This is a genomic window from Bradyrhizobium sp. Ken64 (assembly GCF_055807555.1).
In genome coordinates, this window is record NZ_JBVVPA010000037.1 from 1 (window position 1) to 40,427 (window position 40,427).

Below are 40,427 nucleotides of genomic sequence, written 5' to 3' on the forward strand. Positions count from 1 at the left end.
ACCGTAACGGCCAGCGCAAAATAGAGATCAAACCACAGCGCCGAGGCCGACCAGAACGTCGCAAGCCCGACCGGCTTCTCCGGGGCTGGAAAGAGATTGCCGGCAAATACATACCAAAACGCCATCGCCAACGCCGTCCAAAGAATTGACGACGCAAAGAACAACTTTGGTCGAGGGAAGAATGAAACGAACATGCTCGCTGTCCTTTATCGATTTAAAACTTCAGCTCAGAAGATGAACTCGCCGCGGTTTCGCTAACTGTTCCTGACTTCCGGTCACCCGCCAGTCGCGTCGCACGCGCGATGCCTGAAAGGCCCCGGTCTAGCCGGGGCCTTCGATTCACCAGTCCGACTTCAGATCAATATTTGAGCAGAATCGGGCCGCCGAACTTATAGTTGAGCCGCGCAGTCACAAGATCGAAATCCTGGCGGATGCGGTCGCCGCCCAGCGAACCAGCAGCCACGACAAAGTTCACGTCGGCATCCCGCATGAACAAGTGGTCGTACTCGACGCTTACCGACCAGTTCGGCGCGAAACCGACTTCGATCCCGGCGCCCACAGTAGCACCCCAAGGGCTGCTATCAGCGCCCGCGAACTGCGCGCCCGTGACTGCGGAGTTGACTCGATACGTGTTGCTCGCCACTGCGACGCCGCCCTTGGCGTAAAACAGTACGGTGTCGAGCGCATAACCGATCTGCCCAGTCATCGTACCGAACGCACCAATCTTGCTCTGGTCGACATCGCCGAACGCAATGCTGACATTGGATCCGCTCAGATCAGCCCAGTTCCCCTGACCTTCAACGCCCAGCACGATCTGGCCGATCTGCCATCGATAGCCGATCTGCCCGCCGACGGTAATGCCGGTCGCATCATGACAGCCCTCAGGGGTGCGACCATTGTAGTCCCAGCAATTCGAGCTTGAGCCCAAGCCGCCGTTCACACCGACGTAGAGGCCGCTCCAGTCGTAAATTGCAACCGCGACAGGCGGCGGAGCTTTGGAGTAGAGAGGTTGGACGGGCTGCGCAGCCAGGTCTGCACCGGATGCGGACGCAATTGCGCCAAGCGCCACAATGCTCACAGTCGTAAGCAAGAAGTTCTTCATTTCTACTCTCATGTCTTGAGTGCCCCGAGCCTCATGCGTCTTAACAACGTGCGCGCGAATTGCTGTAGCTGCGTCACAACATTCGTGCCGAAAGAAATGCGTGAACCGGACGCCGCGTTAGGTTCTGCGTTGCAGATCATTCCCAAGTGTCCCCTTACGGAGGCCACCATGGGCGGAGCGCCACATCGGCATGCGTTTCTTGAAATCCCGGGCCCACCTTGATATCCCGCATTCCAAGTTCGGCGGAGACATCGAGCAGTTGCCGACGGAATTTGTCGGATTCCATTCGCTTCTCGTCAGTCCTGTACCAATCGAGCAGAAATTCAATCTTCAGATATTTGATGCCATTGTCTTGAAGAATGCGTCTCATTTCCGCAAAACCAATCTTGCTTTGCGCGACCATCGTGTCTTCGTAGTGAAGACCAAACCCGTTGAACCCCGCGCGCGCTGCCCCTTCGACCCTGCCTTTGAATGGGAATGGAGTGGCCTCAGTAGGCCCCCAGCGGGTAAACGTGCCCCGAAAGCGCGAAATACGAGATCAGAAGCTCTACGTCATTAGCCACGGCACTATCCTCGCGCGTTCAAGCGGTGAAGTAAGGTATGGCAGCCCACAGGCCACCGGTTGCCGTTCTGATATCATGGCACTCGCTGACATAAAGTGGGCGCCCCACGAAACAGTTTTGCCTATTGGAGGCCCGGACCAACTTCGAAAATGGCCGCGCGGCCCTTCATTCGATTGGCGGCGCATCCGGCGCAATGTTGTTGTCGGCACGGCACGCGGCATAAAGAGCGCTAGCCGATGCGCGGTCTCGAACGTAAGCGGCATTTCCGCGACGATATCCATCCTCTTTGAGCGACGGTGAATGACGATCGCTCGATCGTGCTGATCCGCATTCCAGAAAACAACATAAAGATTGTACCTTCTAATGAATCCGACAAACGTGCCTTTGATGTTTTCAGACCCAAGGACGAGGCCGCCGGCCGCCTTCGATTGGGCCGGCTCCTGGACCGTCTCGACCATCTCGTCGAAAATGATCGCGCTCGGTTCCGCCCTCTTCCATGATTTTTTATCCGGAGTGGCAAGAGCACCGAGCATTGGCGCGCAGCTCGGAAACCATCCGCCTCGCTGCCGTCAGCCAGATGGAGCATGGGGCAATGGAGACGGTGCCGCCATTTGAGAAGAGCCGCGAAATGCGATCGCGCAAGTTCGCCACGGCAGCGCCGCCGGGATAGCCGCGCCAGTCGCCAATCGGCCCGTCATCCTTGACGTGGGTTTCGCTGTGGTCGCTGTGACCAAAGCGGCCGACGAAGTCCGATCTATTTTCGTTCTTCGCCGGCTTCTGATTCATTCGGCTGGACTGTGCAATTGAGCCACCCCGGGTTTGCCGCAGCCCATTTGCTTTAACTTACGCCGCCATGATGACTTGAATTCGTTGGAGCGCTGCAAGGCAAACGCGTGAATGAGGCGGCAGATTTATCTATGCCCTTCCATAGCGAGCCGCAGCGACTTCGGGATGCGCTGCGCCTTTCCAGCTGAGATAAACGCTACCCGTACACGTGCTGTGACCAGGAGATCGTCGCCACGCCTGCATTCCTGCAGCAAGGCAATCGACGCGCCCCTCACCTCTTGCGGGACTGTGACGACGTCAAGAATGTCATCCAAGACCGCCGGTTTTAGAAAATCGATCGTCATCGAGCGCACAACGAAGGCAACACCGGGCGCATCGTTCTTGGCTTCTTTGAGTAATGCTTGCTGATTCGTTCCGAGCAGGCGCAAGTAGTTCGTTCTGCCGCGTTCCATGAAGCGCAAGAAATTTGCGTGATAAACAATCTGGCCGGAGTCGGTATCTTCGAAATAGACCCGGATCTGCATATGATGGCGGCCGTCGCGAATTTCGCCATCAAGAGAGGCTCTCACGGTGTGGTCCCCTTGCTGCCCTTTTGGGACCCATTGTCTCGCACAAAGGCGCGTTCCAGAGCAAGCGCCGAGGGGCTTTGGCTTTGTTCGCGCAGTCGGAGCTCCGGCGCACCGCCGCGTGGGTGCTGCGCGTGCCCTCAACAGATCAACAACTTAGTAGCTCGGCCTGATCTTCGGGGTGATGACGAACTGCCCTTTTGGCCTGCGATTTGCCTGCCGGTGTGGCGCTGGCACGTCAGTGTTGGATACTAGGGAGGTCCGCTTGGATACTAGAGAGGTCCGCCAGAACTTAGCGGTATTCACGATGGCTGCTGGAGCTCGGGTCGATCAAGAAGCTACTTGTAAGAGGATTGGCGGATGCGAAACAATCGACGATCACACGGACTGTGGGTGCTGACTGCGCCACCAGCGCCACAAACTGCTCCACTTACTGATGAAATTGCAGCGGATATCGTCGTGATTGGCGGTGGATATACCGGGCTGTCGGCGGCCCTTCATCTAGCTGAAGGTGGAGCGCGTGTTGCGCTTTTGGAGGCGTCTGAAATAGGATTCGGCGGGTCCGGGCGGAACGTCGGACTCGTGAATGCGGGCATGTGGCTCATGCCTGAGTCGCTTCCGGCCGCGCTCCGCGCGCCTTTTGGAGAACGGTTACTTGAACAGCTCGGCCGTGGACCGCAGACGGTATTCGAGCTCATCGAAAAGCACCACATCGAATGTGAAGTCGAACGTGCCGGCACCTTGCATTGTGCGGTCGGACGTAAGGGCTTGGAGGAGGTTGAGGCCCGTGCCGAACAGTGGCAGAAGCGTGGAGCGCCCGTCCTGGTGCTAAATGCGGAGGCAACACGCAGCAAAGTAGGCGGTGGCGACTACACCGGCGCGCTGCTCGATAAGCGCGCCGGCACCATACAGCCATTGGCTTATGTGCGAGGGTTAGCGCGGGCCGCGCTTGCGATGGGAGCCAGGATATTTACGCATAGTGAGGCCGTCATGGCGCAACAGAATGGTTTCCGCTGGAGAGTCGGCACCGAAAGCGGATCTGTAGAGGCCGACTGGGTGGTCGTCGCGACGGATGCTTATAGCAAGGGACTTTGGTCTGAGGTACGGCAGGAACAGATTCAACTGCCCTATTTCAACTTTGGCACGCCATGTCTGCCCGATGATCTGAGAAAGTCGATCCTGCCTGAGCGGCAGGGTGTGTGGGACACTCGAGAAGTCCTCTCTTCGTTTCGTCTCGATCGCTCCGGGCGACTCGTGTTTGGCAGTGTTGGTGCGCTTGAGGGGGTTGGGCGATCTATTCACCGCGCTTGGGCCCAAAGATCGTTGCACAAGCTTTTTCCAGGACTTCGGGGCGTCCAGTTTGAAACCGGCTGGTTTGGCATGATTGGAATGACCTCCGACAACTTGCCCCGGCTTCACAAGCTGGACCGCAAAGTCATCGGTTTCAGTGGCTATAACGGCCGCGGAATCGCACCAGGCACTGTGTTTGGCAGTGTTTTGGCTTCGTATGTATTGGGGCAGATCGCGGAGAACGACCTGCCGTTGCCGGTCACCGCCGTTGAAGCCCAGCGCTTTCGTGCAGCGCAGGAGGCGTTTTATACGGCGGGCTCCCAGCTTGTTCACCTGATGGATTCCTGGTTCTGATCACCCCAGCAACCCGGTTGGCTTCACAAGCTGCCCTCGCTCGAAGCATGCCGGTCCTCGTGATGTTGTTATGATGTGTTCAAGGGCGCCGTCATGGAACTTAGCATACCTCGGGTAGACAATCGGATGGTGAAAACGACGAGCTTGCGACGGGTGACGTTCATGACTCGAGCTGTCGGTTCTCCGCCGAATGCCAGTCCGCACCGTGGAGGCGGATCATCTCCCCGACGGATCGCTCGATGAAGACGCGCTCAACGCAAAAGCCGGCAGTGACCGAAGCCGCACTTTAAAAGGGTTTCTCGATATCGCGAGACACCAGCGCGAAGGCCCACCCCAAACTGGAAGCGCTCATGAGTTGCCGTCACGGCGGTCGAAAGGGAAGCGCCAGCCTGTGAGGCGAGTTCTGCGTCATTTCGTTTCGCTGAACCCGTCTGGAAACTCCCTTATGATGGACAGAGCAACTTCGCCTCCCTGCTTTATCCCGGCATCGTAGTGCTAGATGCCAGCGCGGCTTTCTGTTGGGGTGTCATAATTAATCCATGCGCCGAGCGCGTGCGGTGCGCGGCGAAATCTCTTCCGAATAATGAGGTTGTCCACAGGAAGCTGTGAATAGCCGGCATAAGGTTCCGCTATTTGCGGTTGCACGCCGGGAAACGTGTTCCACTGCTCGTAACGAATCGGGGAGAACCGCCAGCTTGCGACTGGCGGCCCCGATTGCCCGCGCAACGCTGCGGACTGCGGGCCAAACGCCGATGTTAGCAGCAACAGCATTACATTCGGTAAGCCCCGAGAGGTCAAGTCCGGCTTTACTCTAGTGACAGAAGTCGAATGGCTACCTATAAGAACGCCAACTACCTACCGCAATCTAACAGCGACTGTTTCGATCAGGATCAGGGGCCAGGAGTCGCGGCTCCCTTTGCCGCTCTCTACCGATGCACGGGCTGTCATCGCGAAATCGGAATTGCAGCAGGCCACACATTGCCTCCGCAAAGCAATGATGCGCATACGTCAGCACAAGCACCATTCGATGGCGTCTGATCGTATGGGCAGATCACAATCCGAAGTGAGCGACCGACAACAACGGAAGTCCGGTTCAGCCGGGCTTCTACACTTGTTTGGAGATGCCCATTCAGGCGAGAGTACTTGAGAATGAGCTAGAAGTATTTCGCGGCTGGGTCTTCAGCATCTTCCACTTCCGGCATCATTACTTTCGATGCATCGGACAGCGAGCCGCCAATGGAATTCAGCATCATTCTGAGAAGATTCAGAGCTTTCGCAAACGTCTTCGCCTCCGATTTGCCGCGCAACCAGCCCACTTGCCATTGCCACTAGCGTCCGGTGGCTCCGGGTTGAACCATCGAAGGTCATCAGACGGCGTTCGCCGCGCCTCGCGCTCGTGCGGTTTGCCTAAGCATTTCGGCGGTTCGCCTAACGGACCCAAGCCGTTTGGCTCTTTGCGGCCCGAAAATCGTTTTGGATTCTTGCGAGTGCGGCCGGTCGCCCGGGCTTTGCTGAGAGGAACGCATGCGCGTGCCATTGAAATTTATTCCTTTATATAAATTGGGTATGGGGACTCCATTTGCAGCTGTGCGCGTGAACGACCCGGTCTGTGTTTGGGTTGGCCGTTCTGTGCCTTTCGAGATGCCCTACCCATGTGGAACCACGCGAGCGCGACAAAGATTGCAATCAGGTGCATGCTCCGAACAAACATTTTCTCGGAAGCAACGGCAATACGGGCAACGGCGATGGATGAAGTTACGATGCTCAACGCGGAGTTAGATCGCTGCAAGGCTGAGCTGAGGGACCTTAACGCGAAGATGAGCTCAATTTCCTGCACGCAGCCGGTGGACATGACCGCAGTCGAGGACGTGGCGAGGCGAATTCGCCAAATTGCCGAACGGGTCGAAGTCTTGACGCGCACCATCCTCCACGGTCCACAAGCCGGAACACAATAAGGCTGCCAGGAGCGCTGCCGGGCGGCCAGTTACAAAGTTAACCCGGCAGGGAGATGCCCAGGTTAGATCATATTTCTAAGCCTTGCGTGTTCTTGCAGCAGCTCAACTTCTTCTGTCTGAGCCCCTGTTGCTTTCGTCAACTGTCGGCCACTTAATCTTGCGAAGCGATTCGCGATCACCGTAGGTCGCAGGAACGTGCGCTTTTAGATGACGTAACGTGCGAGACACGCGATGCAGCTTCTGCGCTGCTACGGTCGAAAATGTCTTAAGCGGGCAGATATTCTGGCGGGAATTGTGCGAGGGCTTTAGCCTCTTCGCCCTGCCCGTGCGTTGGATGTAACCGTTGACATAAGTGCGATGGCAAGGGCCGCGTCCCCAAGCCGGATGATGAGCGGACCTGAGGCGCATTCAGCGAAGCTCGAGTCTGGCAAGGACCGCGAGTGCTCGCCACGAAAGATCGCTTCGCGGTCCTCAAATCGCGTGTTGCTCAGGCAGTCGCCTGCCGAAGCCCGACTTCCCCATGCCAACCGGAGCGTCTTCAGCGCAAAGGCCCCGTCTCCATGGAGCGCCGCCCGCGAACACTTGCGAATGGCGCCTCCTTCATACTCAACATTTCGCGTTGTCGTGTTCAGCCGTATCCGGCTGAAGACGTTAATGTCGGAGACCAGACACTAACGCGCGAGTATTCCGTCGCCTGAGCCGAAGAACATGGTTTTGCCCTCTTCAAGCGGGGCTCGCAAATGGCTTTGGTGGCACGTGGATTGCTGGGACACCGAAAAGAGCCCGTACGATCATGACGGCCTCGAAGTCGCCGGCCCAGGAGTTCGGTGCTACTATACGTGGCGAACGACGGTGGCACCCGCACGGAATCTATGCTTAAGGTCAGATCATGAAACCGGTTCTCGTCTTCGATTGGAATGGAACGTTGCTCGATGATGCATACGCACTGCTCGAAACCACCAATGCAATTCTAGATCGCTTTGGTCGTACAACGATCGACATGAAGACGCTTCGGGAACATTGCGACGTTCCGCTGTCTCTTCTTTATCGCAGCCTCGGACTATCGCGAGACGAGCTTGCGACGGTGGATCGCGATGGGAGTGCAATGTTTCACGACGCCTATGAGGCTCTTGCGGGCAGAGCCGATCTACGCGAGGGCGCGCGCAGAGTCTTGGAGTTGGCGCGCCGAGAAGGGGCTTCGTCCATCATCGTGAGCAACCATATAGCCGACCCTCTGCGCTACCAATTGAGAAGACTTGGAATCAATGACTGCATCGACGATGTGCTCGCGTTCGAAAGCCGCGACACGCAATACAAATCGACAAGCAAAGGAGAGCGACTTCGTCTATACATGCAGAAGAACAACTTGAAACCAGCGTCAACTTTCATCATCGGCGATATGCCGATCGAAACGGATATTGCACGAAATCTCGGACTGATAAGTATAGCCATTACCGGGGGATTTGTTTCCGAGGCGCGCCTGCAAGCGGCGCATCCAGACTACACGATTAACAACCTTCATGAGCTGTTGCCAATCTTACGAAGCTACGGTTTTTTTTGGAATGCACAAATCATGATCGGCGAAGATCACCGCACAGCGTCTGTAAAACCTTGATCATGTCGTCCATGTTGAACGAGTTTATCTCGGCGATTCGAACTCCGCCTTCGACATCGCACGCGTCGCATGGCTCAACTCAGTCGCGAGTCCAGCATCTGCAATACCGAACCCGTAATCGGGTACCTGCCGCACTCGCGGCATTCCAGGCGCCTGTAGTCGTCACCGGTGGACTGCTCGAGGCTTGACGATGCCAGATCGAACAATAACCCATCTCTCACCCACACATTGCCGCTCTTACGACCTCAGCGATCCCAGATAGTCGAGCGTGTTGGCAAGCGTCACATTGTAGAATCGGAGAGCAACTTCACCCCGTGCGTCGAACGCTGACCCCAGCTATTCCATCGCAAGTCAGTACTGGTCTGGACGAAATCAGCAGTAGGCCGGGGTCATGGTTGGACGCTGACGGGGCCAGTTGGGCATCCGGAACTCCGCAACCGTAACAGCACCAGCGCTCGTGCCGCACGGTACGCCAAAGGCACCGGTTCGGTTTGACGCGCGGGTCGCGCTGCCGGATGGAGATGCGCTTCGCCGCTGCTGGCGGACATAGTCCAATTCGCTCCCACACCCCCTACCCAGGGGACCTGTTCGTGTGCGCCACAGGCGAGTCAACGACCTGACTTTCTGAGCCGCTGGGAGAACTCGGCGGCTGCTCCTCAAGATGCATGCGCTCGCGCGCGTTCGCGGGCTTCGCGGCGACGCTGGAAGCGCTCGCGTCAGCGGTTCGCTCGTTCCGAGGGCTGGGCACCGATGGCACCGGCCCGGCCGTTTCGACTGGGACCTTCTCCGTCGGCTCGTCTTGGCCTGGGCGCGCCTCCATGGTCTCGAGCACAACTCGCCCTCTCACCGTGATTCTCCAACCGCCGTTTTGGCGCTCAACGAGGCCGTCCGAAAAAATGTCCAGCCCGGGAACGCGCGCGGCCAGCCGTTTGGTGCGCTCGGCCCATTCCGGGCCGCTGGTCGCGAGGATTGCCATGTCCCGCTTGAGGTCCGCCATCACGGCAAATCCTTGGGGGTAACTCACCAGGATCTTCAAGACTGTGACCTGGAAGTTCACTCCGCACCTCGCCCGATCAACGCCACATGATCGACGCTCGGGCCAGGGCTTTACGCCCTATATGCCGCAGCAGCTTCGGCGTTGTTTCGTCGGTCTTTGCGGCTTCGACGATCTCGGAGGCCAAACCAGCGCCGCTCCCCTTGCGCGGAAGCGTCTGGCAGACCTCGTCGAGTACCGCTTGCGATAGAGCGGTCGTGGGGTGTTCAAACATGGACGCCTATCCTACCGCAAGTCTTTCGACCTTGGGATTCCCGCAGTTGAGGTAAACTCTGCCGCGTTGCGCACGAGGGCTCGCGCTCTACTGATGTACCGCGGTCTTGATTCTGATCGATGCGGACTCAAATTGGTAGGCCGAGCTGCAGCTCGGCCTACGGTTCGCCCTGGCGTGAAGACAAGAAGGCGGATCGGCTTTGGAGCGGGTATCTCGTTTGAAGGAAGACGAGCGACAAGTTTCGAGCTCGCAGCGGCTCGAAATCGGGACGCGTCCGGTCCTGCTCCGCGTGATGATCTCGAGATCGTTGAACCTGCCCCTCAGTTTAACCGTCCGGCCCCGCGAACCTTTGTCCTCGCAGTGCATCCAGACCTTCTCGATGAGCGGCTGTGCCTTCCTGACAACGGGGGGGACGCCGGGGTGTCGACACCCAGTCAAGGCGATGCCGGTGATCTTGACGACGCGGCGCCGCGTGCAACCGCCCGCAACTGACTGGAAAGCGCACACAGCAAATATCAGTCTCCTCACACCGGCGTCGGACTTGAACGCTTCCCCGATGGTAGCAAGCGGACTTTCTACGTGGCCACCCCGCGCCGCAACAATGTGACGAATTCATTTGCATATCCGTCATGTGCAGCGACGCTGCCTGCATCAGCCGAGCGACTCGGTCGTAAGCTCGTCGTGCAGCAGATGTTCGCGATTGAACATGAGAGGCCTCCATCATCATTCAACATCCCGCGTTTGTCGTGTTCAGCCGTGTCCGGCTGAAGACGTTAATGTCGGGGACCAGACACTGAGGCGCGAGTATCCCGCCGTTGGCGCCGAAGAACATGGTTTTGCCCTCTTCAAGCGAGGCTCGCAAGCGGCTTTGGTGGCACGTGGATTGCTGGGACACCCCAAAGATTCTGTACGACCATGACGGCCTTGCTGTCGCTGACCCAGGAGTTCAAATGAAGCTTGCTCGATTGATCGAAAATGCCATGGACATTGCGCTGTTGCCTACGTCCGGCTTAAAGCTTTGCCGCGTTGCCCCGCGGGTGGCTATCTCCGAGGTCGAGCACCATTTTCTCGAGGAGTATTCGCACCCTCTGCGCCTGAAGTCTTCCTCGGTGCCGTTTAGCAACGCCCGAGGGGGCATTCGCGTGGGCCACGGCATCTGTCTTCCTCGCCGAACCATAATCGACCCTCGCGTGTAGCCGAGCGGATGGCGGCCCGTGTTCTGATCTACGGTGGTTGCCTCGAGGGGGAGCCGACAACCCCGCGCCTTTTATCGAAACGCATGGCTACGGTATCGAGCCCGGGCTGAAGAGCGGAATGTGAAGCGAGGGACGGAGGTGCCATCGCCCCTTGCTTCACACGAAAGCTAGAGGAGTTCAACAAAATGCGCGCCCCGACCTATTCCGAAGCCTTGGAATTCGCGATCGACCGATCCTACGACATTAACCTCGACATGTTGAGGTCACGGAATTTGCACCTTGACACGCACAACGATTATCTCGTCGGCACATATCCGCCTCTCAAGGCAATGGGCGATCTAGATGCCGAAAACTTGTTGCTTCAGGTTACGCCGTCAATTGATCTCTACTTTCACGTCCCCTTCTGTGATCAGCATTGCACCTTTTGCCACTTCGCCAAAGAAATCCATCCATCGCCCGAGCGAGTGGAGCGCTATCTGGCGGCCTTAGATAAAGAGATGAGTTGGTCGGACGCGGCACTGGCTGACAGAGCTGTTGAGACTGCTTTCTTCGGAGGCGGTACCCCCTCGTTCCTGACCAACAGTCAACTCAAAACGCTATTTGGTATGATTGGCCGGCGCTTTGATCTGTCTAAGTCGGAGGTGAGCTTCGAATTACATCCCTCTCTTGCAAAGCAAGTGGATGCTGCAGATCGCATATCGACACTGCTCAGATCCGGCGTAAACCGCTTTGTATTGGGCGTTCAGAGTCTAGATCCGAGCATTTTACGCATACTAAACCGCGGACACCGCGTGGACGAGGTAGTACAACTGGTAAGATTGCTGAATGAGATGGGCGTTGAGAATCTCTCGCTCGACCTCATGTATGGATTGCCGCAGCAAACGCTCCGTAGCTGGTACGACTCACTCATCGGCTTACTAGATTTGGGGATAGAGAAGTTCAATGTATTCCCCTTGATGTTCAAATCTACAGACCCCGTGGCCCGCCATTTGGCTCAGGGACGATATCAATTCGCCGGGGCTAAGGAGCGCATTATCATGCATTTTATGGCCGAGCACATCCTCACGACACTGGGCTATCGTCACGGGCCGATTTTCTACTGGAGTAAGCAGTCGCAGCCACACTCGGTTCAACAGCGCCGCAAATACGATTCCTGGAACGACAATAATCTGGTTCCGTTTGGGGTTGCCGGATTTGGCTACATGAGCCAGTGCCAGTTCTATAACGAGGCAGATTTAGATCGTTACCTATATAGGGTCGAGGCTGGCGAGAAGCCAGTGTGGAAGGGTGTTGTCCTGTCGCAAGATGATCTCATGCGCAGAACAGTAATGTTTGCCCTGCGAAGCAGTGGAGTGTCGCTCTCCCGCTTCGAGCAGGAGTTTGGGGTGTCGATTGAGAAATGCTTTGGCCGCGAGCTGGAAAAGTTGAATGAGGCAGGCCTCATCTGCATTTCAAATGACGGCCTGCTTTCGTTAACTGCCGCCGGCACCATCAATTCGGGCGCGGTATCGCTGCTATTCTTCTCGAACAATATACTTGAGCAGGTCGCGTATAACGACAGTAGGATAGCAGACAAACGAACTGATCTGCTCGAAAAGCATGATTACTCACCGGCCGCTCGATACGGATCAAGTACCGAAATGCAAGTTGCATTTCGATGAAGCCGCGGGCGGGCTCGTTTATGGTCACTCCTTTTTCCGTTTCCACTCCGCAAAGCTCGCCTTGCGAAGGGCACGACATATTTTTGCATCTGGCCGATAGTATTGATCGGCGGCAGCGAGAACGTCCGCTTGGGCTGGTCAGCAATTTTGTCACCGATGAACTGCCGCACTGCATTGCGGAAATCAAATGCAGTGAACGACCAGATGAAGCGGTTAAGGCGCTTGGACGCAGCGTCCACGCGATGATCGCCGCGAGTGACTATGATGCGTTGCTGCGAAGTCTTCCGCAGTCCGACTTCGAGATCGCTAAGACAGATATCCAATATCTCGTAAATTGTGCTTATCAGATGTCTGCGTTTGCCGGCCTTCACCCCCTGGACGCCGAGCTGACGGTGGGAGAGGCACTGAGCCGCCTTGCGCGATCAAGTTGTGACCGGCAACCCGGCATCGAGGTCCTCTCCTATGAAGATATGATCCTTACGAATCCGTTGCAGAACGATCCACGCGTATACTGCCTCGGCGCGGCCGGGGTCGAGGAACGAGATTTTTGCTTAGGCCATCAGATCATCGAGAGCGAATTGCAGTCAGCAATGGACGCTCTCCTTGACTTGCGTGATGCGGCCGAGGTGGATGCGGGGCAATGTCTTGCGCTTTGCTTGGCGCGCCTTGAGTCAGCAAACTATATTCTGACGCGCTTTTATGAACATATGTCACCGGACCTATTTGGCCAATTTCGTGTGTTTTACGGAAAAAATCCTTACAAGAATACGCTTGGTCCAAGCGGCCGCTTCTCGGCCCGGATCGTGGCAGTGTCGGTGCTACTACTAGGTGAAGAACTCTTCCACCAGAAACCGCAATTCTATAGTGATCTATATCGGCTTTCCGAATATTATCCGCAGAGGTGCATTCACGAGGTATTCCGCTGGCTCTCGTCAGACAACGGGAGTGCACCGATCAAGCCGAGTTGGCTAGAAGGGAAAGCGGAGTTTCCCAGGCTTGCGACGATTTCGCCAGTAGTGGAGCATCACGGCGACGAAATCGGAAGGCTGCGCGCGTCCTGCATTTGTGCGCTGGATCGGTTTACCCTGATGCACCGAAGTACGGCGTTAAAATATACCGTCGAGCCGGGTCGTCCAATCGTCGGCGTTGAGGTATCGGAGAATGTTGAGGCTGTCCTTTCTCAGCGACTGTTGACAGAGGCGGGTCGGTAAGCTGACGGTGGCCCTGCTTGGCTAAACAGAAACGATGCCATAGGCGCGGTGTTCGACGCGCGTCGAGAGGTGATAATCGATGTCTCAAGACGAACTGATCGTTCGTCGGTTCGAGTCCGGGGATAGCGATGGTGTATGGCATCTGCACAGAAGCGCATCGCAGCATGTTGGTGTGTGTGGCCCGGAAGGGACCTGGGAGGATGATTTACGCAGTATCGGCGCAGTATACATCGGGTCGGGCGGAGACTTCGTAGTTGCCTATATTGGTCCCCAACTCGCTGCCATGGGTGGGCTGAAACGTGTCGATGACGATGTCGCAGAAGTTAAACGTATGCGAGTCGATCCCGACTTTCAGCGACGAGGGCTTGGAAGGAGGGTTCTTCGTGAATTGGAGTCGCGAGCTGTTGCTCTCGGTGTCAAGTGGATGATGCTCGACACAACAACGATCCAAGCAGGGGCTCAGAGACTTTACGAGACCGCTGGCTATGTTCGCCGCAAGGAAGGGACGTTGCACGGATATGCAGTGATCTTTTACGAGAAGCGGCTCATTGGCCAGGACGACCCCACATGAGCAAATGATGCGGATATTCGAATGAAGCTCTACGGACCGCTCAGATAAAACCGTCACATCCCGCGAAGACCCCCTTTCAACAGTCCCGCGAGATCTGGGGCCGGAATGAATCGTGTCACTGTAGCTGACGAGGACTAAAGATTTCGCAACCGACAGCCCTCGAACGCACGCCCAAACTCACACCTGCCTGAATCAGCGTTGAGCTCAAAAGAGAGCTGGAGCGGTGCGCCCGCGACTTATCGGCATCCGAGATCAGCTGCAACAGCTCAACGCGTCGACCTTGCCGCGGCACCGAAGCGCGTATCACTTATCAGCCCCCAGTCTTCCAGCAGACAAGACCTGCTCAAGGCCAATCTGTCGGCACGGCGCTCGGTCGGACAATGAGTAATCGGCTGCCAGCGGCTCCAAGTTACGAGCGTCTGTGTAGCGCGTCGATCTGGATGGGAAGGCGCGGCAATCTGGATGGCGACAGTGTCGCGGCGGAGAGATGATTGGCGCGCAGATTGTCGCGCAAGAGTTTTGTTGAAGTCTGATTGTCGCGGAGCGCCAATCAGCGACGGTTTTCGGTGCCGCGTGTGAGGCGCGCCCTGGACCACGCTTCCGTTCGAGCGCGGTGCGCCTGCGACATGAGGTGCCCCCAAGAGGGAAAACCCGATCCTAACCGGTCTTGCCGACTTGTGGATTCAGGAATGTTAAACTTCGCCCCAAGTACAGCATCGAATTGGCGAGCAGAATTGTCTCAAAGGCCGCTCAGAGCGCAGGCAACGCACCCGGTGACGTTGCACGCCCTGGCTTTTTGAGCTGGGCCAGGCCATCTTCTTCAAGTGTCGCACGGAACTCACGATACATTCCACTCGTTCCTGCCCATCTCTCTTCCCGTCGTCCAGCCATGGCTCGAAAATCAACTGTGCCTCGCCGCCTGCAGCCCATGCTGGCCACGCTGACAGATTCGGCCTTCGACGATCCCAATTGGGTCTTCGAGGACAAATTCGATGGTTTTCGCATGGTCGCGGAAATCCGGGGTGGTCGGGTCGCACTCTACAGTCGCAACGGGAAGATCATCAGCCACTCCTATGTCGAGGTCGCGAAAGCACTTGAAGGCGTGAAGGCGGACGCTGTCATCGATGGCGAGCTGGTTGCGATCGGAAAGGACGGCGTATCCCATTTCCAGTTGCTTCAGAACGCCCTGCGCCATGAGGCTAAGCTCTTATACTGTGCGTTCGACCTCATGTTCACAGGCGGGGAGGATCTGCGTGCGCTGCCGCTCCTCGAGCGCAAGAAGCGGCTCAAGGCCATCCTGCCCCGTCACAAGCTGATCGCGTTCAGCAACCATCGCAAAGGCAATGGCAAAAAGTTCTTCGCAGAAGCCGAACGGAGACATCTCGAAGGCATCATGGCCAAGCGCGCCGACAGCCCCTACGCGTCTGGACGCCGGACCGCCGATTGGCTGAAGGTGAAGACCACGCAGCGGCAGGAGGTCGTGATTGCCGGCTTCACAGCGCCGAGGCGAACCCGGCCGTTCTTTGGCGCTCTTGTGTTAGCGGTACGCGAAGATGACGCCTGGCGGTACATCGGCCACGTCGGCACCGGCTTCAGCCAGCAGGCTCTCGAAGAGCTTCACGGCAAGCTCGTGAAGCTCAAGACCGCCAAGTCGCCGTTCCCAGCCAAGGTGAAGGATGAGCAGGTCACGACCTGGGTACGCCCTGCATTGGTCGCAGAAGTGAAGTTCGCGGAGTGGACCAGCAAGGGCGAGCTGCGCCAGCCGGTCTATCTCGGGCTGCGGTCTGACAAAAACGCGAAGGACGTTGTTCGCGAAAGGAGCCGGTCGCGAAAATAATGCGCTTGTGACGAAGCATACGACTTAGAATTCAGCCGGCTTCGCGCTCGGATGTCGAAGGCCACGGCGGAAGGGGCGGCAACCCGAGAGCCTTGCGTACCGGTCCGAACGATCGCCGGTGAGCTGCGCATGCGCCAAGGCTGGCGAGCGCCTCATAATGAGCCGGCACCGGGTAGCCCTTGTGATCAGCGAATCCGTAGCCGGGGTGACGCACGTCGAGCGCCCGCATGACCCTGTCGCGCTCGACTTTCGCGAGGATGGAGGCGGCCGCGATGCTGGCGGACTTGGCATCGCCCTTAATAATTGCCTGCTGAGGGATGTCGATTTCCTTCAACCGCTTCGCATCGATCAGCAAGTGCTGCGGCGTCAACCCTAGCCCCCGGACCGCCCGCTGCATCGCCTGGATGCCTGCCCAATAGATGTTGATTGCGTCGATCTCCTCGACCTCGACGAATGCTACGCACCAACTCTCTGCCTTTTCTTTGATTTCCTTCGCGAGTTCTTCGCGAGCCGCGGCGTCGAGTTTTTTCGAGTCGTCGATCCCGACTATCCGCGTGCCTGGTTTAAGGATCACGGCTCCAGCGGACACGGGCCCGGCGAGAGGGCTCATTCCGGCCTCGTCCACACCTGCCACGGCAAAATGGCCGCTCTCCCAGAGCGAGGTCTCGAAGCGGAGCATCTTGCGGAGGCGCTGCCCTTCGGACCGATTTTCGAAGCGACGTTTATCGATTGCAGCCAGGATGGCACGCGCTCCCGCGCGGCTGTCGGCCCGCAAGATCTGCTCCACGCTGGCCTCGAGCGGTCTTTTCTCGACGATGTAGCGCTGACGCAATACGTCTAGTGAATACTGGGACATAACGCCCTTCGTGAAGACTGTCTGTAGGGAAGCGTGTCGGTGAATTTTGTGGCGATTGTCTGAAGTACCTATACCGCCTCATCGGCTGCGCGACGCCCTCTCGAAGGAACTGGCCCGCTTTCACTTCCGCGTCGCCACTGACACCGCGTCCATCTGCCTCAGAGGGAACCAACGGGTGTGTTCATCCCGAGCAAGGCCAATACGTCATGCCCGCGACAGAGAAATGGCGATGGCATGCTAGCCGCGCTAGCCGAGCGCCCGCTTAACCTCGTCCACGGCCCTATGCCCCGTTGCTTCGGCTTCGCCCTCTCGCCTTTCCTGGCGTCGCGCACCGCCCGCCGGGCCACCATTAGCCTGTCGACGAAATGATCTCGCGTGACATCTCGAGAGTGTGATTTGCCCTCCGCCAGAGCCTGCCGCGAACAACAAAACAGTGGCCGTCCGGCGTCACCGAATGCCTCACGAGAAACCTAAGCCGACTTCCGCTGCGGCTTGGCCGCCGGCTTCTTCGCCGCGGCCTCTTTCGCCGGCTTTTTGCCTGCGATCGGCATCAGCATTTCCTTCTGCCCGGCGGCCGCCTTGCGCGGCTTTTTTCCTGATTTCTTGGATGCCTCTGCCGCGGCCCCCTCTCGTCCGATGCTCTTGCGCAGTGCTTCCATCAGATCGACCACGTTCTCGCCGCGGGGTCGCGCTTTCGCGGTGATGGGTTTGCCGGCGCGCTTCTGGTTGATGAGCTCGATGAGAGCGGTTTCGTACTGGTCTTCGAACTTGTCCGGCTCGAAATGTCCCGCCTTCTGGTTGACGATATGCCTGGCGAGATCGAGCATGTCCTTGGTGACTTTGACGTCCTGGATGTCGTCGAAATACTCATCCGCGGAACGGACTTCGTAGGGATAACGCAGCAGCGTCCCCATCAGCCCTTTGTCGAGCGGCTCGAGCGCGATGATGTGTTCGCGATTGGTCAGCACCACCCGACCGATCGCGACCTTGTTCATCTCGCGGATCGTTTCGCGAATGACCGCGAAGGCATCGTGCCCAACTTTGCCGTCAGGGCGCAGATAATAGATAATAAGGACGGATGAGATATCGCGGATCGATCTCGCTGCGGTCGACGAACTCGTCGATCTCGATGGTTCGCGTCGATTCCAGCGCGACGTTCTCCGCGACGGGCGCCACGAGCCTCTCTCGCAGCTTGTAACCCGTCACGGAAAAACCCAGCCTGCACTCTTACTCTGAGCCTCTAGCGCCATCTGCCTGGGCCCAGGCCCGATCAGGCGTGCGCCCAAGGGCGCATCGCCTCAACGGAAAATGGCACCCGGAGAGCGTGAGCATAGCGACCCGAAGGGGCACGCGGGTCCGAGTGCAGCGACGAGACCGGTTAAAAGGGCACCCGGGAACGGGGCAGTGATAGCGATCGCCGCAGGCGGGCCCCTTTCCCGAGTGCCCCCGGCGAGGAGCACCAAAGGCCTAGCGCGAGGGATCGAAGCCGCAAGGCCGAGACGCTACGCGGCTCGGTTCACGAGAGCCCGGTGCGGCCCCGGCCGCGCGCGCCAAAACCTGAGCGAACGTGATGCAGGCAATGATACGAGAACCGCCCGGCATTCTCACAGGAGTCTCACAATTATGGAAGAGAGGCCTGTGGGCCGAGCGAAAGCGAAGATCACTCGCGGACGCGGCGAAAGAGGCATCCGCAGGAGGGTCAGCATAGCGCCTACGCGTAGCGGCGAGACCCGGGACCGAGTGCAGTCGTGAGACCCGTTAAAAAGACACCCGAGCTCGGGCATCGATAGCGACGCCGGAATGCAATGACGGCGCGACCCGAGAGCGAGTGCCTCCGGCGAGCGACTCAATACGGCTTCACGTCTGCTTGGTATCAATTTGCTTTTGTGATACCGTCTCACTCGTGCGCATGTCTATGCACGGCGTGGGCATGTTCACTGGAGCCAATTCTTATAGAGGACGACATGGCCAAGAAAGCGAAGAAGGCAAAGAAGACCGCGAAGGCAGCTACCAAGAAGGTGGCAAAGAAGACTTCAAAGAAAAAGAAGTAGTCGTATCGGCTACTGATCTGGTGCCGTCTCCGGGTCGCAACCCGGATGAAAAGCGAGACCTTCCAAAGGATATGAAGCGTCCTTTGCAGCCGTTCGGTATCGCGGCACGCTAAGATAAGGCCGGACCTTTGTGCAGGTGGCTGCTGCATAAAGGTCCGGTTTTTCGTTTCTGCCCGCAAAGCGTGATCTGCTCGTGCGCGAGGGATCGAAGCCGCAAGGCCGAGACGCTGCGCGGCTCGGTTCACGAGAGCCCGGTGCGGCGACAGCCGCACGCGCAAAACGGACAAGGAGCGACCACCTGAGCTCGGACGTCTGAAGCATCGGGAAAACGGTTTCTTCAGTTCGTTCTTGCCCACCCGAGCGCCCGGCCATAGCGATGGGGAACGTCTGCGGGACTAAACGATTCGTCTCAGCGTGGGAGAACCTTTGAATGCTGATGACCAAGCAGAGACGGCCGCCGATCCGCACCCTGCGGTTGGGCGGTCCACGTGCTTCAGGAAGCGGGCGCTATTCGCGAGTGCCAGGAGCACGGTTGGATGCAGGATCGCGCCGATCCCCATGCACGGGAACGGGCCTTTGACATCGCCCGTGGCGCCCCGCCGGCAGGCGTCTCCCCCGATGCAGCGGTGGCCGAGGTGCGCGACTTGCTCGACTCGATTGGCGACACCTGCCCGGAGTGCCCTCCAGATTAGAAGGGCTGGTGCTGGACCCAAAAATGCCAGCCCGGCTTTCCATATCAGCGGGCCAGCCTTTTCTCCACGCGCTTGCGGGAATTACCGACCTTCTTGACGGCCTTCTTCACCGCAGAGGCCGAGCGGCCAGTCTTCTGTGCTTCATACCGGACTTCGTGGTCCTGCCCTTTCGCGACCCGGGCGCGATCCTGTTTGCGTCCACGCGCGGTCTTCTTCTTCGCTGCGGCCATCGGCTCCTCCTCTTTAGAAGTGATGGCAATGCAACGCTGCAAGGATTCACGGGTTCCGTTCCTTGTAGGCCGCATCTCAGTGGCCACAAGGATGACCATGGACGATTGGCGCCCATCCATCGAGCAGCAGACCGTCCCAGGAAATGACGCCGTCATCCCATCTCGACGCATGCTCGCGGTACATCGAAGCCCAATGAGGGCTCCATTCGATGATCTGGTCGTTGAGACCATCGTGCACGCGACACGTCATATCGGGATCGAACGTGTCCATCGAGTTCATGCCGGATGTCCGGGATCGACGTCCTCGGGCGTCTTCTTTTCCAGCTGAGGTGTCACCCTCGTCGGACTTTCCTTGCAGGTTACGCCGCGCGGACCCAGCTGATCGCGCCGAATGTCGTCCTCGGAGCGTTGGGCTCCATGCCATTCGCGGGCTTCTCAGGCATCATTCCATCCGAGCCTTGTCTTTCAGGTCGCGGATCCGGATCTCGGCTTCCTCCTTCGAAGTGACGATCTCCGATTCATCCGGCACCCGAGCGATCGCGCTGAGCCTCTTGAGCTCGGCGAGTTGTTCTGCAGTTGGTTTTTCCATCTTCGAATCCTTGAGCGCCTGCACGAAGGCCTCGTCGTCAAGCACATCCAGCAGCTGGTTTATGGTTTGCTCGCAATCTCTGGGGCCAAGCTCGACATATCGGGCCAGGATGCCCTGAGCGTCTTCCAGGGCCTTCGCAACTCGCCGTTCCGGATCCATGACCGGTACTCCACATACTCACGGGAAAACGCCGCTATGAACGGCCCGTTCCTTTGCTCAGTCCCTTGAACGAGCTGGCTCGAAGGAGCCCTTCGGAGGTGATGTCGCGGTACTCGATGTCGGCATAGAACTTGGGTTCGACCCACGTCGCCTTCGGCTTCCTGATGGTTTTCGTCAGCCTCTGCTTCGGGCTGACTACGGTATCGAGCGCCTTGCGGATATGCGCCGAAGTGGTCCGGCTCCATCCCGTGCCGACCTTCCCCATGTAGACGAGATCCTTGCCTTCCTTCTTGCCCAGATAGAGTGCGGCCACGCCAGATGGGTCCTTGATGAAACCGACCACGGGAAACTTGCCCTTCTGAACGACCTTGATCTTCTGCCAGGCTTCGACCCGCTCCGATCGGTACGGCGCATCCACGCGCTTTGAGATGATGCCCTCATAGTTCAACTTGCTGGCGGCAACGAACAGCGCCTGCCCGTCCCCTTCATGGTGTTCACTAAAGAAGATGGGCTCCTGGAGCCTGTGCTCCTCGATCAACTCCTTGAGCAGCCTTTTCCGCTCAAGCTGCGGCTCCTTCCGCAAATCCTTGCCATCGAGCCACAGCAGATCGAACGCGAAGAAGATCAGGCGGTCCTGGTCGCCTCTGCCGAGGTCCGCCTGCAGCTCGGAGAAATTGGTGCGACCCTCATGGATGACGACGACTTCGCCGTCGACAATGGCCTGCCCCTCGATATCGAAGGCGGCAGCTATTCTCGAAAACTTGCTGACCCAGTTATAGCCGTTGCGGGTGTAGGCCCGGCGATCGTCGCCGTCGATTCGGAGCTGGATGCGGTACCCATCGTATTTGATTTCGTGAATCCATTGGGATCCCGAAGGTGCCTTCATCTTCAGGGTCGCCAGTTGGGGGCTGATGAACCCCGGCATCTGAGGAGCTTCTGGCTTCTCGGCCGGAGGCGCCGCTCTTGTACGCTTCGCCACGCTACGCAACTCACAAAAAAAACCCGCCGCCGGGTTGGGGCCGGTGGCGGGCAGTTTACTTACCTTACTCAACGAGTCTCGCAACTTCGAAGGTGGCGAGGAGTTCCTACGATCTCGCTGGTTCTCAAGCTTTCGAATATGAGCGACCCGGCCCGCCTTTAGTGCAGTGCCAAAAAGGCCAATCCCTGTCGCATCGAACTCCGGTCGATAGCGGGCGTTTACCTGGCATGTCAGACGCATTCGATTACTTTCGGGCCTACGCGGTGCGAGCTCTCTGCAAAGCGAGATCCATGCCGACAGGCAGGATGAAGCATCTGCAGCTGGTGGCCGGACGGATCTACAATCTCCTCAAGAAGGAAGCTGCCTACGGCCCCAATATCCAGCACCTGAACGATTTCCGCGCAGCCCAGGAGCTTGAGAGCTCTCTCGATCGCCAGCCAAGTGGCCGCTCCGGCGGTCGCCTTACTTCGGCGGCGCCGCAAAGCGTCGACCGGGAGGCTCGCTGATGCCTTCGCTCGACACTCGCGGTGTAGCAAGTCTCCTGCGAGAGTACGCGCAGCGTACCGCCCTGCGAGGCGGCAATCCCTACAGGGCGAAAGCCTACTCGCGAGCCGCAGACAGCCTGGCGACCCTTGCCGTTCCTCTGGACGTGCTCATCGCCGAAGACCGTCTTACGGAGATCCCGGGCGTCGGCGACGCGATAGCCGACATCATCACCAAGCTTCACAAGACGGGCAATCATCCCGGCCTCGAAAAGCTGCGGAAGGAGATCCCCGGGGGCGTGCTTGAGCTGCTGGCTGTACCGGGTTTGCGTCCGGAGAAGGTGCTGCGGCTCTACCAGGATCTCGGTGTCACCTCCCTCGCGGAATTGGAGGCCGCCGCCAAGGACGATCGCATCAAGAAGGCGAAAGGACTCGGTGCCGCGCTGCAGACCAAGATCCTGCAAAATCTCGCAATCGCCAAAAGCGGAGAAGGCCGCCTTCACCTGCACCGAGCCGCCGCCTTGCTCGCGCACGCGAAGGAATCCATTCGCAAGGCACGCCCCGAACTCAAGCGCGTGACGATCGCTGGCGATTTCCGTCGAGGCTGCGAACTCGTCGCCGACCTCGCCATCGTTGCGGAGGCTGCCAAGTCGGACGAGACAGCGATGCCATCGTCCGAAGGACTGCAAGTCCGGGTGTCCGACCGCAAACATTTCGGCGCCGCCCTTCTCTTCGCCACCGGCTGCGCCGCTCACATCGAGCAGCTCCAAGCCTTGGCCGCCGAGAAGGGCATGCGGTTGGACGCTCACGGCCTGCACAAGGGCCGCACACTGATCGCCGGCGAGGAGTCTGACATCTACCAGGCTCTCGGGCTGCCCTTCATCGATCCCGAGCTCAGGGAGGGCCGCGGCGAGGTCGAGCTGGCCTTGAAGGGCAAGTTGCCGAAGCTTGTGACCGACAAGGACCTGCGCGGAATCCTGCACTGCCACACCGATGCTTCCGATGGGACAGAGACCCTGGAGACGATGGCGAAGGCGACCCGTCAGCGCGGCTTCGAGTATTTTGGCGTCGCCGACCATTCCAAGTCCGCCCATTACGCCGGCGGTCTCTCCCTCGAAGAGATCGTGCAGCAGCACAGGGGAGCCGACCGCTTGAGAGCGCTTCGGTAAGGACTTTCGGATCCTCAAGGGCATCGAGTCGGACATTCTGGCTGACGGGTCGCTCGACTACGACGACGAGGTGCTTGAACGTTTCGACTTCGTGGTCGCCAGCATCCACGGCCGTTTCAAGCTGGACCGCAAGGCGCAGACCCAGCGCCTGCTTCGGGCCATTTCCGATCCTCACACTACCATCATCGGCCACATGACCGGGTGGCAGCTGCAGCGGCGGCCGGGCTATGAGATCGACATCGAGAAGGTGCTTCGGGCATGTGCAAAGCATGACGTCGTTGTCGAGATCAACGCGCATCCATGGCGCCTCGACCTGGATTGGCGCTGGCACCGGGCTGCGCTCGAGTTTGGCTGCATGCTGAGCATCAATCCGGACGCGCACTCGATTCCCGAGCTCGACCACATGCACTGGGGCGTCGAGATGGCTCGCAAGGGCGGCGTACCCGCCGACCGGGTCCTGAACGCGATGCCGCTTCCCGAAATCGCACGCTACCTGCGCCAAAAGCGGCGTTCGCTTGCCCGCGCTGCCTGATGTCGCACCCGCACGACCTCTCACTCGAGGGAAGGGTGGTTGCGGTAGCCGCCGATCGCGGCCACCACTTCAGCAAGCCGCCACGGGAACGGATCGTGCTGGTGGAAGGTCACGGTGTCGACGGCGATGCCCACGCCGGCGCCTTCGTCCGGCACCGATACCTCGCCCGTCGCCAGCCCCGGCTTCCCAATCTGCGGCAGGTTCACCTGATCCCATCCGAGCGATTTGCGCACCTCCTGGAAGCTGCCTTCGCAGTCGCAGCGGGAGACCTCGGCGAGAACATCACCACGGCCGGACTGGATCTCGAACTGATGCCGCTCGGGACGCTGATCGAGCTCGGGCCCACGGCGATCATCGAGTTGACAGGCCTCCGCACGCCCTGTGTCCTAATCGACCGCTTCCGAGCTGGCCTGAAACGGCACGTGCTCTCGTTGGCGGAAACAGGGCCTCCATTCAAATGCGGGGTGCTGGGAGTGGTTCGGGCCGGTGGAGCGGTTGCGGCCGGCGACACCGCGCGGGTGCGCTTCCCGTCCACCTCCTTTGAAACCTTGCCGGCGCTGTAAGAGCCCGGCGTACAACTCGGCCGATTGATGGCCGAATCGAAAAGCGCTCGGTAGATCGCGCTGGCATGGCCGCAAACAAGGTAACGGCGGTACGCTTGGGGCTGGGGAAGCAATCGACGGTCCGGGACTATCAAGCCGCCCAGCTTCACTGGCGGCTTTTTCTTTGGCTCGACCGTGCCTCAAGAGGCATTCGCCCTCGCTCGTTCACGGGCCTCTCGGCGACGCTGCGACCAACCCCGTCTAGTCAATCCACAAGTGTGATAGCCTCACCGCCTTTGGCATTCGGGCCTAGCGCGGTTTGGCGCGCAGATCGGCACTATCCGTGCGCATTTGGCCTTCGGGCCAGGCGTCCGGGACAGGGAGCGCATAACCGGTGCCGAGCCCGTCCAGGAGGGCGCCACGTCGCTGCCGCCAAGCCAGCGACGAGGCATGATCTGCAGCCGCAATATCGGCGATCCAGGCGGCCTTGCCATTGTACGACGCCGCCAAAGCGACATCGAAGAGATTTTGATCTGAATGGCAGCACGGCAGGCTTACAAGTTCGTCCCGAAGCGCGGCGAGGGGCGCCGAATCGGGAACGCGAAACACGACATGCAATATCTCGTCCACACCAGCCGGACCGATGTAGCGTGTTGTCACGGTCCTGCGCAGTGCGCGCCACAGCGCGACACCGCGCGTGGGATCTTGAATGAGCAGCGCCTCACACAGCGCAAGGAACGCAGTCTCCGCAAGGCGCACGCGTCTGCGGAAATCCGTATCGATGTCGTCCGAGCCTTCCAGCCAGCGATCGATCATGTCGGATGCATGCTGGATCACAGGAACCAGATCGACGGCATCAATATTGGTGAGATAGAGGCTCGCTCCTGATTGCCTTGCTTCCTCAATGCGGGCTGTTGCGGTCTCTACCGCACGTTGGTGAGCCTTGATGCGCGCATCGGCATCGAGCGCAGCGCGGATCGCTGCTGGGCTACTTCGGTCCTGCGGATCTGGCCTCAGCTGCACGGAAACGAAGAACGGTGTGAATCTCTTCTCCGTCCGGTCGACCGTGAGTGTCGAACCCGGGTCCGGTTCTGCGATTTTATTGGCGGCAAGCACGTGACCGAAGATCTCGGCAGCAAGCCGCACCTCAGTGGGATCGGCGCCGCGGACGCGAGCCGCTTCCAGCAGGCGCCACGGCGCAAGCCGCGGCCCCAACTGGTCAAAGGGCAGAGCCGATTCGGCCCTGATAAGTGCGCCAGTGCCATAGTGGTTGACCCAGACATCAGCCGACGGGCTCCAGGCCCAGGCCTTTGCGGCAAGATATCGCCCAAACCGAGCGGCATCGGCTAGCGTCAGCAACCGAAACAGCACGCCTTCCAGCTCATGATCGGGCTGGTCGATCAAACTTATCAGCCACGACCAAGCGCTGTCGCTAAAGCCGCCCGGGTGAACCGACAAGAGTACGACGAGATCACGCGGCTGCTTGGCAGGCGCCGCGCCGTACCGCGCAATCAGGGTGTCAACGTCCGCCGAGGACGGAGTTCGTATGACCTCGGCAAAATCGGCAGGGATGAATCTGAGATCGGCCGCAATGAGCCTATCGTACTGAGGTTGTACATCATCAAGTGACTGCAGTTCGATCTTGAGCAGCTCGCTGGCCGCGATCGCATCATTATTCTCGTCTGTCTCGTGCGCGCTCAGGCGCAAGGCCTGTGCTGCCTGCGCCTCCGCCGTCCCCGCCAGGATGAAAGCCTCGGTGGCGTGGATGGCGCTCCAATAGCGTGACTCCGCCGGACAGGACGCGAAGCTTTCCATTTTGCGGCGTAGCAAATCGGCGAGAGCGTCCGGAGCGCATCGCGCGAGTGCAGGTTGGAGTTGTTCGAAGAACAATTCTTCCGGCATACGTCTGGCGGTGGAGCTTCGCCACGTCGAAGCCGGCAGCGGCGGAACGCAATTCCTCGACGAATCCGGTTGGCGGCTGAAAGGTTGGATCAAGCCACAGCTCGCCCGTACGCTGCAACCGGGTATGGAGAGGCCGCTCCTTGTCCTCAAGCGCAACATGCGCGTGCCGGCGTTCAAGCGCAAAGAAACTCCGGCTCGGGTTCGGCAAGTAGTCTTTCTCGTAGGTGTAGTGCCGGTCGATGTCCGGGTCGAGACTAGCGGCGCATTCCTCGTCAGCTTCCTGTCCGCTGAGCCAGAGCAGGAGCGCCGCGGCCCGTGCAGGAAGCTGCGGATGAATGCCGGATTCGGGCACGCGCGAGCGGATATCCCCGGACAGGCCGCGCAGGGCAACAGCTGTGGGTTCGGGATCGAGCTCATTCAAGTAGCAAAGCCATTTCAGGCCCTGCCAGCCATCGGCGTGTCCGCGAACCGCCGAAGCAACCGCGATGGCTTCGAAACACGGCATGATCTTCGATAGAGGAAACCCTTCGAGAATCGAAGGCGCCGCGGCCTGCAGCCTGCCATCGTCGCGGTCGACGAGACGAAGCGTAACGCCCAGCACCGTCAATGGCCCGGATGAATCGATCCCGACACGGCCGCGGTAACGCTCCGCACGACGCCGCTCGAAATCGGCGTTTGCGTCCGGCCTGTTGTCAATTTCGCGCGATACGATCAAGAACCAGGCACGGACCCGCGCCACGATCACGGTCAATTGCGCGCCTTCGGTTCGCGGGATGGCACGAAGCGCGTTGATCGCCCACATTCGCGCGGATGCCTGTGCGTGCGCGTCCGACTGTTCCACGGCATCGAGAAGGGCGTCTGGAATGCTCGGTGCCAGGCTCGCAAGCTCTCGGCGGTGGCTATCGGTGACGTTCTGGGTTTGCAGCCACGCCGTGACAAGAACACCTCCGATGCGCGTTGTGAACGGGCCTCCCCGTTCGACAAGGATCGAGACGGCCGCGCGGAGAATTTCTGCGCGCTGATCAAGGCCGGCGATCGGATCCAGCCATTGCGTGACCTCGGCTTCGGCCGCAGCGAAGGTCGCACCATCCATTGCATCGAGATGTGCAAGCAGCGCGGCCCCGAGCGCGTGAGCTACGACGGTCGGACTGAGCTGCATTGCGCCCGAGGGTCCCGGCCGTGCAAAGCGACCGTCAATGATGTCGCTCAGCCGGGCATACACCTCCCGCTGGGAGAGATCGGGCCGGCTTGCCGTTTCGCCGAGGCTCTTGAGCGAGAATTCCTGAATACCGCCGCGGTAGCGTCCGGCGACTTCAGCAAGCCATGCACGCCACTCATTTTCGCTGAAGGATTTGCCGGCGCGATCACCGAAGGTGTCCCGCCCATATTCCCACAACAGCCGATGGACGGTGACCTGGCCTGCCTCCACGAGCCGATCGCGAAAGCGGATGACAAGCTTGAACAAGCGCGGCGTGCGGGCAAGTTCGATGAGGTCGGGATGTAAATCTGTCTGAGCAAGTTTCTCGAAAGCAAGCATCTGGTCGAGCTCGCCGCCTGAAGCAGTATCATAGACGTCGACGGCGACGGGCGCTGCCGCAACGACAAGCCCGCGAAGACCCGAGAGCTTGTCTTCAAAATGATATCTGCGCGTGCTGATGATCACGCGTACCCGCCCCTCGAAGGCCACGCCCTGGATGGCCTTGAGGAGCGTCAGCCAAGGAACCGAGGGCTCCTGATTGAGGCCGTCGAACAGCACGGTAAAAACGGGCCCCTCTTCCCTCGGCCGTTTGAGCAGATAGGCAAGCCGACGCAACCAATGCTCGGGATCGCGCGTTCCGGTAAGCTCGCAGAGCCGCTCGGCCAAAAAACGCTTGATGGTCGATTCCGAGATCCCGGTCAGACCGGCAAGCGCGGAGGAGGGAACGGTGAGGACAATCGGCTGTTCGCGCACCCGGTCGGTCAGCCAATCGAGCGCGGCCCACGTCTTCCCGACGCCGTCCCACCCGATAATCGCCGCCGGCGCGTCGCTAACGGCAGCACCCCGCCACCAGGCATCCAGCGCATCATTAACCCGCTGGCGCCGAACCCTCTTTTGCTGAGCACCTCCTGCTGCATCCTGCCCCAGTTCGGCGTTCGAAACGCGATGCGAGGTCCAGATGTCCCGCAGCTTGCGGCGCGATTCGGATCGCAGGCTTTCGAAGCCCAGGGACCAGACCTGCAGATTTCGGCGCAGGCTAGCGATGGCCTCACCCATGGCAGGTTGCAGGTGACGTGCATGATTGCCAGCTTCTTGGGAGAACTCGGCTTGCACGAGATCCGGGCCAAATGCGCACAAGGCAGCGAGCGGCGCGGGATCATGGTCCTTCCAGTCGATGACGATAACGGGAATGCCAAGCCGTTCGCCCTTTTGCACCAGGTCCTGGGCGAGCTGCTCGGGAACGCTGCGCGTCGCAATCAGGACCCATGCTTCCAGCGCCTCGTCGCGCGCCAGCGCGTGATCGATTTCGCCAAGGAGTTCGCGATCGCTCAGGCTGGTGTCGTCGCCATATTTCTTTGCACTCCAAGCGGAACCGGCGATCCTGCTGGCCGACCGTGCCCGCATCGCCACCATGTTGAAAACCTGACTTGGCCACCGCAATCGAAATGCCGAGCAACCGGCCCACAAGTCCGGCCGCGAGATTTTCCAGCTTGTGCGCGTTCTTCTCGGCCTGAAACGCAGATTTCAGTTGGCTCTGATGGGAAAGCTCTTCGAGGGTGAGTGGCATGAGTGATCGGTTGCAACGAATGGGACTTGCGAGACGCGTACTTGGAATTGTGCTCAGGGCGCGATCATATTCTAAGCGCCAGGCCTGAGCCCCGTCGAAGGCAGTAAGTGTTGGCGGCGAGGACACGCTAACTTTCCTCGACGGTCGATGTCATAACAAGTCGCGCCACGATGATCTTACGGCCGGCTCGAGCCGCCCTACCATTCTCACATCCTCTGGCTAAGAGACCGGTAGTAGCGGTATTGGCTCGAGCCTGCCGGATGCTCGAACTGAAAGCAACCCGCGAAATTCTCGATTGCCTGCATGACTCCTTTCAGGGACGGTGCCGTGAAGGCATGGGTCTGTCCGGTCGACCAATGCGAGAGGTAATTGCTGACGATGGTTGCCACCGAGGTGTTGAGGCCGGCGAGTTGGGCAGGCTCCAGAACCAGGCGGCGAGCCGCATCATGGAGTTCGACGGCTGCTTTGATGGCGTCGATCAGGTTTTTCGCCATGTGCTTGTCGTCATTGAAGGCAATGCTGATAGGCACGGGAATGCCGACTCTGGAGATGACCTCCTCGAGTTTGAATTCGAGGTACTGTCTGATCCGGGGAGCGGCATCATCGGTGTTTCCGGTATCCAGAAAGGCGTGAGTCGCATCGCGGATCTTATGGATTGCGCCCGACTGCGGCAGTACCGATGTGCGTGCCGTGCCCTGAATGCACTGATGCCACCAGCCGCCGTCATTGGCGTTTGTGTTGAACAGCTTCTCGAGCACGGTATCGTGGCTGAGAAGGATGACCTGCGGGCCATCGGGGATTCCGGGCCGGGCGAATTGTCCTTTGATCACGTTCATCAGATGGAACTGGTGTCCGGAATCAAAGCTCGATGTGACGTCATCGAGAATCAGGAACTTGGCGCCCCCGCCATAAAGCGAGGCGGCCGCCAGATAGACGCTGATCGCGAAGGCGTTGCGATAGCTCTCGGAGAGAACGGCCTGGGCTGAGATGTCCGGCAGTGTCCAGAACTGCGCCAGCGCGATGGACAGATCCTCGCTGCCGGCGCGCTTCCTTAGGGACGGCACGACATCGGTGTACATGATCGCTGCGAAGATATTTCGGCTGACCGGTTCGATCGCGGCGAGCCTACGCGCGCTTGCCGCGGACTCGGCACTTGCGAAGCATGAGCCGGCCGTGTCAAGGAAGCTCTTGACCCGAGCAATTCGCGCAAGCTCTGCCGCGATGGCAGATTGCTCTCTCAGCGCGGCGCGCAAGTCCGACAAATTGCTCTGGAGGCGGCGTGCAGCTTCAGCCTTCTCCACCACAGCGGTGAGCTTTTCGGGAAGGCTCTTTTCCAGGGCGAGTTTCCTGCCGGTCAACTCTTTGACATTGGCGACCGCGCGCTCGCTGAGCGTCCTCAGCCATTCGGAAAGCGCGCGTGCGCGCGTCCCGTCCAGCGCGCCCTTCAGGCCGGCATCCTTTGCCTCGGCGAGCTGGGCCTGCTCATCGTCCTGGCGGCCCAAGCGTTCCAGCTCGTCAAGCTGATTCCAGCCTTGTTCGGTCCACTCGCGAGCCAGATTGGCAGAAGCCGTCTCCACGGCTTCAAACGCCGCGTTCTTGTCGCGAACCTGGTCGAGAATCGAATCGGGGCCGGATCGATCACATGTCGGGCAGAGGCACTTGTCCGCCCAACTGTCATCGGCAAGGATGGTTTCGCTGAGGCCATAGAGCTGGCGAAACAGATCTCCTTGCGTAAGTGTCAAGGCCGTGTCGCGAGCATCGGCCAATTCCACGAGGCGCTTAGCATGCTGTTCGCATGGCGCGGCTTTCACGGCCTCTGACCACATCGCCTCGTCGCGCAGGATTTTCGCAAGTTCTGCCCTTGCCTCACCTCCCTCAGCAGCTTTCGCTGCATCAACGCAGCTCGAAGGATCGATCTGCTCGAATGTCCGCCCATCGCAGAGAGGCTTGAGCAGTTCGATGCCACTGAGGGCGGAATGCGCTTTCGCTAGCATCGTCGCCTCGGCTTCGGCCGGATCGTACTCGTCGCCGACCAGCGCTGTGAAGGCCTCCTTGATATTGGCTCGGGCCCGCAGGACGGAGACGGCCGCACTGTTTTTCTTGGCTTCCTTGCCGGCGAGGCCAAAGTGATTGTTGAATGCCCTCGTGTTTGTCAGCGAGGCCAACCCTTGTCGCAGCGACGAGTAACGCTTCAGCCCCAGCAGCCCCGCGAAGGACCGGCCGCGCTTCTGGGGCGCAAGATCGATAAAGTCCTGAAATGTCTTTCCATCGAGAAGGACAAACTCGCGATTGAGGTCCGCCAGGATCGCATTTCCGTCTGCACCTGTGCTAGCCGCAACGGTTCGCGCGCCGGCGGCATCGCGCCGGACGGTCACATCGACGTCGGCGCCGCCACCGGCAGGCACAAGGGTCAGGGTGATCGTTCCCAGACCACCCGCATGGAAGCGGTTCAGATAGTAAGACGAGCCTTTTTCGGTCGCGGGTAGATCATCGAGTTTGGGAATTCGGCCGGTGATCGCGTAGACCACCGCATCAAAGATCGATGTTTTTCCCACTCCGTTTGGCGCGGAGATGGAGTTGACGCAATCCGTCTTGAGTTTGAGGACGAGAGGCGCCCCCTCGTTGTTGATGCCACGAAAGCCTTCGATGGACACCTTCTGAAGATACCAGCCGCTCATCGTGCAGGACTTTCCTCAGAGGCGGTCTGCTGGGGTTCGACAGGCGAGGTCGCCGCATACAAGGCGTCCAGGAGCGCATCGTGATCGAGAGCGATGTCCAGGCTGAGGTTTGACAGTGCCCCCGACAGGACGTCTGCCAGGGGATCGTCGATCCGCTTGAGCGCGGTCGAGAGCGCCGACAAGTTTTCATCAACGGTTCTGCTGTCATCGATTTCGAACACAATCCCAATATTCGCCACTATGCTCCCCCAGGCACACAATCTTCGACGCTCCTCAACCCGGAAACGCAAATGATCGTTTTGCTATTGCATTCGTGCACGCAAGTGGTACGGATTCGGCCCCATATTCAACACGCCTAACGCGTTATCCACTTCGCAGACCGCGCCCCTTTGGTATTTCGTACAGAACTAAGCTTGAGCGACCTCCTCAGTCGCGGGAGCCGCGTTCTAAAGCGACCGGGCCGTCTATTCTGCGAAATGCGGCACCGGCTTCGAGCGCCGCGCCGCAACCTCCAACCCGGAAGTGGCGAGCCCGACCAAGCGCCTTGCTCACGCGACGGCAACGCCCCATTTTCTCTCCTTTTCGGCCGATGAGCCCGCGCGCGGAGACTTCATCCTCATCACCCCAAGAGCCAGCCGCTTCTTCCGTCGAACCCGCAAGATCGGAATGCAAGTACCTCACCGGAAGATGCCGAGTTACTTTCCAGCCCTGACAATCTGGACGTCGAGGCTGCACCGCCGGCTTGGGCTCGAGGAAAATAGGCCTGCAGAAACCGCTCGGCGCCTCGAGCATCATCTGTTCGCCGGTGGATCTGGTTCCCTGGAAAACATTTTGTCCCTGTTCCGCTTCAAGGACGCTTTGCTGAATTCGCCATCAAGTACACGTAATTCTTGTCGTGTCCTCTCCGAACACGACCGAGAAGCGACCCCCGTTGGGATCTTGACGCACCGCTGGACTTGCCGATCGTCCCGAGACTATCCGCCTCAGCGAGACGACCAGATGCTCGATAGCCTCGGCGCGGGCAGGCGCCATCACCAGCACAAGCGCGGCCTGCCGGTCGAGCTCAGCCTGCAGGATCCCGGCGTATCTTTGCCGATCCGCAAGGGAGTTCGGATACACGGTGATCACCGAAGAAACTGGAAAGGGCAGACTCGGCAAGATCCCCGGCGTCTGCAATGCCATCAAGGTCGCCTGCATCAACCTGATGCAGGCGATCGACGCCGAGGGTTGGGTGCTGAGCCGAGCGAGCCGTTAGTCTGTTCGCGACTCAGACAGAAGCTCTGTCCTATCCGACTCGAATAATAAGATTCGGAAACGCGTCAAGCGATAAAAATTAGAAAAAAACTGTCATACAACCTTGCGCGGTTCCGCCCAGTTCCCACATGCCCAGCAAGCGGTGGGGCGACCCGCCAAGCTTCCGAAGTGCCAAGGTTAATCAACGGCCTGCCCGTAAGGCGGCGCCGAACGTAGGAGTGTGCCTGGTGCCATTTGAGATCGATTTTCTTCGCGCCGGAGACAGCAACGGCGACGCCATCATCGTCAAATACGGCGACACCAAAGACGGCGACTTTTACCTCCACCTGATCGACGGCGGGTTTACAGATACCGGCGATCAGATCATCGACCATATTAAAGAGTACTACGCCAAGAAGGCTAAGCTCGCCAACGTGGTGTTGTCGCACGCTGACAATGACCATGCCACGGGTCTCATCAAGGTGCTCGAACATGAAGACTTCACGGTCCTGAACCTCTGGATGAACCGGCCCTGGGATTACGTTGACGACGTGATCGACAGCTTCCACGGCAAATACACGCGTGACGGACTGATCAAGAAGATGCGCGATATGCATCCCTACCTCGTCGAAATGGAGAAGATCGCGGCAAAGCGCGGCATTTCCGTTAGGGCACCTCTACAAGGCGCGAAGATCGGGCCGTTTACCGTGCTCGCGCCCAGCCGCGAGCGCTACATCAAGCTGATACCCGACCTGGATAAAACACCGCAGTCGTACGCGAGCGAATCAAAAGGGATATTTGGTTCTCTCATCAAGTCCGTAACCGACGTCGCGGAGAAGGTGTTGGAACGCCTGGACTACGAGACGCTCGATGACCATCCTCCGTCCACTTCTGCCTCCAACGAGACCTCAGTGGTCCAGTGGGGCTCCTTCGGCGAAGAGCGCATATTGCTGACCGCAGACGTCGGGCCGGAAGGCCTGGCTGAGGCGGCCGACTATGTCGAGTCCATCAGCTTATTCACACAGCCGACGCTCGTGCAGATCCCCCACCACGGTAGCCGCCGCAACGTGACACCGACGGTGCTCAACCGCTGGCTTGGTAAATATCCGGCTCAAGGTCAGGGGTACGCCGTCGCATCGGTCGGTAAAAACGAAGGGATCTATCCGCGAACCAAAGTTGCCAACGCGTTCACCAGTCGTGGTTACGAGGTGAGCGCGACCCACAAGGGCTGGATCAACCTCGTGCGCGGCTACGACCGCAGGCCAGGCGTCTCGAACGCCTATGTTATCCCGTTTAAGGCGGTCGTGGACGATGAATAGGTTCTTGCCCAATTTCGACAAGTATACCCTCTATGCGCGTCTGTTTCCGGCCATTATTGCGGCGGCTCCGGCGCTCGCGCTTGCCTGGGTCATTATTGCCGGCAAGGAAGTCAGGCTAGTACAGGCAATTGCCGGCACCGCCCTGACAGTGCTCTTGATGGTGCTCGCAGACGTTGCCAGGCGGCGAGGTAAGGCGATCGAGCCCCGCCTCATCATGGAGATGGGCGGACTTCCCAGCATAACGATGCTCCGCCACAGCGACGTCAGTTTCGACGCGGCAACTAAAGCACGCATGCACGCTTTCTTGGCGTCAAAACTGTCAGGAGCAGCTCCAACAGCAGCGCAGGAAGCGGCAGATCCTGAGGCGGCTGATGGCTTCTATAAGCGCGCCGGGGATTGGCTCCGCGAAAACACGCGTAACAAGAAGAAATTTGAGATCCTCTTCAACGAGAATGTCACTTACGGATACCGACGTAACCTTTATGCGCTTAAGTGGCCTGCCCTCGCGCTCAACGTGGTGATTGTGGCGGGATGTTTGGCTTATCTGCTCTATCCATGGCCGACTCAGACGGTTCTTGATGTCATGCCGGTCTTCGTCATCGCCCTCCTGCATGCCGCCTACTTGGCGATTTTTTCAACAAAAACAGCGGTTGAGGAAGCGTCGCGGACCTATGCCCGTCAGCTGCTGCTCAGCACCGAGACCTCCATCCTGAGGAAGTCCGATCCCTCCCCATCGCCAAAGTCCAGCAGAGCCAAGAGCAAATCGGCCAAAACTGACAGCGCCTCGGCGGCTTAATAAAAGCGGCTTAGCGATAGCCCCGCTTCAATCGTCGAGTCCAACTTATCGCCATCGAGATCAGCGGTTCCTCGTATTGCATGATCGCCAGACGGTGCCAGCTCGACCGATGCGGCCTCACCCGCGCACGAATGACCATTCACCGAACAGGGTCGGCTGCATATCCAGCTGATAAAACCGTGCCATACCGCGGTGATCATCGATGCGGGTGAGCATGATTGCAGTCATGCGATTTTCTCCTCTTCTTGTTGTTTAACTTGTAGGGGCGCGGATTACGCCTTACCGCATGCATGAATGCAAGCACTATTGAAAAATGCCGATAGTCGCTGTCAGCGACTTCGCCGACTCAATGGGCACAACAACCGCAGTAGATGTCGTCCCGGGCGGAGCGATAGCGATTCCCATCACTTGTCCATGGCTGTCGAAAATCGGACCTCCAGAAAATCCAGGCGACAAGCCGGAGTTCAGAGGCACCTGCCCACTTGGCGTCTTTGCCGAAGCGAGTGCTCCCTTTGTGACTGCGAAACCTTGACTTGTTGGGAAACCAAACGCAGCTACGGGATCGCCTGAAGCGATTGTCCCGTGAGATAGCTTCGCTGGCGTGTAGCCTCCGGGCATTTTGATCAGCGCCACATCGTTCTGTTTATCTAGATTTACTAGAGTTGCTAGCTTAGGTGGTGCTGAGGAGCCCAGCCGCACCAAAATTCAAATATTTGGACAGCTCTCGCTGCCAAATAGATGCGCGGCAGTTAGTGCGTATCCATCTTTGGATAGCAAGAAGAAAGTCCCTTCTGCTTTCTCCATTCGGTCACTTCGGGTGCACTGAACTTCAATCTTCCCGACTGCGCTGCCAAATTCCTTATATAGGCCTGTCAGGGACGAATTCGCTTCTGGAGAGTCGGCTGCAATACTCGTCAATGCTGCACGAGCGCCGTCGTCGAAGTATCCAGCTGTGAGATCCGCTTGCGGACGCTGTCCGAGCGACGATTTTGCCTTGAGGAGATCTTTAGCTATTCACGACGCTGGCGCGCCTTCATCAAGAGCGGCTTTATAAGCCGGAACGGCGACTGAAACCTCGCCGGCTTCTTGTGTTGCTGTCCCGAGAGTCGCCCAAGACTCTGCTTTTAATTTTCCTTGCGGAGCATATCGCACCGCGGCAGCGGCGAAGGACGTCGCTTTGTTAAGGTCGTGCTTTTTTCCGCTAATCAGCGAACGTGCCACCAAGGTGTCTGCGACCCCCTTGACGGTGAACATGATCGGCTCGTCGTAGCAGCCAATGAACGTCGAGCCCTATGCCGTTATCGACGACAATGGTCACGCGCGTCAGGCAAAAACGCACTGACAGAATGCTCTTCGCTATTGACCCGCTCGGCCCGTTCTGCACACTCCAGCCATGTCGGACGACGACCGAAATGACATCCCATTTGACCCTGCGCTCGGAGCGATCGAGCCGCAGGCCGGCTTGCTGACCGCGCCGCCCAACGGCCAGCGTCTCTACAAGATCATGACGGTCGAGAACCTACTCCGGTCGGTGAGCGGTCGGTATCTCTATTTCAACCGGGTCGATAGCTACAAGGATTTCCCGAACGCCGATCAGCACGACGGCGAGCAATTGCGCCAGGATCGTGCCGCCAATACGGCGGCTCGGTTCGAAAAAGCTCCCGACTTCTCGGGAGCGGATTACTACGACCGATCCCGGAACCGGACTTATGCGTGCTGCTTCTCGCTGGAGAGCTCCGACCATATATGGAGCGAGTATGGGAATGGCAGCGAACGTGGAAAGGTTGGCGTGGCCTTCGATTTCACGAAACTGCGCGCCATTATCAACGAGACCATGAAGAATGGGAATGGTCTCGAATACCAGGGCGCCCGCTGCAAGCAGATCCTTTCCGTAAACTATGGCATCGTGGAGTACATGCCATGGGATACGGCACGAGAAACTATCGGGCGGATGCCCAACCCCATCCGGTACACGTACATCAAGGACGAAAGCTTCGCCAAAGAGCGCGAGATGCGTATTGCACTTTCGGCGCTTGGCATAGGGCACTATGTTTTGGCCGACGGCTCAAAAATGGAATTTCCTCCCGGCCTTCAGCTTGGTTTTGATTTTCGGCAAGCCATGGCTGATGGCACTGTCACAGAGATCTTTCCCGGTCCCGGCTGTGATCTCGATTTCCTCCGCGATGAACTTGCAAAGCTTGCCATCAAGGCGGTGGATAGCGACGGCGTAGACGGCGCGGCCTAAACGTCGGCCGGAAAATCTAGCGGCACCTCGCCACGACTGTGCGTCCCGATCCATAGGTCTTGCTCGGGCGCTGGTTTCTTCAGACCGCGCTGTTCCAGCGATTCGGCAGGCGTCTCTTGCAGGCCGCAGAATGCGCTTATCCGGTGATTGCCGTCGATAATACTCAGTCCGTCGGGGAGCCTCATAGCAATCAGGGGCTTTTCGAACTCGCCGTTTTTCATCAGGTAATCGGCGCCTTTCTTGAACCGCTTCCCTGTCTCCTCATCGATGGTGCCGCTCGCTTTCTCCATCAGCATCTGCGCCGCAATGGCCTTGGTACCCTGACAAAGATTTGAAAAGCCGCAGTCTGTCTTTTCGCGCTTCCAGCTAACCTCACGCCACCATGAAAGCGGTCTGAATCCGAGAATAGCCGCCCACGCGTGACTGCCGAGCGGCTCCGGCGGAGGCCAACCCGTATCACCGCGGTTCGCAAGGTAGAACAGCCACGATTCAATGACTTCGTTCGGCCAATGCGGAAGGTCACGCTTGATGTCGGCCAGAGAAACCTCTGGCGGTCACCACTTCTTCCTCAAAATCTCGGCGAGTTCTATGGCTTCGAGCATCGTTAGGTTCGATAATGCTTCCGCAAGCTTCGGCACGTCAGCCATGGCTGAATTGCTTCCTTTCTGGCCCGTTGCCGAACATAGCATATGTTCGGCAACGGGCCAGATCAGGCTATCGGACTCATGCCGCCACCACCTCCGCGACGGGTGTCTGCAATCCATGCAGAAACTCCGTCGCCCGCTGCGCGTGCGAGGCGGCAGTAAAATCGCCCGCTTGTCGTTCTTCAAGACCTTAATCCATGACGAGATATAGGCGGCGTGGTCGTCGCGTAGCTCGGGCGTCAGCGCGAGGTCGGCGGACAGAAAGGCCGCGCCAAGCTCGGCGACGAGTTCTTCCATGGCATAACCTTCATCGCCAAATCGCTTGCGGCCAAATTCACGGTTGAGGCGACTTTCGTGCCGAGTCCAATGAACCGTTTCGTGGGCGCGCACAGCGTAATAGCTGACCGCGTCGCGGAAGAAATCGATACAAGGCATATGGATGTTGTCGGTCGATGGCACATAGCAGGCTCGGCTACCGCCATGAATGACGTTCGCGCCCGTTCCCGCAAGGAAACTCTCGGCATACGCGATGCGCTCAACGCTGCCCAACGGGGCCTGCGGTTTGCCGTAATAGCGTTCGGGCAATCCTTCGATTTGCTCGATATTAAAAACGGTGTAGCCCTTCATGAAGGGGATCGCGTGTTCGCTCTCCTCGCCGGTACGTTCGTCCGTCTCTGTGCGGATTATCTTGTCCGCGTACCTGACAAGACTGCCTTGCTCGCCTTTGCGAACATGCGCCTTCAATTCCAACGCCTGCTTGAAGGTCATCCAGATCGGCGCAGCGTAGCCCTTCTCCATGGCTGCCGACCACAGCATCAGGACATTGATGCCCTGATAGGGAACGCCATTCCCTCGCAACGGCCGCGTGATGCGTCCGGCGGCATGCTCGACCTTCCACCGCTGGTGCCAAGGCCTGACACCATTCTCTAATGCCGAAACGATCTGATTGGTGATCTTCTCATAAACATCGGTTCTCATCTTTCTCTCCTAGTTTGCCGGTTGCACATGCAACCGGCGCTAGGCGAGCGCCGATGAGCGGGCGTTGGCCGTCACAGGCCGGAAAACGAGCGGAGTGGTGCGGGCCGGAGCCCCCTCCTTTTGGGGGCGACTACACGGTCCGCCGTTTTCCGCCCCCATTCTTCATGGGGGCTTGGCCTTGACGGTCTGGGGGCTACAAGCCCCAACTTTCTAGTGAAGGAAGTCAGCCTTAGGCTGTCCTTTCTCTTTCCATTTGAAGAGAGATGCAGATTTGCTAGCTTGAGATATGTCTACGGATCTAAGCAAACGCGCCGTTGCAGCCCTGCAAGTCGCGCTCAAGAGACCCACGGTTACTCCGGCTGCGGTCGCAAAGCTGGACTACATCACGATTCTTGCTCAACCGGGTATCGGGACAAAGACGATGAACGAGATCGAAGTCTGGCTTGCTCGTCACAGTTTGAATTTTCAACGGCCGAGACGACGATCGGCGGAGATTCTGCGAGAGATGCAGCTCAAGACTCGGTCGCATCGCGCGGCCTCAGTTCGTAGTCTTCCCAACGAGAGAGCGCACCCGAAGAGCGTCAGCATAGCGCCGCCCCCTAGCGGGACGCGAGACGAGTGCGGCCTCGAGACCGGTTAAAAGGGCACCCGGACAGGGGCAGTGATAGCGACGCCGGAATGCTTCATGACGGCGGGATCCTGGGCCGAGTGCCCCCGGCGAGGGGTACATTATTTCTTGCGAGGGATCGTCACCGGAGGCCAAGACGCTTTGCGGCTTGAGGCGCTTGCGCCTAGAGCCCGGTCCGACTTCGCCGGATGCGCCTCTGTGCTACAACCGATGCGAACGGGGGATACATGACATGACTGACGAAGTTGCTGACGAGAATGGACGTGTGCCTATCCCGAGGGAAGAATGGGACTCCTACGTGACGCGCGTAACCCAGGAGATGCAGGAATTCACGAAACAATTCGCAACGCCGATATCAAAGGTGATCGATTACGATAACGGCGAAGCCTGGGGAACAGGCTACTACATCGAGCTATGCCGGCAGCGCTACCTCCTGACCAACAAACACGTTGCCCGAGCCCTGACTCAAAACTCCCTCGGACACCAGTTCCTCGATAATGAGGACGTCTATCGCGCGACGAATCCGTTCCACGCCTGCGAGTGGCCCTTCGACGTGGCCGCAAGTCTTATCGATCCGCAGGTTTGGACGACCAAGCCGCATAAAAGCGCGCCAATCCCGGAAGATAAGTGGGCGCTTGCGCATGCGCCGGTCGATGGGGAAATCCTGTTCCTGAAAGGATTCAGCGGGTCGCAATCCGCTTTCTCTTCGGGACTTTGTTCAACAACGCAACGTCTTTCAGCTCCCAGCAAATTCCACTTCCAGCCGATGACTCGCGGTTTGATCCCCGTTTTCACTTCGCCGTGGACTACCGGCCTGATCGCGCAACGCCTTTGGACGGGCGCGACCTCCCGAATCCGCCGGGCTTCAGCGGTTCGCTGATCTGGAATACGCGATTTGTCGAATGCGTGACCTGCCCCTGCCGATTTCCTCCAGTTGAAGTTAGAGTCCGGCCTTCTGAAGGACGGACAAATGAAGCGAGCCA

The 40,427-nt window shown here is 58.9% G+C and carries 37 protein-coding genes and 5 pseudogenes; 18 read left to right on the forward strand and 24 right to left on the reverse strand.

Annotated features, from left to right (window positions below; genetic code table 11):
• The 3 genes and pseudogenes from AC0L2F_RS33290 to AC0L2F_RS33300 all read right to left on the reverse strand — a co-directional run.
• A pseudogene (locus AC0L2F_RS33290) lies at nt 1–194 on the reverse strand (peptide transporter); the annotation flags it as partial.
• Nucleotides 195–358: 164 nt separating this feature from the next.
• Entirely contained in the window at nt 359–1,102 is a 744-nt protein-coding gene (locus tag AC0L2F_RS33295) for an outer membrane protein (protein ID WP_473251265.1), read from the reverse strand.
• A gap of 154 nt (nt 1,103–1,256) precedes the next feature.
• Complete coding sequence (locus tag AC0L2F_RS33300) at nt 1,257–1,505, reverse strand: hypothetical protein (RefSeq protein WP_317245592.1); 249 nt, start codon at nt 1,503–1,505, stop codon at nt 1,257–1,259.
• Nucleotides 1,506–1,961: 456 nt separating this feature from the next.
• Here AC0L2F_RS33300 and AC0L2F_RS33305 point away from each other — a divergent pair, with 456 nt between their 5' ends.
• Nucleotides 1,962–2,165, forward strand: a complete 204-nt coding sequence (locus AC0L2F_RS33305; RefSeq protein ID WP_219683517.1) for a hypothetical protein — start codon at nt 1,962–1,964, stop codon at nt 2,163–2,165.
• A 4-nt stretch (nt 2,166–2,169) separates the two neighbouring features.
• On the opposite strand, the gene AC0L2F_RS33310 is transcribed toward AC0L2F_RS33305, so the two are convergent.
• Together AC0L2F_RS33310 and ybgC are read right to left on the reverse strand one after the other, a co-directional pair.
• Complete coding sequence (locus AC0L2F_RS33310; RefSeq protein ID WP_473251266.1) at nt 2,170–2,451, reverse strand: hypothetical protein; 282 nt, start codon at nt 2,449–2,451, stop codon at nt 2,170–2,172.
• A 125-nt stretch (nt 2,452–2,576) separates the two neighbouring features.
• On the reverse strand, nt 2,577–3,020 hold the full coding sequence (gene ybgC, locus AC0L2F_RS33315) for a tol-pal system-associated acyl-CoA thioesterase (protein WP_007596415.1): 444 nt from the start codon (nt 3,018–3,020) through the stop codon (nt 2,577–2,579).
• A 357-nt stretch (nt 3,021–3,377) separates the two neighbouring features.
• Here ybgC and AC0L2F_RS33320 point away from each other — a divergent pair, with 357 nt between their 5' ends.
• The gene (locus AC0L2F_RS33320; RefSeq protein WP_473251267.1) at nt 3,378–4,661 is read left to right on the forward strand and encodes an NAD(P)/FAD-dependent oxidoreductase; all 1,284 of its coding nucleotides are present in this window, start codon (nt 3,378–3,380) and stop codon (nt 4,659–4,661) included.
• 1,154 nt (nt 4,662–5,815) lie between these two features.
• Here the strand turns inward: AC0L2F_RS33320 and AC0L2F_RS33325 are convergent.
• Nucleotides 5,816–5,977, reverse strand: a complete 162-nt coding sequence (locus AC0L2F_RS33325; protein WP_157158605.1) for a hypothetical protein — start codon at nt 5,975–5,977, stop codon at nt 5,816–5,818.
• Between the two features lie 429 nt (nt 5,978–6,406).
• Here AC0L2F_RS33325 and AC0L2F_RS33330 point away from each other — a divergent pair, with 429 nt between their 5' ends.
• The gene (locus AC0L2F_RS33330; protein ID WP_456767969.1) at nt 6,407–6,616 is read left to right on the forward strand and encodes a hypothetical protein; all 210 of its coding nucleotides are present in this window, start codon (nt 6,407–6,409) and stop codon (nt 6,614–6,616) included.
• An 889-nt stretch (nt 6,617–7,505) separates the two neighbouring features.
• A complete protein-coding gene (locus tag AC0L2F_RS33335; protein ID WP_473251268.1) occupies nt 7,506–8,231 on the forward strand; it encodes an HAD family hydrolase in 726 nt (241 codons plus the stop codon).
• Nucleotides 8,232–8,802: 571 nt separating this feature from the next.
• On the opposite strand, the gene AC0L2F_RS33340 is transcribed toward AC0L2F_RS33335, so the two are convergent.
• The 3 genes from AC0L2F_RS33340 to AC0L2F_RS33350 form a co-directional block, all read right to left on the reverse strand.
• Nucleotides 8,803–9,288, reverse strand: coding sequence for a hypothetical protein (locus tag AC0L2F_RS33340; protein WP_007614424.1), 486 nt, complete (start codon nt 9,286–9,288; stop codon nt 8,803–8,805).
• Nucleotides 9,289–9,304: 16 nt separating this feature from the next.
• Nucleotides 9,305–9,499: a hypothetical protein gene (locus AC0L2F_RS33345; protein ID WP_007596423.1), complete on the reverse strand. Its 195-nt coding sequence runs from the start codon at nt 9,497–9,499 to the stop codon at nt 9,305–9,307.
• An 87-nt stretch (nt 9,500–9,586) separates the two neighbouring features.
• A complete protein-coding gene (locus AC0L2F_RS33350) occupies nt 9,587–10,027 on the reverse strand; it encodes a DinB/UmuC family translesion DNA polymerase (protein WP_369126686.1) in 441 nt (146 codons plus the stop codon).
• An 853-nt stretch (nt 10,028–10,880) separates the two neighbouring features.
• Here AC0L2F_RS33350 and AC0L2F_RS33355 point away from each other — a divergent pair.
• The 4 genes from AC0L2F_RS33355 (at nt 10,881) to ligD (AC0L2F_RS33370) (ending at nt 15,975) form a co-directional block, all read left to right on the forward strand.
• Nucleotides 10,881–12,356, forward strand: coding sequence for a coproporphyrinogen-III oxidase family protein (locus tag AC0L2F_RS33355; RefSeq protein ID WP_473251269.1), 1,476 nt, complete (start codon nt 10,881–10,883; stop codon nt 12,354–12,356).
• 20 nt (nt 12,357–12,376) lie between these two features.
• Nucleotides 12,377–13,567 carry a hypothetical protein gene (locus AC0L2F_RS33360; RefSeq protein ID WP_473251270.1) on the forward strand — a complete coding sequence of 397 codons (1,191 nt, stop codon included), beginning with the start codon at nt 12,377–12,379 and terminating at the stop codon, nt 13,565–13,567.
• A gap of 79 nt (nt 13,568–13,646) precedes the next feature.
• Nucleotides 13,647–14,138: a GNAT family N-acetyltransferase gene (locus AC0L2F_RS33365; RefSeq protein WP_473251271.1), complete on the forward strand. Its 492-nt coding sequence runs from the start codon at nt 13,647–13,649 to the stop codon at nt 14,136–14,138.
• A gap of 889 nt (nt 14,139–15,027) precedes the next feature.
• Nucleotides 15,028–15,975 carry a non-homologous end-joining DNA ligase gene (gene ligD, locus AC0L2F_RS33370; protein WP_473251288.1) on the forward strand — a complete coding sequence of 316 codons (948 nt, stop codon included), beginning with the start codon at nt 15,028–15,030 and terminating at the stop codon, nt 15,973–15,975.
• Nucleotides 15,976–16,006: 31 nt separating this feature from the next.
• Here ligD (AC0L2F_RS33370) and AC0L2F_RS33375 read toward each other — a convergent pair whose 3' ends face one another.
• Nucleotides 16,007–16,831, reverse strand: a complete 825-nt coding sequence (locus AC0L2F_RS33375) for a ribonuclease HII (RefSeq protein ID WP_007594575.1) — start codon at nt 16,829–16,831, stop codon at nt 16,007–16,009.
• Between the two features lie 470 nt (nt 16,832–17,301).
• Nucleotides 17,302–17,992, reverse strand: a pseudogene (ku, locus tag AC0L2F_RS33380) (non-homologous end joining protein Ku); the annotation flags it as partial.
• 769 nt (nt 17,993–18,761) lie between these two features.
• Here ku and AC0L2F_RS33385 point away from each other — a divergent pair.
• On the forward strand, nt 18,762–18,995 hold the full coding sequence (locus AC0L2F_RS33385; RefSeq protein ID WP_473251272.1) for a hypothetical protein: 234 nt from the start codon (nt 18,762–18,764) through the stop codon (nt 18,993–18,995).
• Between the two features lie 317 nt (nt 18,996–19,312).
• A pseudogene (locus AC0L2F_RS33390) lies at nt 19,313–19,574 on the forward strand (hypothetical protein).
• A 44-nt stretch (nt 19,575–19,618) separates the two neighbouring features.
• Here AC0L2F_RS33390 and AC0L2F_RS33395 read toward each other — a convergent pair.
• The 4 genes from AC0L2F_RS33395 to ligD (AC0L2F_RS33410) all read right to left on the reverse strand — a co-directional run bounded on the left by AC0L2F_RS33395 (nt 19,619) and on the right by ligD (AC0L2F_RS33410) (nt 21,771).
• Entirely contained in the window at nt 19,619–19,804 is a 186-nt protein-coding gene (locus AC0L2F_RS33395) for a DUF3606 domain-containing protein (RefSeq protein WP_219685431.1), read from the reverse strand.
• Nucleotides 19,805–19,880: 76 nt separating this feature from the next.
• The gene (locus tag AC0L2F_RS33400) at nt 19,881–20,084 is read right to left on the reverse strand and encodes a hypothetical protein (protein WP_007594562.1); all 204 of its coding nucleotides are present in this window, start codon (nt 20,082–20,084) and stop codon (nt 19,881–19,883) included.
• Nucleotides 20,085–20,246: 162 nt separating this feature from the next.
• On the reverse strand, nt 20,247–20,552 hold the full coding sequence (locus AC0L2F_RS33405; RefSeq protein ID WP_473251273.1) for a hypothetical protein: 306 nt from the start codon (nt 20,550–20,552) through the stop codon (nt 20,247–20,249).
• A 34-nt stretch (nt 20,553–20,586) separates the two neighbouring features.
• Entirely contained in the window at nt 20,587–21,771 is a 1,185-nt protein-coding gene (gene ligD / locus AC0L2F_RS33410; RefSeq protein ID WP_473251274.1) for a non-homologous end-joining DNA ligase, read from the reverse strand.
• A gap of 65 nt (nt 21,772–21,836) precedes the next feature.
• Between ligD (AC0L2F_RS33410) and AC0L2F_RS33415 the strand changes: the two genes are divergently transcribed.
• The 3 genes and pseudogenes from AC0L2F_RS33415 (at nt 21,837) to AC0L2F_RS33425 (ending at nt 24,277) form a co-directional block, all read left to right on the forward strand.
• Nucleotides 21,837–22,037, forward strand: a complete 201-nt coding sequence (locus AC0L2F_RS33415; RefSeq protein WP_375864892.1) for a hypothetical protein — start codon at nt 21,837–21,839, stop codon at nt 22,035–22,037.
• Nucleotides 22,037–23,714 (forward strand): annotated as a pseudogene (locus AC0L2F_RS33420) (PHP domain-containing protein). Before AC0L2F_RS33415 ends, AC0L2F_RS33420 begins: the two are co-directional and overlap by 1 nt.
• A 35-nt stretch (nt 23,715–23,749) precedes the next feature.
• Nucleotides 23,750–24,277: an MOSC domain-containing protein gene (locus AC0L2F_RS33425; RefSeq protein WP_473251275.1), complete on the forward strand. Its 528-nt coding sequence runs from the start codon at nt 23,750–23,752 to the stop codon at nt 24,275–24,277.
• Between the two features lie 288 nt (nt 24,278–24,565).
• Here AC0L2F_RS33425 and AC0L2F_RS33430 read toward each other — a convergent pair whose 3' ends face one another.
• The 4 genes from AC0L2F_RS33430 to AC0L2F_RS33445 form a co-directional block, all read right to left on the reverse strand.
• On the reverse strand, nt 24,566–25,963 hold the full coding sequence (locus tag AC0L2F_RS33430; RefSeq protein ID WP_473251276.1) for a hypothetical protein: 1,398 nt from the start codon (nt 25,961–25,963) through the stop codon (nt 24,566–24,568).
• Nucleotides 25,929–28,769: a hypothetical protein gene (locus AC0L2F_RS33435; protein WP_473251277.1), complete on the reverse strand. Its 2,841-nt coding sequence runs from the start codon at nt 28,767–28,769 to the stop codon at nt 25,929–25,931. The genes AC0L2F_RS33430 and AC0L2F_RS33435 overlap by 35 nt, the downstream gene beginning before the upstream one ends.
• Before the next feature lie 360 nt (nt 28,770–29,129).
• A complete protein-coding gene (locus AC0L2F_RS33440) occupies nt 29,130–31,601 on the reverse strand; it encodes an ATP-binding protein (RefSeq protein WP_473251278.1) in 2,472 nt (823 codons plus the stop codon).
• The gene (locus AC0L2F_RS33445) at nt 31,598–31,840 is read right to left on the reverse strand and encodes a hypothetical protein (protein ID WP_473251279.1); all 243 of its coding nucleotides are present in this window, start codon (nt 31,838–31,840) and stop codon (nt 31,598–31,600) included. Before AC0L2F_RS33445 ends, AC0L2F_RS33440 begins: the two co-directional genes overlap by 4 nt.
• 836 nt (nt 31,841–32,676) lie before the next feature.
• Between AC0L2F_RS33445 and AC0L2F_RS33450 the strand changes: the two genes are divergently transcribed.
• The 3 genes from AC0L2F_RS33450 (at nt 32,677) to AC0L2F_RS33460 (ending at nt 34,949) form a co-directional block, all read left to right on the forward strand.
• Nucleotides 32,677–32,856, forward strand: a complete 180-nt coding sequence (locus tag AC0L2F_RS33450) for a DUF4411 family protein (RefSeq protein WP_473251289.1) — start codon at nt 32,677–32,679, stop codon at nt 32,854–32,856.
• A gap of 226 nt (nt 32,857–33,082) precedes the next feature.
• Nucleotides 33,083–34,153, forward strand: a complete 1,071-nt coding sequence (locus tag AC0L2F_RS33455; RefSeq protein ID WP_473251280.1) for a ComEC/Rec2 family competence protein — start codon at nt 33,083–33,085, stop codon at nt 34,151–34,153.
• A 4-nt stretch (nt 34,154–34,157) separates the two neighbouring features.
• Nucleotides 34,158–34,949, forward strand: coding sequence for a hypothetical protein (locus AC0L2F_RS33460; RefSeq protein WP_473251281.1), 792 nt, complete (start codon nt 34,158–34,160; stop codon nt 34,947–34,949).
• A gap of 117 nt (nt 34,950–35,066) precedes the next feature.
• On the opposite strand, the gene AC0L2F_RS33465 is transcribed toward AC0L2F_RS33460, so the two are convergent.
• The 3 genes from AC0L2F_RS33465 to AC0L2F_RS33475 all read right to left on the reverse strand — a co-directional run bounded on the left by AC0L2F_RS33465 (nt 35,067) and on the right by AC0L2F_RS33475 (nt 36,203).
• Nucleotides 35,067–35,177, reverse strand: coding sequence for a WGR domain-containing protein (locus AC0L2F_RS33465; RefSeq protein ID WP_473251282.1), 111 nt, complete (start codon nt 35,175–35,177; stop codon nt 35,067–35,069).
• Nucleotides 35,178–35,252: 75 nt separating this feature from the next.
• The gene (locus AC0L2F_RS33470; protein WP_473251283.1) at nt 35,253–35,648 is read right to left on the reverse strand and encodes a trypsin-like peptidase domain-containing protein; all 396 of its coding nucleotides are present in this window, start codon (nt 35,646–35,648) and stop codon (nt 35,253–35,255) included.
• Between the two features lie 315 nt (nt 35,649–35,963).
• Nucleotides 35,964–36,203 (reverse strand): hypothetical protein, encoded by a 240-nt coding sequence (locus tag AC0L2F_RS33475; RefSeq protein ID WP_473251284.1) that lies wholly within the window; start codon nt 36,201–36,203, stop codon nt 35,964–35,966.
• A 139-nt stretch (nt 36,204–36,342) separates the two neighbouring features.
• On the opposite strand from AC0L2F_RS33475, the gene AC0L2F_RS33480 reads away from it, so the two are divergent.
• Complete coding sequence (locus AC0L2F_RS33480; RefSeq protein ID WP_473251285.1) at nt 36,343–37,194, forward strand: hypothetical protein; 852 nt, start codon at nt 36,343–36,345, stop codon at nt 37,192–37,194.
• Here the strand turns inward: AC0L2F_RS33480 and AC0L2F_RS33485 are convergent.
• Entirely contained in the window at nt 37,191–37,490 is a 300-nt protein-coding gene (locus AC0L2F_RS33485) for a hypothetical protein (protein ID WP_473251286.1), read from the reverse strand. The genes AC0L2F_RS33480 and AC0L2F_RS33485 overlap by 4 nt on opposite strands.
• 427 nt (nt 37,491–37,917) lie before the next feature.
• Nucleotides 37,918–38,816: pseudogene (locus AC0L2F_RS33490) on the reverse strand (ArdC family protein).
• Between the two features lie 860 nt (nt 38,817–39,676).
• Here AC0L2F_RS33490 and AC0L2F_RS33495 point away from each other — a divergent pair.
• A complete protein-coding gene (locus AC0L2F_RS33495) occupies nt 39,677–40,324 on the forward strand; it encodes a hypothetical protein (protein WP_473251287.1) in 648 nt (215 codons plus the stop codon).
• Nucleotides 40,325–40,427: the final 103 nt, after the last annotated feature.

Excerpts from the sequence above, each read along its gene's own strand:
- AC0L2F_RS33395 (WP_219685431.1), bottom strand. The coding sequence starts at position 19,804 with ATGGCCGCAGCGAAGAAGAAGACCGCGCGTGGACGCAAACAGGATCGC.
- AC0L2F_RS33375 (WP_007594575.1), bottom strand. The coding sequence starts at position 16,831 with ATGTCCCAGTATTCACTAGACGTATTGCGTCAGCGCTACATCGTCGAG.
- AC0L2F_RS33465 (WP_473251282.1), bottom strand. The coding sequence starts at position 35,177 with ATGACTGCAATCATGCTCACCCGCATCGATGATCACCGCGGTATGGCA.
- AC0L2F_RS33345 (WP_007596423.1), bottom strand. The coding sequence starts at position 9,499 with ATGTTTGAACACCCCACGACCGCTCTATCGCAAGCGGTACTCGACGAG.
- AC0L2F_RS33480 (WP_473251285.1), top strand. The coding sequence starts at position 36,343 with ATGTCGGACGACGACCGAAATGACATCCCATTTGACCCTGCGCTCGGA.
- AC0L2F_RS33475 (WP_473251284.1), bottom strand. The coding sequence starts at position 36,203 with ATGTTCACCGTCAAGGGGGTCGCAGACACCTTGGTGGCACGTTCGCTG.
- AC0L2F_RS33355 (WP_473251269.1), top strand. The coding sequence starts at position 10,881 with ATGCGCGCCCCGACCTATTCCGAAGCCTTGGAATTCGCGATCGACCGA.
- AC0L2F_RS33295 (WP_473251265.1), bottom strand. The coding sequence starts at position 1,102 with ATGAAGAACTTCTTGCTTACGACTGTGAGCATTGTGGCGCTTGGCGCA.
- AC0L2F_RS33360 (WP_473251270.1), top strand. The coding sequence starts at position 12,377 with ATGGTCACTCCTTTTTCCGTTTCCACTCCGCAAAGCTCGCCTTGCGAA.
- ligD (WP_473251274.1), bottom strand. The coding sequence starts at position 21,771 with ATGCGTCTGACATGCCAGGTAAACGCCCGCTATCGACCGGAGTTCGAT.
- AC0L2F_RS33330 (WP_456767969.1), top strand. The coding sequence starts at position 6,407 with ATGGATGAAGTTACGATGCTCAACGCGGAGTTAGATCGCTGCAAGGCT.
- ligD (WP_473251288.1), top strand. The coding sequence starts at position 15,028 with ATGGCTCGAAAATCAACTGTGCCTCGCCGCCTGCAGCCCATGCTGGCC.
- AC0L2F_RS33310 (WP_473251266.1), bottom strand. The coding sequence starts at position 2,451 with ATGAATCAGAAGCCGGCGAAGAACGAAAATAGATCGGACTTCGTCGGC.
- AC0L2F_RS33415 (WP_375864892.1), top strand. The coding sequence starts at position 21,837 with ATGAAGCATCTGCAGCTGGTGGCCGGACGGATCTACAATCTCCTCAAG.
- AC0L2F_RS33435 (WP_473251277.1), bottom strand. The coding sequence starts at position 28,769 with ATGGTGGCGATGCGGGCACGGTCGGCCAGCAGGATCGCCGGTTCCGCT.
- AC0L2F_RS33300 (WP_317245592.1), bottom strand. The coding sequence starts at position 1,505 with ATGGTCGCGCAAAGCAAGATTGGTTTTGCGGAAATGAGACGCATTCTT.
- AC0L2F_RS33485 (WP_473251286.1), bottom strand. The coding sequence starts at position 37,490 with ATGCTGATGGAGAAAGCGAGCGGCACCATCGATGAGGAGACAGGGAAG.
- AC0L2F_RS33320 (WP_473251267.1), top strand. The coding sequence starts at position 3,378 with ATGCGAAACAATCGACGATCACACGGACTGTGGGTGCTGACTGCGCCA.
- AC0L2F_RS33440 (WP_473251278.1), bottom strand. The coding sequence starts at position 31,601 with ATGAGCGGCTGGTATCTTCAGAAGGTGTCCATCGAAGGCTTTCGTGGC.
- AC0L2F_RS33495 (WP_473251287.1), top strand. The coding sequence starts at position 39,677 with ATGACTGACGAAGTTGCTGACGAGAATGGACGTGTGCCTATCCCGAGG.
- AC0L2F_RS33365 (WP_473251271.1), top strand. The coding sequence starts at position 13,647 with ATGTCTCAAGACGAACTGATCGTTCGTCGGTTCGAGTCCGGGGATAGC.
- AC0L2F_RS33385 (WP_473251272.1), top strand. The coding sequence starts at position 18,762 with ATGTTCACTGGAGCCAATTCTTATAGAGGACGACATGGCCAAGAAAGC.
- AC0L2F_RS33335 (WP_473251268.1), top strand. The coding sequence starts at position 7,506 with ATGAAACCGGTTCTCGTCTTCGATTGGAATGGAACGTTGCTCGATGAT.
- AC0L2F_RS33400 (WP_007594562.1), bottom strand. The coding sequence starts at position 20,084 with ATGAACTCGATGGACACGTTCGATCCCGATATGACGTGTCGCGTGCAC.
- AC0L2F_RS33405 (WP_473251273.1), bottom strand. The coding sequence starts at position 20,552 with ATGGATCCGGAACGGCGAGTTGCGAAGGCCCTGGAAGACGCTCAGGGC.